Origin of the sequence: Ferranicluibacter rubi, from assembly GCF_011603255.1 — a bacterium.
Classification (GTDB): Bacteria; Pseudomonadota; Alphaproteobacteria; order Rhizobiales; family Rhizobiaceae; genus Ferranicluibacter; species Ferranicluibacter rubi.
Genome location: NZ_JAANCM010000017.1, coordinates 1 through 54079, shown reverse-complemented (window position 1 = coordinate 54079; position 54079 = coordinate 1). Strand labels below are relative to the sequence as shown.

The 54079-nt window shown below is 64.8% G+C and carries 60 protein-coding genes (1 of these 60 cut by a window edge); 24 read left to right on the top strand and 36 right to left on the bottom strand.

Annotated features, from left to right (window positions below; translation table 11 throughout):
• The 3 genes from G8E10_RS23455 to G8E10_RS23445 form a co-directional block, all read right to left on the bottom strand.
• Window positions 1-424, bottom strand: partial view of an HAD family hydrolase gene (locus tag G8E10_RS23455; protein ID WP_110799824.1) — the 5' portion only. The gene continues 203 nt to the left of window position 1, outside the view; the window shows 424 of its 627 coding nt (coding positions 1-424); it begins with the start codon at window positions 422-424; the stop codon falls past the left edge of the window.
• Window positions 425-452: 28 nt separating this feature from the next.
• Entirely contained in the window at window positions 453-1073 is a 621-nt protein-coding gene (locus G8E10_RS23450; protein WP_132446556.1) for a PI-PLC domain-containing protein, read from the bottom strand.
• Window positions 1074-1340: 267 nt separating this feature from the next.
• A complete protein-coding gene (locus G8E10_RS23445; RefSeq protein WP_110799822.1) occupies window positions 1341-1640 on the bottom strand; it encodes a hypothetical protein in 300 nt (99 codons plus the stop codon).
• Between the two features lie 196 nt (window positions 1641-1836).
• On the opposite strand from G8E10_RS23445, the gene G8E10_RS23440 reads away from it, so the two are divergent.
• Window positions 1837-2088 (top strand): type II toxin-antitoxin system Phd/YefM family antitoxin, encoded by a 252-nt coding sequence (locus tag G8E10_RS23440; protein WP_110799821.1) that lies wholly within the window; start codon window positions 1837-1839, stop codon window positions 2086-2088.
• Window position 2089: 1 nt separating this feature from the next.
• Window positions 2090-2362, top strand: coding sequence for a Txe/YoeB family addiction module toxin (locus G8E10_RS23435; protein ID WP_110799820.1), 273 nt, complete (start codon window positions 2090-2092; stop codon window positions 2360-2362).
• Window positions 2363-2538: 176 nt separating this feature from the next.
• Here G8E10_RS23435 and G8E10_RS23430 read toward each other — a convergent pair whose 3' ends face one another.
• From G8E10_RS23430 to G8E10_RS23420, 3 genes are all read right to left on the bottom strand, one after another.
• On the bottom strand, window positions 2539-2757 hold the full coding sequence (locus G8E10_RS23430; protein WP_092932649.1) for a hypothetical protein: 219 nt from the start codon (window positions 2755-2757) through the stop codon (window positions 2539-2541).
• Window positions 2758-3266: 509 nt separating this feature from the next.
• Entirely contained in the window at window positions 3267-3476 is a 210-nt protein-coding gene (locus G8E10_RS23425) for a cold-shock protein (RefSeq protein ID WP_062469383.1), read from the bottom strand.
• Between the two features lie 364 nt (window positions 3477-3840).
• Window positions 3841-5421, bottom strand: a complete 1581-nt coding sequence (locus G8E10_RS23420; protein ID WP_167130898.1) for a helicase HerA-like C-terminal domain-containing protein — start codon at window positions 5419-5421, stop codon at window positions 3841-3843.
• Window positions 5422-5668: 247 nt separating this feature from the next.
• On the opposite strand from G8E10_RS23420, the gene G8E10_RS23415 reads away from it, so the two are divergent.
• Window positions 5669-6055 carry a DUF2780 domain-containing protein gene (locus G8E10_RS23415; RefSeq protein ID WP_110799819.1) on the top strand — a complete coding sequence of 129 codons (387 nt, stop codon included), beginning with the start codon at window positions 5669-5671 and terminating at the stop codon, window positions 6053-6055.
• 96 nt (window positions 6056-6151) lie between these two features.
• Here G8E10_RS23415 and G8E10_RS23410 read toward each other — a convergent pair whose 3' ends face one another.
• The 3 genes from G8E10_RS23410 to G8E10_RS23400 form a co-directional block, all read right to left on the bottom strand.
• On the bottom strand, window positions 6152-6988 hold the full coding sequence (locus tag G8E10_RS23410; RefSeq protein WP_167130879.1) for an aldo/keto reductase: 837 nt from the start codon (window positions 6986-6988) through the stop codon (window positions 6152-6154).
• Between the two features lie 213 nt (window positions 6989-7201).
• Window positions 7202-8239 (bottom strand): aldo/keto reductase, encoded by a 1038-nt coding sequence (locus G8E10_RS23405; RefSeq protein WP_167130878.1) that lies wholly within the window; start codon window positions 8237-8239, stop codon window positions 7202-7204.
• Between the two features lie 44 nt (window positions 8240-8283).
• Window positions 8284-9468 (bottom strand): MFS transporter, encoded by a 1185-nt coding sequence (locus tag G8E10_RS23400; protein ID WP_167130877.1) that lies wholly within the window; start codon window positions 9466-9468, stop codon window positions 8284-8286.
• A gap of 149 nt (window positions 9469-9617) precedes the next feature.
• On the opposite strand from G8E10_RS23400, the gene G8E10_RS23395 reads away from it, so the two are divergent.
• Both G8E10_RS23395 and G8E10_RS23390 read left to right on the top strand, forming a co-directional pair.
• A complete protein-coding gene (locus G8E10_RS23395) occupies window positions 9618-10556 on the top strand; it encodes a LysR family transcriptional regulator (RefSeq protein WP_167130876.1) in 939 nt (312 codons plus the stop codon).
• A gap of 127 nt (window positions 10557-10683) precedes the next feature.
• A complete protein-coding gene (locus G8E10_RS23390) occupies window positions 10684-11517 on the top strand; it encodes a gamma-glutamylcyclotransferase (protein WP_281517782.1) in 834 nt (277 codons plus the stop codon).
• A gap of 315 nt (window positions 11518-11832) precedes the next feature.
• On the opposite strand, the gene G8E10_RS23385 is transcribed toward G8E10_RS23390, so the two are convergent.
• The 4 genes from G8E10_RS23385 to G8E10_RS23370 all read right to left on the bottom strand — a co-directional run bounded on the left by G8E10_RS23385 (window position 11833) and on the right by G8E10_RS23370 (window position 14956).
• The gene (locus G8E10_RS23385) at window positions 11833-12234 is read right to left on the bottom strand and encodes a response regulator (protein ID WP_110799813.1); all 402 of its coding nucleotides are present in this window, start codon (window positions 12232-12234) and stop codon (window positions 11833-11835) included.
• 218 nt (window positions 12235-12452) lie between these two features.
• The gene (tam, locus tag G8E10_RS23380; RefSeq protein WP_167130896.1) at window positions 12453-13238 is read right to left on the bottom strand and encodes a trans-aconitate 2-methyltransferase; all 786 of its coding nucleotides are present in this window, start codon (window positions 13236-13238) and stop codon (window positions 12453-12455) included.
• 2 nt (window positions 13239-13240) lie between these two features.
• On the bottom strand, window positions 13241-13804 hold the full coding sequence (locus G8E10_RS23375; RefSeq protein WP_167130875.1) for a phosphatase: 564 nt from the start codon (window positions 13802-13804) through the stop codon (window positions 13241-13243).
• Between the two features lie 111 nt (window positions 13805-13915).
• Window positions 13916-14956: a zinc-dependent alcohol dehydrogenase family protein gene (locus tag G8E10_RS23370; RefSeq protein ID WP_132663648.1), complete on the bottom strand. Its 1041-nt coding sequence runs from the start codon at window positions 14954-14956 to the stop codon at window positions 13916-13918.
• A gap of 219 nt (window positions 14957-15175) precedes the next feature.
• On the opposite strand from G8E10_RS23370, the gene G8E10_RS23365 reads away from it, so the two are divergent.
• On the top strand, window positions 15176-16060 hold the full coding sequence (locus G8E10_RS23365) for a branched-chain amino acid aminotransferase (protein WP_110799809.1): 885 nt from the start codon (window positions 15176-15178) through the stop codon (window positions 16058-16060).
• 219 nt (window positions 16061-16279) lie between these two features.
• Here the strand turns inward: G8E10_RS23365 and G8E10_RS23360 are convergent, their stop codons facing one another.
• Window positions 16280-17071, bottom strand: a complete 792-nt coding sequence (locus G8E10_RS23360) for a COG3904 family protein (protein ID WP_167130874.1) — start codon at window positions 17069-17071, stop codon at window positions 16280-16282.
• Window positions 17068-18396 carry a hypothetical protein gene (locus G8E10_RS23355; RefSeq protein WP_167130873.1) on the bottom strand — a complete coding sequence of 443 codons (1329 nt, stop codon included), beginning with the start codon at window positions 18394-18396 and terminating at the stop codon, window positions 17068-17070. Before G8E10_RS23355 ends, G8E10_RS23360 begins: the two co-directional genes overlap by 4 nt.
• A gap of 255 nt (window positions 18397-18651) precedes the next feature.
• Here G8E10_RS23355 and G8E10_RS23350 point away from each other — a divergent pair, with 255 nt between their 5' ends.
• The 8 genes from G8E10_RS23350 to G8E10_RS23315 all read left to right on the top strand — a co-directional run bounded on the left by G8E10_RS23350 (window position 18652) and on the right by G8E10_RS23315 (window position 24317).
• Window positions 18652-19251 (top strand): superoxide dismutase, encoded by a 600-nt coding sequence (locus tag G8E10_RS23350; RefSeq protein WP_110726611.1) that lies wholly within the window; start codon window positions 18652-18654, stop codon window positions 19249-19251.
• Between the two features lie 106 nt (window positions 19252-19357).
• A complete protein-coding gene (locus G8E10_RS23345) occupies window positions 19358-19723 on the top strand; it encodes a nuclear transport factor 2 family protein (RefSeq protein WP_343289869.1) in 366 nt (121 codons plus the stop codon).
• A 74-nt stretch (window positions 19724-19797) separates the two neighbouring features.
• Window positions 19798-20643 (top strand): metallophosphoesterase, encoded by an 846-nt coding sequence (locus tag G8E10_RS23340; protein WP_167130871.1) that lies wholly within the window; start codon window positions 19798-19800, stop codon window positions 20641-20643.
• A gap of 106 nt (window positions 20644-20749) precedes the next feature.
• Window positions 20750-21592 (top strand): class D beta-lactamase, encoded by an 843-nt coding sequence (blaOXA, locus tag G8E10_RS23335; protein WP_281517773.1) that lies wholly within the window; start codon window positions 20750-20752, stop codon window positions 21590-21592.
• A gap of 170 nt (window positions 21593-21762) precedes the next feature.
• On the top strand, window positions 21763-22197 hold the full coding sequence (locus tag G8E10_RS23330; RefSeq protein ID WP_110799804.1) for a c-type cytochrome: 435 nt from the start codon (window positions 21763-21765) through the stop codon (window positions 22195-22197).
• A gap of 231 nt (window positions 22198-22428) precedes the next feature.
• On the top strand, window positions 22429-23343 hold the full coding sequence (locus tag G8E10_RS23325; protein ID WP_167130870.1) for a cytochrome c: 915 nt from the start codon (window positions 22429-22431) through the stop codon (window positions 23341-23343).
• A gap of 105 nt (window positions 23344-23448) precedes the next feature.
• Window positions 23449-23937 (top strand): hypothetical protein, encoded by a 489-nt coding sequence (locus G8E10_RS23320; protein ID WP_167130869.1) that lies wholly within the window; start codon window positions 23449-23451, stop codon window positions 23935-23937.
• Window positions 23934-24317 carry a type II toxin-antitoxin system VapC family toxin gene (locus G8E10_RS23315; RefSeq protein WP_167130868.1) on the top strand — a complete coding sequence of 128 codons (384 nt, stop codon included), beginning with the start codon at window positions 23934-23936 and terminating at the stop codon, window positions 24315-24317. Before G8E10_RS23320 ends, G8E10_RS23315 begins: the two co-directional genes overlap by 4 nt.
• Window positions 24318-24327: 10 nt before the next feature.
• Here the strand turns inward: G8E10_RS23315 and G8E10_RS23310 are convergent, their stop codons facing one another.
• The 10 genes from G8E10_RS23310 to G8E10_RS23265 form a co-directional block, all read right to left on the bottom strand.
• Window positions 24328-24885 (bottom strand): GNAT family N-acetyltransferase, encoded by a 558-nt coding sequence (locus tag G8E10_RS23310; RefSeq protein ID WP_167130867.1) that lies wholly within the window; start codon window positions 24883-24885, stop codon window positions 24328-24330.
• 184 nt (window positions 24886-25069) lie between these two features.
• On the bottom strand, window positions 25070-25522 hold the full coding sequence (locus G8E10_RS23305) for a MerR family transcriptional regulator (protein ID WP_110799799.1): 453 nt from the start codon (window positions 25520-25522) through the stop codon (window positions 25070-25072).
• 91 nt (window positions 25523-25613) lie between these two features.
• The gene (locus G8E10_RS23300) at window positions 25614-27275 is read right to left on the bottom strand and encodes an ABC transporter ATP-binding protein (RefSeq protein WP_167130866.1); all 1662 of its coding nucleotides are present in this window, start codon (window positions 27273-27275) and stop codon (window positions 25614-25616) included.
• 236 nt (window positions 27276-27511) lie between these two features.
• Window positions 27512-29836: a glucose/quinate/shikimate family membrane-bound PQQ-dependent dehydrogenase gene (locus G8E10_RS23295; RefSeq protein ID WP_167130865.1), complete on the bottom strand. Its 2325-nt coding sequence runs from the start codon at window positions 29834-29836 to the stop codon at window positions 27512-27514.
• Window positions 29837-30134: 298 nt separating this feature from the next.
• Entirely contained in the window at window positions 30135-30638 is a 504-nt protein-coding gene (locus G8E10_RS23290; RefSeq protein WP_167130864.1) for a hypothetical protein, read from the bottom strand.
• 42 nt (window positions 30639-30680) lie between these two features.
• Complete coding sequence (locus G8E10_RS23285; RefSeq protein ID WP_167130863.1) at window positions 30681-30833, bottom strand: hypothetical protein; 153 nt, start codon at window positions 30831-30833, stop codon at window positions 30681-30683.
• Between the two features lie 67 nt (window positions 30834-30900).
• Window positions 30901-32403, bottom strand: coding sequence for a protein adenylyltransferase SelO (locus tag G8E10_RS23280; protein ID WP_281517781.1), 1503 nt, complete (start codon window positions 32401-32403; stop codon window positions 30901-30903).
• A 158-nt stretch (window positions 32404-32561) separates the two neighbouring features.
• Window positions 32562-33818: a DUF2254 domain-containing protein gene (locus G8E10_RS23275; protein WP_167130861.1), complete on the bottom strand. Its 1257-nt coding sequence runs from the start codon at window positions 33816-33818 to the stop codon at window positions 32562-32564.
• 301 nt (window positions 33819-34119) lie between these two features.
• Entirely contained in the window at window positions 34120-36225 is a 2106-nt protein-coding gene (locus G8E10_RS23270) for a S9 family peptidase (RefSeq protein ID WP_167130860.1), read from the bottom strand.
• 141 nt (window positions 36226-36366) lie between these two features.
• On the bottom strand, window positions 36367-37284 hold the full coding sequence (locus G8E10_RS23265) for a LysR family transcriptional regulator (RefSeq protein WP_167130859.1): 918 nt from the start codon (window positions 37282-37284) through the stop codon (window positions 36367-36369).
• A 130-nt stretch (window positions 37285-37414) separates the two neighbouring features.
• On the opposite strand from G8E10_RS23265, the gene G8E10_RS23260 reads away from it, so the two are divergent.
• Window positions 37415-37696, top strand: a complete 282-nt coding sequence (locus G8E10_RS23260) for a DUF2798 domain-containing protein (RefSeq protein ID WP_110726596.1) — start codon at window positions 37415-37417, stop codon at window positions 37694-37696.
• Window positions 37697-37711: 15 nt separating this feature from the next.
• Here G8E10_RS23260 and G8E10_RS23255 read toward each other — a convergent pair whose 3' ends face one another.
• Window positions 37712-38623 (bottom strand): VOC family protein, encoded by a 912-nt coding sequence (locus G8E10_RS23255; protein WP_425530871.1) that lies wholly within the window; start codon window positions 38621-38623, stop codon window positions 37712-37714.
• 501 nt (window positions 38624-39124) lie between these two features.
• Between G8E10_RS23255 and trhA the strand changes: the two genes are divergently transcribed.
• Entirely contained in the window at window positions 39125-39742 is a 618-nt protein-coding gene (trhA, locus tag G8E10_RS23250) for a PAQR family membrane homeostasis protein TrhA (protein ID WP_167130893.1), read from the top strand.
• A 24-nt stretch (window positions 39743-39766) separates the two neighbouring features.
• Here the strand turns inward: trhA and msrB are convergent, their stop codons facing one another.
• Window positions 39767-40204, bottom strand: a complete 438-nt coding sequence (gene msrB, locus G8E10_RS23245) for a peptide-methionine (R)-S-oxide reductase MsrB (protein WP_167130858.1) — start codon at window positions 40202-40204, stop codon at window positions 39767-39769.
• Between the two features lie 613 nt (window positions 40205-40817).
• Here msrB and G8E10_RS23240 point away from each other — a divergent pair.
• The 3 genes from G8E10_RS23240 (at window position 40818) to G8E10_RS23230 (ending at window position 43029) form a co-directional block, all read left to right on the top strand.
• Window positions 40818-41267 (top strand): Ros/MucR family transcriptional regulator, encoded by a 450-nt coding sequence (locus G8E10_RS23240; RefSeq protein WP_167130892.1) that lies wholly within the window; start codon window positions 40818-40820, stop codon window positions 41265-41267.
• Window positions 41268-41651: 384 nt separating this feature from the next.
• The gene (locus G8E10_RS26150; RefSeq protein WP_245507085.1) at window positions 41652-42119 is read left to right on the top strand and encodes a helix-turn-helix domain-containing protein; all 468 of its coding nucleotides are present in this window, start codon (window positions 41652-41654) and stop codon (window positions 42117-42119) included.
• Window positions 42112-43029 (top strand): DUF6456 domain-containing protein, encoded by a 918-nt coding sequence (locus tag G8E10_RS23230; protein ID WP_167130857.1) that lies wholly within the window; start codon window positions 42112-42114, stop codon window positions 43027-43029. Before G8E10_RS26150 ends, G8E10_RS23230 begins: the two co-directional genes overlap by 8 nt.
• Before the next feature lie 48 nt (window positions 43030-43077).
• Here G8E10_RS23230 and G8E10_RS23225 read toward each other — a convergent pair whose 3' ends face one another.
• Together G8E10_RS23225 and G8E10_RS23220 are read right to left on the bottom strand one after the other, a co-directional pair.
• Window positions 43078-43521, bottom strand: a complete 444-nt coding sequence (locus G8E10_RS23225) for a SufE family protein (protein WP_167130856.1) — start codon at window positions 43519-43521, stop codon at window positions 43078-43080.
• Between the two features lie 95 nt (window positions 43522-43616).
• On the bottom strand, window positions 43617-44108 hold the full coding sequence (locus G8E10_RS23220; protein ID WP_167130855.1) for a DUF5330 domain-containing protein: 492 nt from the start codon (window positions 44106-44108) through the stop codon (window positions 43617-43619).
• Window positions 44109-44698: 590 nt separating this feature from the next.
• Between G8E10_RS23220 and G8E10_RS23215 the strand changes: the two genes are divergently transcribed.
• The 3 genes from G8E10_RS23215 to G8E10_RS23205 all read left to right on the top strand — a co-directional run bounded on the left by G8E10_RS23215 (window position 44699) and on the right by G8E10_RS23205 (window position 47892).
• On the top strand, window positions 44699-46264 hold the full coding sequence (locus tag G8E10_RS23215) for an ATP-binding protein (protein WP_167130854.1): 1566 nt from the start codon (window positions 44699-44701) through the stop codon (window positions 46262-46264).
• Complete coding sequence (locus tag G8E10_RS23210; RefSeq protein WP_167130853.1) at window positions 46236-47339, top strand: peptidoglycan-binding domain-containing protein; 1104 nt, start codon at window positions 46236-46238, stop codon at window positions 47337-47339. Before G8E10_RS23215 ends, G8E10_RS23210 begins: the two co-directional genes overlap by 29 nt.
• Window positions 47340-47544: 205 nt before the next feature.
• A complete protein-coding gene (locus G8E10_RS23205) occupies window positions 47545-47892 on the top strand; it encodes a DUF1491 family protein (protein ID WP_167130852.1) in 348 nt (115 codons plus the stop codon).
• 7 nt (window positions 47893-47899) lie between these two features.
• Here G8E10_RS23205 and G8E10_RS23200 read toward each other — a convergent pair whose 3' ends face one another.
• Complete coding sequence (locus G8E10_RS23200) at window positions 47900-48913, bottom strand: hypothetical protein (protein WP_167130851.1); 1014 nt, start codon at window positions 48911-48913, stop codon at window positions 47900-47902.
• A gap of 434 nt (window positions 48914-49347) precedes the next feature.
• Complete coding sequence (locus G8E10_RS23195; protein ID WP_343289865.1) at window positions 49348-50250, bottom strand: SH3 domain-containing protein; 903 nt, start codon at window positions 50248-50250, stop codon at window positions 49348-49350.
• 432 nt (window positions 50251-50682) lie between these two features.
• Here G8E10_RS23195 and G8E10_RS23190 point away from each other — a divergent pair, with 432 nt between their 5' ends.
• The gene (locus G8E10_RS23190; protein WP_092932722.1) at window positions 50683-50964 is read left to right on the top strand and encodes a hypothetical protein; all 282 of its coding nucleotides are present in this window, start codon (window positions 50683-50685) and stop codon (window positions 50962-50964) included.
• A 425-nt stretch (window positions 50965-51389) separates the two neighbouring features.
• Window positions 51390-51587 carry a hypothetical protein gene (locus G8E10_RS23185; protein WP_132663623.1) on the top strand — a complete coding sequence of 66 codons (198 nt, stop codon included), beginning with the start codon at window positions 51390-51392 and terminating at the stop codon, window positions 51585-51587.
• A gap of 70 nt (window positions 51588-51657) precedes the next feature.
• Here G8E10_RS23185 and G8E10_RS23180 read toward each other — a convergent pair whose 3' ends face one another.
• The 5 genes from G8E10_RS23180 to G8E10_RS23160 all read right to left on the bottom strand — a co-directional run.
• Window positions 51658-52203: a DUF1254 domain-containing protein gene (locus G8E10_RS23180; protein WP_092932726.1), complete on the bottom strand. Its 546-nt coding sequence runs from the start codon at window positions 52201-52203 to the stop codon at window positions 51658-51660.
• A complete protein-coding gene (locus G8E10_RS23175; RefSeq protein ID WP_167130891.1) occupies window positions 52196-52783 on the bottom strand; it encodes a DUF1214 domain-containing protein in 588 nt (195 codons plus the stop codon). Before G8E10_RS23175 ends, G8E10_RS23180 begins: the two co-directional genes overlap by 8 nt.
• 22 nt (window positions 52784-52805) lie before the next feature.
• Entirely contained in the window at window positions 52806-53423 is a 618-nt protein-coding gene (locus G8E10_RS23170; protein WP_281517772.1) for a PIN domain-containing protein, read from the bottom strand.
• A 2-nt stretch (window positions 53424-53425) separates the two neighbouring features.
• Window positions 53426-53782: a hypothetical protein gene (locus tag G8E10_RS23165; RefSeq protein WP_167130848.1), complete on the bottom strand. Its 357-nt coding sequence runs from the start codon at window positions 53780-53782 to the stop codon at window positions 53426-53428.
• 89 nt (window positions 53783-53871) lie between these two features.
• The coding region (locus G8E10_RS23160) for a hypothetical protein (RefSeq protein WP_167130847.1) at window positions 53872-54079 on the bottom strand (208 nt) is incomplete at its 5' end.

The following is a 54079-nucleotide window of genomic DNA, read 5'->3' as shown; positions in this document are numbered from 1 at the left end:
CCTTGGCCACGTCCTGGTTGGAGAGCAGGAAATCGAGATATTTGAGAAGGTTGGACTGCTGCATCATGGCTTCGACCGTGGAGCGCACGGAGTTCGAGCAGACGACGAGGCGCTTGCCCTCCCGCTGCAGGCGGCCGAGCGCATATTCGTGATGGAAGACGGGCCGGCACTTTTCCACGATGACGCGGTAGGTCATCTGCTGCTTCAGCGTGTTGAGAAAGTCGTGCAGCTTGGGCGACAGGCCCCGCGTGCGCGAAAGCATTTCGAGCTTCTTGCGCGTCGGCAGGCCGTCATAGACCGCCAGGTGCTCCGTGCGGCTGATGTTCAGGCCGAAGACGGCCAGCGCGTCGTTCAGCGTCTCGTAATGCCACTCCTTGGCATCGATGAGAACGCCGTCCATGTCGAAAAGAACCGCCTTGATCATGACTTCCCACCGTTAGGCCCCCCGGGCGCTATGTCCAAAATTCCGCAGCCCTGTCGGGCAGATCCGTACAGATCGAAAGGCCGTCTCCCCGCAGCCCGCGCCACATCGCCCAGGCCGCCGCCGGGTCGCGCCCGTGCAGTTCCGGCGAGACCAGCGCGACGTTCTTGCCGGCGGCAAGGTGCCGCTCGATGATGTCGGGCGTGATCCAGTCGTCGAAGAACGCGTCCAGCCAGACACCGTCCGCCCGGTCGTAGAAGGCCGGAACCGGTTCGATCTCGGAATGTCGCGTGTAGCTCGAAAAGCCTGCGCGCAGATAACCGAGAGCGTCGGGAACGGCCATGTCGAAGCAGAAGAGATCGGAAACCCCGGAGCGGTCGAGGGCCGAGCGGATCGTCGACTGAAGGCCATCGGCCTTGATGTTCAGCGCGATCGTGCCGGCATGCGCGTGGGCCTTGTGCAGGTCCAGAAACCCGTCCAGATCCATGGCGCTATCGCCGATCGGCATGTCGTGCGAGATCTTCAAGAGACCATTCTGGTCGCGAACGTCGGTCTCGACGCCAAAGCCATGCTCGAAGGCACGGCGAAAGGCTGCTTCCGTATTCTTCTCGGCCGGAACATGCCACCAGCCGCGATGCGCTAGGATCTTCATAGGTTTCTCGTCGACAGCAAGAAGGGTTTCGTGTCGATGCTGTACACGCGAGAGTTTATGAGGCGGAACTTGTACGAAGCTGGAAGGGGATGTTCTCGACAGTTCACAACGTCCAGGCCGGGCGAGAAAGCCCCGCACCGGCACCGTCCGGACGTCATCAATAATCATCCGGGAGACCGTCCCGAATGCCAGCCCGACTCCCGTGTAAGGCTGCGGCTATCTTATGCCGGATCGCGGATGGTCAGGTGAAGGAGGCGCGCAGGCCGCTCACGCGTCCTCGCCGGCCTCGTTCATCAAGGCGTTGCGCACGAGGCCGCAATGGCCGTTCTGCGTCGAGAGCAGGGTGACGGGATCGACCAGGCCGGCGCTGACGCCGAGAGCGTTGGCAGCGGCCCAGCCCCAGTTTTCCTGCGCCATCTGCAACAGGCGAGGGCCTTCGGCCGAGATGCAGGCGCGTCCAGCTTGGATAAGCTCGGCGGAGGGCATGCCCTGCAGGCGGTCGGTCAGTTCGGCCTGAAGCGGCGTGACGACGAAAATGGCGAAGAGGTAGCTGATGAAGTCGGACAATCTGGTCTCCTGTCGAGAGTCCATAGATGGTTACGCATATTGCGGATACAAGGAGAGGCGGGGAGCTCTCGTGAGCCGTGAGCCGATTTCCTGCGGGGTCCTGTCCTCTGCCAATGGCGCCCGTTCCCATCGTTCGACATTGACAATTTCGGAAAATCCGTACAGATATATGTACGCTCTAGCAAGGGAGGTCTAAATGGCTCATGTACGCTTGACCGAGTTCCGACAGAACATAGCGACACACTTCGACGCCGTGATCGAATCACGTGCACCTCTGCTTGTGACCCGTCAGGGGTCAGAGGCATTGGTTCTCATTGCCGAGGGCGAGTACGAGAGCATGCAGGAAACGCTGCATCTTCTTTCTACGCCAGCGAACGCCGATCGACTGCGAGCAAGTCTGACGCAACTTCGCAAGGGAGAGGTCATCGAGAAAGACCCGACCTTGTAACATGAACCTCCTCTGGGCGGCATATGCGTGGGAAGAGTACGAGGATTGGCAGCGCCTCGATCCGGCAATGGTGGAAAAGATCAATACCCTAATCAGCGATACGAAGAGATCGCCGTTTAAGGGTCTCGGAAAACCTGAGCCGCTAAAGGGTAACCTCTCGGGATTTTGGTCGCGGCGGATCCTGGGCGAGCATCGATTTGTATATCGCGTGTCGGGCAAGGGAGACGCCCGGCAACTGGAGATCATCCAGTGCCGCTTCCATTACGAAAAATAGCGCCGTGCCGGATGACAGCGCCCTGCGTCACGCATGACGCGCCAAGGGGAATCTCAATGCCCACATCCCTACCCACGCGATCGTGAGAAGATCGATACCGCAGGCATGGCCATTCATGGCGGAAGATCGCCCGATGCGCGGACCTGACGAGCGGACTGGCGCGACGCGCTCCCGCCTTAGTCCTTCTTGCGGGACTTGGCGACTTTCTTCACCGGCGCTTCGGGCACGGGCTGGCTGGCTTCCTGGGCGATGCGGGCCTGCTTCAGGCGCTCGGTCTTGGCGCGGCGCTGGGCGGCTTCCACCTCGATGATGGATCTGGAGGCCGAATCGGTCTGCGTGGCTTTGGCGTTTGCAGGGCGGGTTTCGGTCTTGAACAGGCGGTCAGCGGGAACCAAGGCGTTCTCCTTCGGGAGTATCGGTGAGGCGTCGAAGGCCGGTCGGCCACGATCGCGCAGTCTGATGTCTGTCGTTCCCGCCCGCTCTCCGATGCCTGTCCCGTCGTCGCTCAAAGGCCGGTTCCGGATGCAAAGGCCGGCATACGCAATGTTATGAAGAGCTTACTGCATTGCGCCGGAAATCGAAAGCGCCGGGAACAGGAAATACAGGGCGAAACAGGCGGTCGAAGCAGGCCGGCCGGACGGCTGTGGCAATTCGGCGAGAAGGGCAGGCTGAACCGCAAAGCGCGCCGGCGGGACTGTCCGACAACCTTTTCCGAGCAGTCGAATTCGGCTCGATCGTGTCCTGCGGGAGCCCGATGTCGCAACGGACAGCGAAGGCAACCACCACCCGCACCCTTGCGCACAGGCATAAAAAAAGGCCGGGAAATTCCCGACCTTCTCGATATCGTCTCGACGGTTTCTGCCAGTACATCCGTGGTCAGGCGCCGGAAACGAAATTCAGTCTATTAGGCTGCGGACAGGTTGTCGGCAGCGCTCTTGCCGCTACGACGATCCTGAACGATTTCGAAGTTGACCTTCTGGCCTTCGTTCAGCGAACGCATGCCGGCGCGCTCAACGGCCGAGATGTGTACGAAAACGTCGCTTGCGCCGTTGTCCGGAGCGATGAAGCCGAAGCCCTTGGTTGCGTTGAAGAACTTTACGGTACCTGTTGCCACGACGTGATTCCTTTTCAATCGTGATGAAGTTTCGCTCGCAGTGTGCGGGCGGTGATAGATCGACGTTGAAAGAGAAGATTGAACGGCGCGTTGCGCGGGAGCAAAGCTCAAAATGCAAGATCGATACGCACTAGATAGCCGATCCCCCCGACAATTGCAAGTCATCTCCGTCAATTTGCGCGATCTTCTGGCGACAGCCGGCCGGCAAGGCCTTGGAAAGGCTGGAAAATGCCGGATGGTGCCGTTTCCTGCGGTTTCCGGTTGATCAGACCGGAAACGGTACCACTGACGGATCATGCATCTCCGCCTAAAGCATTTCCAGCCGAAGCGGAATCGCTTCGGCGTCAGACACTGCAGAAATACTCTAGCGCTTCAGGCTGCCGAGAATGCCGCGCACCAAAGCCCGGCCGAGCGAGGAGGCGACCGTTCGCGCCACGGTCTTCATGGCGGCTTCCACCACCGTTTCCCGCTGATAGCCGGAACTGCGCGGTTTGGCGGCCGTGCCGGCGCGTGTGGGCTTCCCCACAGGCCCCGTCTGTGTGGGCTCGGCATCGTCGCCGAAACCCGGCAGCGTCCAGCGGCTCGGCTTCGTCGCGGTCCCGGTTTCCGCCTCCCGTGCGGCCTCCGCCTGCTGGCTCGCGCGCGCGGCGCGGGCGGCGAGGATCTCGTAGGCCGATTCGCGGTCGATATCGGTGTCGTAAAGGCCGGCGACCGGGCTCAGCGCCATCACCTGCGCCCGTTCCGCGTCGGTCAGGGGGCCGACACGGGCCGATGGCGGGCGGATCAGCGTACGCTCCACCATGGAGGGCGCGCCCTTGCCCTCGAGCGTCGAGATCAGCGCTTCCCCGGTCGAGAGCGTGGTGATCACCTCGGCGCAGTCGAAATCCGGGTTGGGGCGGAAGGTTTCGGCGGCGGTCTTCACCGCCTTCTGCTCGCGCGGCGTATAGGCGCGCAGCGCGTGCTGCACCCGGTTGCCCAGCTGCGCCAGCACGGTTTCCGGCACGTCGAGCGGGTTCTGCGTGACGAAATAGACGCCGACGCCCTTGGAGCGGATCAGGCGCACCACCTGCTCGATGCGCTCCAGCAGCACCTTCGGCGCGTCCTTGAAGAGAAGGTGCGCCTCATCGAAGAAGAAGACGAGCCGGGGCTTTTCCGGGTCGCCCACCTCCGGCAGCTCCTCGAACAGCTCCGACAGCAGCCAGAGAAGGAAGGTGCCGTAGAGCCGCGGGTTCATCATCAGTTTGTCGGCGGCGAGCACCGAGATCGTGCCGCGCCCGTCCGGCGTCACGCGCATGATGTCCGTCACCTTCAGCGCCGGTTCGCCGAAGAAGTGCTCGGCGCCCTGCTGCTCGAGGATCAGCAGCTCCCGCTGGATCGACCCGACGGAGGCCTTGGAAATCAGGCCGACGGTGGCCGACAGCGCACTCGCATTCTCGCTCATATAGGTGAGAAGCGCGCGCAGATCCTTGAGGTCGAGAAGCGGCAGGCCGCCTTCGTCGGCGATCTTGAAGGCGATGTTGAGCACGCCCTCCTGCGCGTCCGTCGCATTCATCAGCCGCGAGAGGAGGAGGGGCCCCATCTCCGACATGGTGGTGCGCACACGGTGGCCCTTCTCGCCGTAGAGATCCCAGAAGATCACCGGAAACTGGGTGAACTCATAAGGGTCGAGCCCGATCTCGGCGGCGCGCTTGAGCAGGAAATCCTTCGGCTCCCCCCGGGCGGCGATGCCGGAGAGGTCGCCCTTGATATCGGCGCAGAACACAGGCACGCCGGCGCTGGCAAAGCCCTCGGCCAGCACCTGCAGCGTCACCGTCTTGCCGGTGCCCGTCGCACCCGTCACCAGCCCGTGGCGGTTGCCGTATTTGAGCGTCAGATATTCGCCCTTGTCGAGCGTGTCGTCCGGCTTGCGGCTCGTGCCGAGGTAGAGCATTCCGGGCTGCAGCATTGCCATGTCGGGATCCATTCGCTTGTTTGTGCGCGATACTATACGTTGCCCAGAGGCAAACAAGCAGGCAGACAAGCCGGCAGGCAGATGAGCGTGCCGATGCCGGCATTGCGGTCTGCGGGCCCGCGCTTTACCATGCGGCACGCTTTCGTCGAGACCGGTTGAAAAGCGCCGCGAGACGGCTTGATTTCTCCCGCCATCCCTTTACGTTGACGTGAACGTTAGAACGCTTGCCGAGGAGAAAAGCATGAGCGAACTGGTCACCCGCGTATCCGATAATGTCGGCATCGAGCCGGACAAGGCGGAAAAGGCGATCGGCATGATGTTGGGCTTCCTGCAGCGCGAAGCCGATGCCGGCCCCGTCGCGCGCATGATCGAAGCCGTGCCCGGCGCACCGGATCTGGTCGCCCGCTTCAACGGCGAAGGCGCCAAGCCCGGCCTGCTCGGCAAGGTCATCGGTGCCGTCGGCGGCGGCGTCATGGCGCTCGGCCAGCAGCTGATGGGCCAGGGCCTCTCCATGGGCGAAATCACCGGCCTCGCCAAGGAAACGCTGGCCTACGCCCGCGAACACGCCGGCGACGAAACGGTGGATGCGGTGATCAACTCGGTCCCGGGTCTGCGCCAGTTCGTCTAAGCCGTTTCTAGGTTTTGATCAACGATCGAGAAAACGCCGCGGGCCATGAGACCCGCGGCGTTTTTCGTTTGACCGTAACGCGAACGAGCGGGCGGGTTACGCCGCCACATCCCAAGTCGGCGCGAGGTGCCCCGGGTTGACGATCCGGCCGTCGGGGCGGGCGAGTGCGTGGATGGCCGCCATCTCCTCGTCCGACAGCGCGAAATCGAAGATGCCGAAATTCTCCGCCAGCCGCGCTTCCGTCGAGGTCTTCGACAGCGTGATCACGCCGTCCTGCTGAATCAGCCAGCGCAGCACCACCTGTGCGGCGGTCTTGCGGTGACGGCTGCCGATGTCGTTGAGAACGGGCTCCTTCGGCACCCGGCCATCGGCCATGGCGTAGTAGGCGGTGATCGACTGCCCGAGGTCGCGAGCCGTCTGCAGCACTTTCGACTGGTCGATATAGGGATGGTACTCGATCTGGTTGGTTACCAGCGGTGCCTCCGACAGGCGGCTCGCCGCGCGCATGTCTTCCGTATTGAAATTGCTGATGCCGATATGCCGCGTCTTGCCGGACTTCACGGCGGCGTTCAGGCCCTCGATCTGTTCTTCGAGCGGCACCGAGCTTCCGCGCGGCCAGTGCAGCAACAACAGATCGACATGGTCGGTCTTCAGCTTCTGCAGGCTCTCGTCCACCGACTGCGCAAAGCTCGACCGGGCATATTTCTCCGGCCAGACCTTGGTCGTCAGAAAGATGTCGTTGCGGGCAACGCCGGACTGCTGGATCGCCGTCCCCACCTCCGCCTCGTTGCCGTAGATCTGGGCGGTATCCACATGGCGGAAGCCGAGCCGGATGGCTTTCGGCACGATCTCCAGAACCTCCGGTCCCGGCATGCGGAAGGTTCCGAAACCGAGCGCGGGGATCTCGGCGCCATTGGCTTTAACGATGTTCATATGCGTATCTCCTGGGTCGAAATGGCGCGGCCGTCGCGTGGCCGGGCGGGGAAGGGGGCGGCGCTGATCCTCTACAAGAGGATGCTGGAATCCCGCCAAGGGATTCTCCGCACTGGTTTTCCGGTCGGCGGGCAGATGCACCGGCCGGAGAGAGAGGTAATGGGACCGGGCTGCGGAAGGTTCCCGTAAAGCCCGGCCCCTGTGGAAACCGTATCAGGCGGTCAGTGGCGGATCCAGCCGGGCGAAGCCGGCCTGCCTGCGATAGGGGAAATGCGGATAGGGTGCCGTCACCGTGCTCGCCGCATCCAGAACCCGGATCTGCTCGGCGCTGAGCTGCCAGCCGATGGCGCCGAGATTGTCGAGAAGCTGTGCCTCGTTGCGGGCGCCGAGGATGACGGAGGCGACCGTCGGGCGTTGCAGCAGCCAGTTGATCGCCACCTGCGGCACGGTCCTGTCTGTCTCCTTCGCCACTGCATCCAGCGCATCGATGACGCGGTAGAGATGCTCGTCCTCGACCGGCGGGCCGAACTCCGCGGTGGCATGCAGGCGGCTCGTCTCTGGCACCGGCCTGTCACGCCCGATCTTGCCCGTCAGGCGACCCCAGCCGAGCGGGCTCCAGACGAGTGCGCCCAGCCCCTGATCCTTGCCGAGCGGCATGAGATCCCATTCGTAGTCGCGGCCGAGGAGGGAGTAGTAGACCTGGTTTGCGACGTAGCGCGGCCAGCCATGTTTTTCGGCGACAGCGAGGGACTTCATGATCTGCCAGCCGGCAAAGTTGGAGATGCCGACATAACGGATTTTCCCCGCCCGCACGAGCATGTCGAGCGTGGCCAGAACCTCCTCGACCGGCGTCGATGCGTCGAAGGCGTGCAGCTGGAAAATATCGATCACGTCGGTCCCGAGCCGCTGCAGAGCCGATTCCACGCTGCTGATCAGCCGGCTGCGGGACGTCCCGGCCTCGTTTGCGCCGTCTCCCATGGGCAGGCCGGCCTTGGTCGAGATCAGCACCTTGTCGCGGCGCCCCTTGATGGCCGCGCCGAGAACCGTCTCGGAGGCTCCGTTCGAGTAGACATCGGCCGTATCGAACAGCGTGACGCCGGCCTCCAGGCAGATATCGACCATCCGGCGCGCTTCGTTTTCCCCCGCCGTGCCCCAGGCGCCGAACAGCGGGCCGGAGCCGCCGAAGGTGCCGGCGCCGAAGCTCAACACGGGGACTTTCAGGCCGGATCGGCCGAGTGTGCGATGTTCCATGGACGGTGTCCTTTCGAAGGGGGATCTCATGTCGAAGGGGGATGTCATGCGTGAACGGCCTCTGTCTTTTTGCCGCAACCATCGAGGACGCCGCTGACCACGGTCAGTCCCAGCGCGCCGAGCACCATCAGCGCACCGACCCAGGGCGTGGCGCCGAGGCCGAGCGTGGAGGCGACGGTGAGGCCGCCGATCCAGGCGCCGGCGGCGATGCCGAGGTTGAAGGCGGCAATGTTGAGCGCCGAGGCGACATCGACGGCGGCCGGGCGGTGCTGGCGTGCCAGTTCCACCACATAGAGTTGGAGGCCGGGCACGGTGGCGAAAGAGAGGAAGCCGAGCGCGGTCAGCGTGACGAGGGCGGGAACGGTGGCGCTGGCCGTAAAGGTGAGGAGCAGCAGAACCAGCGACTGTGCCGCAAAGAGAAAGGCGAGCGCCTTCACCGGATTGCGGTTGGCCAGCCGCCCGCCGGCCAGGTTGCCGGCCGCGATCGCCAGCCCATAGAGCACCAGCACGAGGCTGACGGCGGAGGCGGACAGGCCGGTGATCTCTTCGAGCAGCGGAGCGAGATAGGTGAAGGTGACGAAGGTCCCGCCGTAGCCGAGCGCCGTCATGCCGAAGACGAGGAGCAGGCGGCCGCTGCCGAGAACCTTCACCTGATCCATGATCCGGGCCGGTGGGCTGGAGGGCAGATTGGCCGGCAGCAGCAGCGCGATGGCGGCAAGAGCGATGGCGCCGAGGCCGGCCACGGCCACGAAGGTGGCGCGCCAGCCGAAGGTCTGCCCAATCAGCGTGCCGAGCGGCACGCCGGTGACGATGGCGACCGTCAGGCCCATGAACATCATGGCGATGGCCGAGGCCCGCCGGTTCTCCGGCACCAGCCCGGCCGCGATCGTCGCGCCGACGGAGAAGAACACGCCATGCGCAAAGGCCGAGAGGACACGGGCGACGAGGAGAAGACCATAGCCGGGCGACACCGCCGCCAGCCCGTTGCCGACGATGAACAGCGCCATCAGCCCGAGCAGCAGGGGTTTACGCCCAATGCGCCCGGTCAGCGCGGTCAGGATGGGCGCGCCGAAGGTGACGCCGAGCGCATAGATCGAGACGATGATACCGGCCATCGGCAAGGTGATGTCGAGATCCCGCGCGACCGTCGGCAACAGGCCGACGATGACGAATTCCGTGGTTCCAATCGCGTAGGCCGCGATCGTCAGGGCAAGAAGGGCGAGGGGCATCGAGGCCTCCATGAGGTGCGAGAAGGGTTGTGCGGCGGTGGCGTTAGAAGCCAACCGCAGGGATGACCGAGATATAGGCGCAGCCCGCTTGTGCGATAATCCGGCATATCGGATAATCACCTGTGATTTGAATTCATGAGAGAAGTCCTATGGACAACCGGGCAGGCGAAATGGAGGTCTTCGTGGCAGCGGTGGATGGCGGCGGCTTTTCGGCGGCCGGCCGCAGGCTCGGCCTGTCGCCGTCCGCCGTCAGCAAGCTCGTCGCCCGGCTGGAGGACCGGCTGGGAACGCGGCTTCTGGTGCGCACCACCCGCACGCTGCAACCGACGCCGGAGGGGGAGCTTTACCTCGCGCGGGCCCGCGCCATCCTGACCGATATCAACGAAACGGAGCGCCTGATCGCCAGCGGCACGCAGGCGGTGCCGCGCGGCGTGTTGCGGGTCAGCGCGCTCATGGCCTTTGCCGAGCGTTTCATCCTGCCGCTGATCGGCGAGTTCCGAAGCCTCTATCCGCATGTCCTCATCGATCTCTCGCTGAGCGACGACGTGGTCGATCTTGTCGGAGACCGGACGGATATCGCCATCCGGTCCTCCGGCGCGCTTCGCGACTCGTCGCTGAAAACGCGAAAACTGCTCGACAGCCACCGCCTGCTCGTAGCCTCGCCGGATTATCTCGCCCGCCACGGCACGCCGCAGGTGCCGGCCGATCTCGCCCGCCACGCCTGCCTCGGCTTCAACATTCCGGGGATGCGCACGGAATGGCCGTTTCTCGACTCGGCCACAGGCGCGACGATCCAGCGGCCGTTCGAGCCGGCGGTCCTCGTCAATGCCGGCTTCATCATGCGGCGGCTCTGCCTCGATGGCGTCGGCATCGGCCGCATCGGCGCCTTCCACATCCAGCCGGATGTCGATGCCGGCCGCCTCGTGCCGCTGCTGCAGGCGCACCGCCCGGCCGATCGCGAAACCATCCACGCCGTCTTTGCCAGCCACGAACACCTCGCCGCCCGCATCCGCGCCTTCATCGATTTTCTGGTCGCCCGCATCGATCCGGTCGGGGGTGCATTGCCGGAGGAAGAGACGATCCCTTGAGACCCGCCACCCGACGCCTTACGTGAAGACCATCCCCCGCCGTCTTGACAGACGAACCGCTTCGGCCTCCGATACAGGGCAGGAGGTGGTTTCGATGTCCGCTAGGAAACGTGCTTCCATGTCCGAAATGCCATCCGCAACATCGCCCGCCCCGGGCCTCGCATCCCCCCGCGCCAATCCGCGCCGGATGTCGCTGACGCCGGAGCTGGTGGCGCTCTGCTATCGCGAGGAGGTCGATCCCGGTCTGAATGCCCGGTGGACGCCGATGGAGGACGAGGACTATCGCGCGCTGGCGCTCGATCTCGATGCACAGTCGGGCGGCGCGCCGCTCTGGGTCTTCGCCTATGGCTCGCTGATCTGGAAGCCGGAATTTTGTTCCGTCGAAAGCCGCAGGGCCACCGCCTATGGCTGGCACCGCGCGTTTTCGCTGAAGATCGACCGCTGGCGCGGCTCGCGCGAAGCGCCGGGGCTGATGATGGCGCTGGAGCGGGGCGGGCGCTGCGACGGCGTCATCTACCGCCTGCCCGACGACGACCGCATCGCCCAGATCGAGCGCCTGCTGCGCCGCGAGCTGTCCTCCCGCGAAACCATCTCCACCGTCCGCTGGATGCCGGTCCGCACGCCGGAAGGCCCGGTCAACGTGCTCGGCTTCTGGCTCGGATCGACCGGCCACGACGCCGTTTCCCGCCTGCCGCTGGAAGAGGTCGCCGGCATCCTCGCCCGCGCCTGCGGCCATGTCGGCTCCTGCGCCGAATATCTCTACAACACCGTCCTCCACCTCGAAGCCGTCGGCATCCGCGACCGTAACCTCTGGCGCCTCCAGGCCCTGGTCGCCGACGAAATCCGCAAGCTCCATGGCGCCCATTCCGCGCCGCAAACTCTGTCCGGGGAAGCGAAGGCCGCGCTGGACGCGACGCCTGTGGTGAAGATCAGTGGCGAAAAGGCCCGCGATCCGGTTTGATCGCGGTCTGTCGATGGGCGCCTGCGCGGGGGAAAGAAGGCCGGGATGCCGCCTCTCTATGACACGTGTCGGCAGTCGCTGCCTGTGACATCGGACTGCAGGATCATGAGGAACCTTGACCGTCACCCGCAGCGGCCACCCCACCCACCGTCATCCTAGGGCTTGTCCCTAGGATCTGCTGCACACGCCATTGGCGTAAACCCGTCTTTTACGTGCCGGATCCTCGGGACAAGGCCCGAGGATGACGGTGGGGAAGGAGCTGGATCTCCAGACAGCTGTTGGCAGTTTGCCGGCCGTCCGGGCAGGGCTTGCCCGTCACAACCCCGGCAGCGACGGCAGGTCCGCAAAACCCTGCAGCGTCGAAAGCAGCCGGGTGTGGTCGTAGGGCTTGGGGAAGAAGACGGCCCGGTCCGGCAGCTGGGCTGCCGCATTGGTCACGGCGCCGGAGGTGATGATGATCTCGATCGGCGGCCAGCGATCGCGGATGGCGGCGGCAAGCTTCAGGCCGTCCATGCTGCCGGGCATGTCGATGTCGGTAAAGACGATGCGGATGTCGAGCCGGGTCTCCAGAAGATGCACGGCCTCGTCGGCACTGCTGGCTTCCACCACCGTAAAGCCGGCGTCCTCGATCAGGTCCACTGCCATCATCCGTAGCAGCGGCTCATCCTCCACCACCAGGACGACGGAGGGGGAATCCGGTTGTCTGGACTGTCCCATGTCTTAGCCCCCCCGGCACACGCCCGCGACCGGTGCCGGGGCGCCGTGCGGAAAAAGGGGAAAGACGAGACATGCCATCATGGATCAGGATGCGTTTTGGAAAAATTGACCTGTTCTGTTGTGAAGCGGGCCGGCAGGGCAAGCAAGCGCTTTCGCATTTCAGCGGTCTTTTTCATGCCCGGGTTCTGTATGAGGGCAGGGCCCGATCGCTCTGCCGCTCATGCCGGCACGGTTTCCTTGCGCACCGCGACCAGAAACAACCTGGGGAAGCGCAACAGCACCTGCCCGTCGGCTAGCGGCGGGTATTCGGCGCGGACGCGCTCTAGATAGCGGCCGAGAAACGCCTGCCGCCGTTCCTCGGACAGCGGCGCGAGATAGGGACGCAAGCCCGTGCCCTTCACCCATTCGACGATGGCCTCGGGCCCGTCGAGCCGGTGATAATAGATCGTGTGCCACACATCCACGCGGGCGCAGAGCGGCGACAGGAGGTCGATCAGGCGGAAAGGCGCGGGAAGGCTGTTCCGGTTCGGCAGGCCCGCTTCATAGGCATCGGCAAAGGCCGGTTCGGCCGCGATCTCGCGCATGGCCCGGTGCGTCGGCTCGTCCAGATTGTCCGGCACCTGCACCGCCAGCACCCCGCCGGGCGCGAGCATGCCGGCCAGCCGGGCGATGCTGGCCGCCGGGTCGGGCATCCATTGCAGCACGGCATTGGCAAAGAGCAGCGCCGGCGGTTCGCCCGGATGCCACTCGGTAAGGTCGCCCTGAACGAAGGGAATGTCCGGCAGGCGCTGTCGGGCCGCAGCCAGCATGTCCGCATCGCTGTCGACGCCCGTGAGGAGCGCACCGGCAAAGCGCGCGGCCACCAGTTCGGTCGAATTGCCGGGCCCGCAGCCGATGTCGAACAGCGGGCCTTGCCGCACCTCGGGCACCTGCGCCAGCAGATCGCGCGCCGGCCGCGTCCGCTCGTCCTCGAACTTCACATATTGCGCCGCCGACCAGGTCATACTCATCCCTTTGCCGGTTTCCAGACCTTTGCCGGAAAGCGCAGCGCCTGTTTGGCCAGCTTGCCCTTCAGCCCGAGCGCTGAATCGCAGAGGCCGACGACATGCCGGTTCGGCTTGGCATCCGGCCGCAAGGCATGCAGCGCGGCGGCAGCGGCCTCGGGGTCCATGTAGCGCGCGAGAATGCCGAGCGTCAGCGCCGTCGAGCGGCCGATGCCGCGCAGGCAGTGGACGAGCAGCCGCGCGTCAGTCGGCAGGCCGTCGACGAAGGCGAAGGTCTCCGCGATGGCCTGGGGTCGTGCCGCGTCACGCTCTTCCGGGTCCATCGTGTCACCGAAGATCAGCTGCAGGTGCTTCTCCTCCGGCAGGTCGATCATCGACAGGAGCTTGGTGTCCGGCGCGCGGATGGAGATGAGATGGGTCGGCGCCCAGCTGGCGCGATTGTGCCGCGCCTCCGTCTGCGAACTCACCATCAGCGCCAGCGGCCAGCCGTTCGCATGGCCGGGATTGGGAAGCAGCACCGGCGAAAAAACGACGTCCTCGTCCGGCTTCTGCGCTGCGCGTGCCATGGTCCACCTCGTGATTCTCTGTCTGCCCCGCCCGCGAAATTAGCAGCCGAAACGGGATCGAGCAAAGTGTTCCCGCCGAAACCATGGACAGGCCAGGTTGACGAGGTCGCCTCAGAACGTCGTGATGACGCTGATGCCGAGGTCGGTGGCGGTGTCCATCGTGGTCAGCGCGGGCACGGCCTCCTCCAGCGACAGATGCCGGCCGATCAGCTTCTGGGGGCTGAGCTTGCCCGATGCCACCAGCGCCAGCATCGCCTCGTAGCGCCAGGCCTGCATGCCGTGGCTGCCATAGATCTCCAGTTCGTGCCCGATGACCTGCGCCATGGGGATCTGCGGTGCGGCATGGTCGCCGAGCATCAGCCCCACCTGCACGTGGCGGCCGCGCCGGCGCAGGTTGCGGATGGAGTTGAAGCAGGTGACGGGCGAGCCGAGCGCGTCGATCGAGAGATGCGCGCCGCCGCCGGTGATCTCGCGCACGGCCTCGGCGACATCGCCCGTCTGCGTGGCGTTGATGGTGTGGACCGCGCCGATCTCGCGGGCAAAGGACAGCTTGGTGTCGGCAATGTCGATCGCGATCACGTTCGCGCCCATGGCAGAGGCGATCATGACGGCGGAGAGCCCGACGCCGCCGGCACCATGCACGGCCACCCACTCGCCGCCGCGCACCCGGCCCTGATCGACGATCGCCCGGAAAGCGGTCGCAAACCGGCAGCCGAGGCTCGCCGCCGTCGCCGCGTCGATCTCGTCGGGCAGGAGCACGAGGTTCTCGTCGGCAAAGTCGATCGCGACATATTCGGCAAACGAGCCCCAATGGGTGAAACCCGGCTGGAACTGGTTGGGGCAGACCTGCTGGTTGCCCGAATGGCACTCCGAGCAGCGCCCGCAGCCGGAGACGAAGGGCACCGTCACCCGGTCGCCAGTCTTATAACGCATCACGCCGCGTCCCGTGGCCACCACCGTTCCCGCCAGCTCGTGGCCGGGCACATGCGGCAAGCGGATGTCGGCATCATGGCCCATCCAGCCGTGCCAGTCGCTCCGGCACAGCCCCGTCGCCTCCACCTTCACCACCACGCCGCCATCGCTCGGTTCCGCGTCGGGCACATCGCGGATGTCCGGCGTCTTCCCGAACGTGTCGAAATACATGGCGCGCATGGTGGTCTCCGCGAGGTTTGAGGGTTGTGTTCCCGTGTGCCTAGCGCAAACAGGGTAACCCGGCAAAGCCCTGAAATCCGGTCGATCAGAAGTTTTGATCGATCCATTCACCCCTGTTCTCCGTTTTCCGGCTATGCGACAAGACAGGTCGAACATGTCAGCGCGGACCAACAGACCGGGCCCGACATCCATCACGAGACGACAAGCAAGGAAAGCATCATGGCCGTCGACACGTCACCGCGCAGCACCACCTGGACCTTCGTCGATGGCGAGTGGGTGACGGGCAATCCGCCGCTGATCGGGCCGACCTCGCACGCCATGTGGCTCGGCACCACCGTGTTCGACGGCGCCCGCTGGTTCGACGGCATCGCGCCGGATCTCGACCTCCACTGCCAGCGCGTCAACCGTTCGGCCCTGGCGCTCGGCCTGGAGCCGGTCGTGACGGCGGATGATATCGAAGGGCTCGCCTGGGAGGGCGTGAAGAAGTTCGACGGACAGACCGCCGTCTACATCAAGCCGATGTACTGGGCCGAACACGGCATGCCGGGCTCCGTCGTCGCCGCCGACCCCACGTCCACGCGCTTTGCGCTCTGCCTGTTCGAGGCGCCGATGAACACGGCCGAGCCGTCCTCGCTCACCGTCTCGCCCTATCGCCGCCCGAGCCCGGAGGTCGCGGTGACCACGGCCAAGACCGGCAGCCTCTACCCCAATTCCGGCCGCATGATTCTGGAGGCCCGCGCCCGCGGCTTCGACAATGCGCTGGCGAAGGACATGAACGGCAACGTCGCGGAAACCGCCTCGTCCAACATCTTCATGGTCAAGGACGGCGTCGTCTTCACCCCGCTCGCCAACGGCACCTTCCTCGCCGGCATCACCCGCTCCCGCGTCCTCCACCTCCTGCGCCGCGCCGGCCTCGACGTGCGCGAAACGACGCTCACGGTCGAGGATTTCCTGTCCGCCGACGAGATTTTCACCTCCGGCAACTACTCCAAGATCGTCCCCGTCATCAGGCTCGACGACCGCCAGCTTCAGGTGGGGCCGGTGGCGAAGAAGGCGCTGGAGGTCTATATGGACTGGGCGCATGGGAATGGGTCGGATTTTTAAGGCGATGTGTCGCCTCTAGCGCGGAGCCGCCCCTCATCCGGCTGCCGCCACCTTCTCCCCGCAGGCGGGGCGAAGGGACACGCCGCGAGCGCTCGCTTGTTTCTTGAAGGTTGATGATAGGGGCAGAAGCCGCGCCCCAGGTCCCTTCTCCCCGCTTGGCGGGGAGAAGGTGGCGGCAGCCGGATGAGGGGCAGCCACACCCACCGACGCACCCAACGGCTAACGCACACCCTCCGCCCCACGCGTCAACCCAACCTCCCGCATCTCCTTGACGCTCAGATACGCCAGCCGGTCCGGTGGCGTTTCCATCGCGCGTTGCCACAGCCCGGGCTTGATGCCCATGGCGTCGAGGTGGCGGGTGATGGTGGCGGTGGTGCGCTGGGCTTCGGACATCGCCATGTCCGGCGAGAGCTTTTCGCGCGTGCCGTTGAAGATCTGGTGCACACCGACGACGGCGCCCTCGGCCACCGTCCGCTCCACCCCGCCCGAGAGAACGATGGGGCAGGAGGAGGCGCAGAGCGCGCCCTTTTCCACGATCGTGTTCAACTGCCGATCGCGGATCAGCTTCGACATGGCCAGCGCATCGCTAACGGAGCCGCCGGGCGAATCCAGCTGCACCACCTTCACATATTCCCCGCGCGCCTCGATTTCCGCGGCAAAGCGTGCGGCGGCCCCGGGGTCGATCGCGCCCTTGGCGAGCATCACGCCGCCGGGCTGCAGTTCGAAGCGGATGGCCTGCTTCAGGGTTTCCGCGTCAGTCGTCACCTCGCCCGGTGCATCCTCCGGCTCGCCGGTGGTGAGCGCCGGGGGCAGGACCGGCTCGCTCATCGGGTTTGCCGGATCGAGGGCGGCGGCCGCGTTCTGTCCCGCGATCTCCCGAAAATCGATGACGACGAAGATGAGGGCCGCCGCGAGCAGGATATAGAAGAAGGCGCGCATCATCTGGCCGTCGTCCACCTTCGCGGAAAAGCGCGTCAGGGCGTTTATGGCGCCGCCTGCCGTCGGCCTCATGCCTGGGGTGCCTTGCCCTGCGGCCCTATGCGTGCGCTCTTCGGCGGCAGGTCGAGGCTGGTGATGTTGGAGGGCTCGTCGGCAATGCCGTCCGCACCCGGCACGGCCTCCCGGCGTGCCATCGCCTCGATATCCACGCCGCTACGGACCAGCGCCTGCTGCACCTCCATCGCCGCCAGCAGCTCGGCTGCGGTGATGCGGGCGGCAAAGGGCATGCTTTCTTCCTGACGGCGGAGCGATGCGTGGGCGATGGCCAGCATGAACACGAGCACGGCCGGCAGAAGGTCGATGGAGATCGCACCGGCCCAGCTCGGAATGAAGTCCGAGGCATAGACGAGCACGGCAGCCGCCGCCGACAGCGGCACGAAGCGGCGTTCTTCCACCGGCGGACGCTTCAGGATTTCGGCTGCGGCATCCGAGAGCACCTTCGACTGGGCGGCGACCGAGGTGCGAATTGTCGCGATCACCTGATCCTGCCGGTTGATGAGGTCGGGCTCCAGCCCGCTTGCCACCGGCGCAATGAATCCGAGCGACAGGTCGTCGGCCGCGCGCTTGACCGAGCCGGCGATGGAGGTCTGTTCGAGCGCGGTGATCGTGCCCGTCAGCGCCACGGCTTCCGTGGAAAACGCATCCGCCCGCGGCTCGATGGCGCCGGGGGAGGACAGGAGCCCCCGCATGGTGGAGATGCGGCCCTGACCCTCGGTGAAGAGCGTTTCCACCCGGTCGCGCGAGGCCGCGATGCCGGCCTGAAGCTCGCGCAACTGCGCCGCCATCTGCGCCAGAAGCTGCACGACGCTGCCCGCACCTGTGGTGCCGGTCAGCGCGCCGCTCCGCTGTTCCTGATCCGAAAGGCGCTGGAACCGCTCGGAGGTGCGCTGGATATCGGGCAGCAGGCTCTGCGCGGCGAGCGCGTTCTGGTGCGCCTTGTCGAGATCGGCCGTGTAGTCCTCGATCGTCTCGGCCAAATGCTGCTCGACGGCGGCGGAGCCGGCAAGGGCCGCCGCATTCAGCCAGCTCGCCATGGCGATGATCATGACGCAGCCGAGCGCCATGATGCCAAGCATGCCGGTACGGCCCGAACGGCTCGTCACATGCGGATAGAACCGCGCCATATAGGTCCAGAAGGCATAGATCGCGACGGACACGGCACAGGAATAGATCATCGCGGCGAAGAACACCGCCGTCGCCGACCCGTCGAGGATCGAGCGCACGCCCAGATAGGTATAGACGCCGGAGGCGAGCGCCAGCACGGCCAGCGCGAAACGCGTCATGGTTTCGACGGCCTCGATGCCGTCCTGCAATCGATGCGAAGCGCCAAGCGCCATGGAGAATTCCCTTGGTTTCGAAAGTCTTAACAGGGGCTTAAGAAACGGGCGAAATGAAGGCCGGCCTTCGTGCGCACGCGACCTCCATCGTGCTGGCGCAAGTGTGATGACGCAGTCGTGAAGCGGGCGCGAGAGAAAACCATTTCACAAGGCGAGGTGAATTTAGCGATGGCGCCGGTTGCCTCGCGTGGTCGGGGTGCCTATGTTCCCCTGACGATTTCGTGAATGAATTCCGATGCCAAGAGGAGAACCGCCATGGCTTTCGAACTTCCCCCGCTGCCGTATGACTACGATGCACTTGCGCCCTTCATGTCGCGCGAAACGCTGGAATATCATCACGACAAGCACCATCAGGCCTATGTGACGGCCGGCAACAAGCTGGCGGAAGAGGCAGGCCTTGCCGATCTCTCGCTCGAAGAGATCGTCAAGAAGTCCTACGGCACCAACCAGCCGCTCTTCAACAATGCCGGCCAGCATTACAACCACCTCCACTTCTGGAAGTGGATGAAGAAGGGTGGCGGCGGCACCTCGCTGCCGGGCAAGCTCGAAGCGGCCATCAAGTCCGACCTCGGCGGCTACGACAAGTTCAAGGCCGACTTCATCGCGGCCGGCGTCGGCCAGTTCGGCTCGGGCTGGGCCTGGCTCGCCGTCAAGGACGGCAAGCTGCAGATCGCCAAGACCCCGAACGGCGAAAACCCGCTGGTCCACGGCGCGACCCCGGTGCTGGGCGTCGACGTATGGGAACACTCCTACTACATCGACTACCGCAACGCCCGCCCCAAGTACCTCGAAGCCTTCATCGACAACCTGATCAACTGGGACTACGTCCTGGAGCTTTACGAAAAGGCAGCCTGATCAGGCTCGGAATTGGGAAAAGCGGGGCCTTCGGGTCCCGCTTTTTTACTGCGCATCTTGCGTGAATCCTGGAGGGGGCGTCGTGGAGGTAAGAGCCTTGACCGAAGTGCCGAGCCTTCAGGAGATCAAAGCGCTTGAAGAGGCTCTTCATAGGCCTGAGATCAGACGTTCCAGAGGGGCCGTGGAGCGTCTGCTTGCGGAGGGCTTTATAGAGTTCGGCGCATCCGGCACGGTTTACGACCGTCCAACCGTGATCGACCTTCTTGCGCAGGAGAGCGGGGGCAATGAAGGTGACCTTCGAACGTCGAATTACACTTTGACGCGCATATCGGGCGATGCCGTCCTTCTCACCTATGAGACGGAGCGCTTGTCCGGTGCTGGTTCGATGCGTCGTGTCCTGAGGAGTTCCGTCTGGAAATATGACGGAGTGAAATGGCAGATGTTGTTTCACCAGGGCACGCTCAAAGGATAGCCTGAACGGAGGCCTCGCCTGCCTCACCGATGCGCTGTCATCCCTATGTCATCCATCGGCGCTAGGTGGCCCCCATGACCGAAAACCCCGTCCTCCGCCTCGGCATCATCGCCGATCCGCAATATGCCGATCTCGAGCCGAACCTCGCGCTCGACCGTCATTTCCGCCAGTCGCTCGGCAAGCTGGAGGAGGCGATCGACGTGTTCAACGGGTGCGACCTCGATGCCGTGGTCACGCTCGGCGATCTGATCGACCGGGACTGGGAAAGCTTCGATCCGGCGCTGGCGGTCTATCGGCGTCTGCGGCACAAGGCCTTGTTCCTGCCCGGCAATCATGATTTCGCGGTGGCGCCGGAGCATCTGAGCGATGTGCACCGCCGCCTCGGCATGCCGGCGCAGTATCATGATCTCCTCGTCGCCGGGCATCGCCTCGTCATTCTCGATGGCAGCGAAGTCAGCCTGTTTGCCGTGCCGAAAGGCCATCCGCGCCGCGAGCAGGCGAAGGCCCGGCTGCAGGCGCTGACGGCGGCGGGCGCCATCAATGCCCAGCGCTGGAACGGCGGATTGAGTGAAGCCCAATTCACCTGGCTTGCCGAGGTGCTGGACCATGCCCGCGACGACGGCGAGCCGGTCGTCATTCTCTGCCACTACCCGGTTGCCCCTGAAAACGCGCATGACCTCTGGGACGCGCAGCGCCTGCTCGACATGCTCAAGACCTACCCGAACGTGCGCGCCTGGCTCTGCGGCCACAACCACGCCGGCAACACCGTCACACGCGATGGCACGCACTACATCACCTTCCGCGGCATGGTCGATACGCTCGACCAGAACGCCTTTGCGATTGTCAGCCTCTACAAAGACCGGCTGGAGATCGAGGGTTTCGGGCGGGAGGAAAGCCGGGTTCTAAGGACGGGAAAGTAAGCGGGGAATCTTGAAAGTCTGCGGAATGCACCGCTGTTCCCGCCGCAATGATGCCCTGTTTCCCCGGATGGTGCGGGCACCGTCCCATCCTGAAAGGAAAACCGGCTTGCGTCCTCTTGCTCTCGCCTTCGGCCTGTTCGCACTCTCCTCCACTGCCTCTTTCGCCGCCACCGCCGCTTTCGCGGCTAGCGATGTCGAGGTCACCTGCACCATCATGCTCGATGCCGCCACCGGCAAGGTGCTGATCGAGGAGGGCGACTGCGCCGCCCGCACGACGCCGGCCTCCACCTTCAAGATCCCGCTGGCGCTGATCGGCTACGACACCGGCTTCCTTAAGGACGAGGCGACGCCCGTTCTTTCCTACCAGAAGGGCGACCCGGACTGGGGCGGCGCCAACTGGCTGCGGGATACGAACCCGGCCGACTGGATGCGCTATTCCGTCGTCTGGTACTCCCAGCGCATCACGCGCGATCTCGGCCGCGAGACGCCGGAGCGCTATCTCAAGAGTTTTCAGTACGGCAATGCCGACCTCTCCGGCGATCCGGGTTTCGACAACGGGTTGGAGCGCGCCTGGATTGCCTCGTCGCTGCAGGTCTCGCCGCGCGAGCAGGTCGCGTTCCTGCGCGGCCTCGTCAACGCCACGCTGCCGGTCGGGCCCGAGGCGATCGAGAAGACGAAGCGCATCGTGGAAAGCCGCGCCGTCGGCGACTGGACGATCCACGGCAAGACCGGGGCTGCCTTTCCGCGCAATGCCGATCGCAGCTTCGACTATGCCCATGGCTGGGGCTGGTATGTCGGCTGGGCCGAGCCGAATGAGGCGAAGGACAAGGCCGTGGTCTTTGCCCGGCTGATCCGCACGCGGGAAAAGACGAAGACCTCGCCAGGCGTGCTGACGCGCGATGCGCTGATGGCGGAGTGGCCCGCGCTGTCGAAAACCCTGCGCCCCTGACAACCTGTCCATCGCCTGTTCCGCCCCCGAAATGTCGCGAAAATTTTACTTTCAACGCGACCGGAAGATGCCAAGATGCCTGCGACGAAATGACCGGATTTTCGGCAGGAATCGGCCATGTCTGTCGGAACGGGCGCCCGCAACGGGCGTCGCCACCAGAGAGGACTCCCATGAAACTGAGAACCCTGTTTCTCGCCGCAGCGCTGGCAGGCCTTGCCGCCGGTGCGGTGACGGCGGCCGAGCCGCAAGAGGTGCGCGAAGGCCTGATGAAGAAGATCGGCGGCTCCATGGGCGCGCTCTCGGCCATCGCCAAGGGCCAGAAGCCTTACGATGCCGAGGTGGTCAAGACATCGCTGACCGCGATCAGCACCAGCATCAAGGCCTTTCCGGATCAGTTCCCGGCGGGGTCGGAGGCCAATTCCGAGGCGAGCCCGAAGATCTGGGAGAACAAGGCCGACTTCGATGCCAAGGCTGCAAGCCTCGGCGCGGATGCCGATATGCTGCTGGCGCAGCTCCCGGCCGATCCGGCAGGCGTGGGTGCCGCGCTCGGCAAGCTCGGCCCCCATTGCGGCGACTGTCATCAGGTCTACCGCGTCAAGAAGTAAGCGGTAGACCGGGACCAGCTTCACCCATGCCCCGGCAGACCATGGCATTCCGCGCCCGCGCGGGACGCCACCGGCCTGGTGGTCAGGGTCGATCCCTACCGCCCGGCGCCCTGGGGTTTGTCAGGGATAGGCGGAACCGGTTACCCCGAAAAGACCGACGAAAACAGACAGAACGAGCGCTTTTCCGGTTGAGAGTGAACCTGACAGCCGCTGACAACAAGGACCTGCCGCATGGCCCGTCGCGCGCGCAAATTCGTCTCGACCGTCCTTTTCCTCGGCATCGTGGTGGCAGGCGGCGCGTGGTTTGCCACCAAGCCCGAGCCCTGGCCGGCCGCACATTGGGAAGGGCTGCGCGCGCCGGATCTCAGCCATGGCGAACAGGTGTTCTGGGCCGGCGGCTGCACCAGCTGTCACGCGGCCCCCGGCGCGCAGGGCGATGCCAAGCTGGTGCTGACCGGCGGACTACCCCTGAAAAGCCCCTTCGGCACCTTCCACGTCCCCAATATCTCCCCCGACGACACCGCCGGCATCGGCCGCTGGACGCTCGCCCAGTTCGGCGATGCCATGACGCGCGGCGTCGGCCCGGACGGCCAGCATCTCTATCCGTCCTTCCCCTATGGTTCCTACGCCCGGCTGACCCCGAAGGACGTCAACGACCTCTTCGGCTACATCAAGACCCTGCCGAAGAGCCCCAATGTCGCCCCGCCGCATGATCTCCCGTTCCCCTATAATATCCGGGCGTCGCTCGGCGGCTGGAAGCTGCTGTTCTACAGCGACAAGCCGCGCGTGCCGGTCGACCAAGCGAATGCCAAGCTGGTGCGCGGGCAGTATCTCGTGGAAGGCCCGGGCCATTGCGGCGAATGCCACACGCCGCGCAACGCGCTCGGCGGCTTCCAGACCGACCTCTGGCTCGCCGGCGCGCCGAACCCGGAAGGCGAGGGCCAGATCCCCAACATCACGCCCGGCTCGAAGACCATCGGCGACTGGACGGAAGCCGACATCGCCAACTACCTCGAAACCGGCTTCACCCCGGATTTCGACAGCGCCGGCGGGTCCATGGTCGAGGTCCAGCAGAACATCGCCAAACTCCCCGCCGCCGACCGCGAAGCGATCGCCGCCTATCTGAAGGCCGTGCCGGCGCGGTAGTGGGGAGCGTTGAACAAAAATTTCTCCAGAAGCAGAAATTTGTTGATTTTTTCGAAATAAACGACAAAATCAACAAAAGTCATATGGAGGTAAATAGCGATGACAATGTTGTTTCGCGATGTCCGACCAGGGTCGCAAAAAGCGCGGATTTGGGAAATTTGCGATGAGCTGACCAAGAAGCATGGCAGTATCCCGAGCAGTCGCGAGGTGGTCGATATCTATGTGGCGGAAGGCGGCAATCCGCACACGGGGGCGACGCAACATTCCCTGTGGAAGAAGGCCTATTTTGCCCAGGCAGACGAGCAGGCTACCGATGATCAGGCGGCAGAACAGGGGCTCCGGTCGCTCGGCTTCCGTCCGATCACGATCAGCCCTGAGGGACACGTGGTCATTCCGAAAGACGTTCTGCGGACGATGATGCTGGACTCCGATGGCCGGGCGACCCTTTCCGTCGTCGATGGCGAGCTTCGGATTATATCCCCCTTGGCGGCACTTCAGGCCATGCAAAACAGGCTCAAAGGCCTGAACACGGGTGGTGGCTTGGTCTCCGACGAGTTGATCGCCGAACGGCGGGCCGAAGCAGCATCTGAATGAGCGGCGCGGTATTCGACGCCTCGGCTTTGCTTGCCATGGCGTTTGCCGAAATTGGCGCAGAGCGCGCGAAGACCTATCTCTCAGGCGGTCGCGTTTCCGCGGTCAACTATTCGGAAGCCGCCGCCAAACTGATCGACAGAGGCTTGAGCGCAGAAGACGCTTTCTTCCTGCTCGACCGCCTCGGCCTTACCGTCGTGGCCTTTGATGCCGAAAGCGCCTCGGCGGCGGCAGGGCTTCGTATTCAAAGCCGTGCCCTTGGCCTTTCCTTCGCCGACAGAGCCTGTCTCGCATTGGCGATCAAGGAAAATGCACGCGCCGTTACGGCCGACAAGGTCTGGTCTCGACTGGACCTGGCCTGCGACATCGTGCTGATCCGCTGACATCAACCCCCTACCGCAAAGCCTGCACATACCGCATGCCCGTCACCGGACCCGCCGTGAAGTCCTGCTGCTCGTAGAACCGGTGCGCCTTGACGTTGCCCGTGGCGGCGCTGACGGAGAGGTAGGTGCAGCCGGCGCGGCGGGCTTCTTCGCGGGCTTTGGCCACGAGATGGCGGCCGATGCCGGTGCCGCGATGGGCGTCGCGCACGAAGAGATGGTGCAGGTCCATGCCGCGCACGCCGAGTTGCGCCCTGTAGAGCGGCACGAGAATGGCGTAGCCGATCAGCGCCCCGCCGGCCTCGGCCACGAGCGCCGTGATCCACGGCACCGGGCCGAACAGGTCGCGCTCCAGCGTGTCCGCGTCGAGCGGCGCGGCATCGCCGTGATGCGCGGCAAGCTCGGTGATCATCTCGCAGAGCGTGGCGATATCGCTCGGCCGCGCGGAACGGATCGTCACCAGCGGTGCCCGGCTGGGCGCAGCGGCGGGCAAGTCCAGCGCGCCGCCGGCGAGCGGGGATGCCGGAGGGTTGGCCAGGGGGATGGCAAGCGGAGAAGACAAGGTGGGCATCGAGGTTTCCTGAAGCTGATCCGCCCCAGGCACCGTCCAAAACAAAAGCCGCCTGGCGGCGGCTTGTTGAACGTGATCAGACAGCCGCATCTATGAATGCAGCGTAAAATACCAGCGGGCACGGGTTGCGGTCGTGATCATGTGCCATGCATGATCCCTTTTAAGAAGCATGTCAACCGGCCGATCATGACCGCCCGGGAACCAGCATATCCTCCAGCGGCCGCGCATGGTCGCCGTCGCAGAGCGTGTGATCGGAAAGCGCGCGTATGACATAGCAATCCTCCACCGTATGGCCGGCGCAATGGGAGACGATCCGCTCCAGCTCGTGCTCCAGCCGCTGCAACTGCGCGATCTTCGCCCGCACGGCGGAAAGATGCTCGACGGCGATGGCATCCGCACGGGCACACGGCTTTTCCGGGTGGTCGCTGAGGTCGATCAGGTCGCGGATCGCCTCGATCGACAGGCCGAGATCGCGACCGTGGCGGATGAAGGCGAGACGGTCGAGCGCCTGGCGCTCATAGCGCCGCTGGTTGCCCTCCGTCCGCTCGGCCGGCGCGATCAGCCCCGCCTGCTCGTAATAGCGGATGGTGGGCACCTTCACGCCGGTGCGCCGCGACAGATCGCCGATCGAATACATGGGGCTGTTCTCCGTGCGGCAGGTGAGGGCCGCTTTAACCAAAGATAGGCGAACGGAGCCCGGCTTTCCAGCCTCGACGCAACCACCACGCTTATGGCCCGCCAGCCTCCGGCCCGATGCGGACCACCGTGTCGCCGGGCTCTATCATGCCCGTGCGGTGGGTGATGGCGATCACCGTCACCCGATCCGCGAGCTGCCGTAGCCCGTTGAGGATTTCCCGTTCGGTGGCGGCATCCAGCGCCGAGCTTGCTTCGTCGAGAAACAGGATGTCCGGATCGCCATAGAGCGCGCGGGCAATGGCGATCCGCTGCCGCTCGCCGCCCGATAGCTTCAGGCCGCGCTCGCCCACACTGGTCTCGAACCCCTCCGGCAGCGCCTCGATGGTCGAGAGGATGGCGGCCTGATGTGCGACACGGCGCAGTTTTTGCGCATCGACCGGCCGCCCCAGCGTGATGTTGACCGACAGCGTGTCGCTGAGAAGAAGGATATCCTGCGGCACGACGCCGATCCGCCCGTACCATGTCGCGCGCGCAATCCCGGCCAGCGGACGGCCGTCAATCGTGATCTCGCCGCTCTGCGGCTCCAGCGATTTCAGCGCCAGCCGAAACACGGTGGATTTTCCGGCACCCGTCTCACCGGTCAGCGTGGTGATGCCGCCGCGCGCCGCCGTGAAGGAGACGTTCTCCACGCCCCGGCCGTTCTCGTAGCGATAGCCGACGGCCTCGAACCGAAGCGTACCCTCCGAAAGCCTCAGGGCTTCGGCGGCGGCCGTCGTCTCTTCCTCCGGTGCCGCCCAGATGGCCTGAAGCGGCGCGAGGTTGCCGCGCGTCTTGGCAAGCTCGTTGATGGTCGCGCCGATCGCCTCGAACGGCTGGTTCAGCGCCAGCAGAAGCGTGTTGAACAGCACGACATCCCCGACGGAGATAAGGCCCGCCTGCATGCGCGGCACCAGCATCAGAAAGGTCACGCCGAGCTGCAGCGCCAGCGCCGCCCCCTGAAGCCCGGCAAAGCCGATCCGGCTCAGCGAATAGTCCCGCCAGTTCCGGAATACCGCCTCCGCCTTCTGCGAAAACAGGCTCCGCATCCACCCATGCGCACCGAAATGCCGCAGCGTCTCCATGCCGGTGAGCGCATTGCCGACGAAGCGGGCATTCTCCTGTCCCGCCGCGATAGCAGCCTCCAGATAGCGCGTGCTGCGCCGGTCGGCGGCCACCGACAGGGCGATGAAGGCGGCGCCGTAGAGGACCGAGACCGCCACGATCTCCAGACTGACGGTCGCCCCGATCAGCGCCAGGCTGAGCGCGATCTGCACGCTGCCGGAGACGAGGTAACCGAGCGTCAGATGCAGCATCGTCACAAGCGCCTGATCCCCGCGCTGCCCGGCCGTTTCAATTTCCACGGGGTTGTGCTCGACGAAGAAAGGCGCGGTCTTGTGCAACAGACGCTCGAACAGGCTGGTGGAGACGATGAGCGCGAGATGCTCACCACAGACATGCGCCAGATAGTTCTGCGCCCGCTGCAGCGCGCTCGAAAGTCCGACCAGCACCGCATAGGCAACGAGCCCCAGCGCTACCGTCTCCGCCAACGCGCCCGGCTGCATCCGGTCGATCATCCGCGAAAACACATAAGGCCCCGCCACCGCCACCACCGCCGTCACCATGGTCAGCACCGACACCAGCAAAAGCATCCCCCGCGACGCCCGCCAGAAATCGACGAGAATGCTGCGGACAAGCGAAGGCGGTGCTGACGACATGGGATCTCCAGGGGGTGGATGGAGGGGGGAGCACAAGGCCCTCCGCCTCCCGCTCTGTCGCTGAAGGCTCAGGGCCGAAATCCGGTGGAAGCGATGATGGCGGTTCGATCCACCCGTATTTTAGAGGTGTGTCAGATGAATGTCACGGGTTTTGGTGCTGGAGGCCGTGGTCCCAACCACAAAAAAGCCCGGCACGCTCTCGCGGCCGGGCTCGATCGTCACGCGTTCCTCTGCCCTTACTTCGGCAGCGTATAGGCGATGATGTAATCCCCCGGCTTGGTGCCGACCGAGCCATGGCCACCGGCGACGATGACGACGTATTGGGTGCCGTCATCCGTGCTGTAGGTCATGGGGGTGGACTGGCCGCCGGCGGGCAGGCGGCCGCGCCAGAGTTCGCGGCCGGTCGTGAGGTCATAGGCGCGCAGGTAGTTATCGACGGCCGCACCGAGGAAGGCGACGCCGCCCTTGGTGATCATCGGGCCGCCGATGCCGGGCACACCGACCTTGAAGGGCAGGGGCAGCGGCGTCATGTCGTAGACGGTGCCGTTGCGGTGCTTGTAGGCGATCTCGCCGGTCTTCAGGTCCACGCCGGCGACATAGCCCCATGGCGGCGCCTGGCAGGGAATGCCGAGCGGCCCGAGGAACGGCCCCATCAGCACGCCATAGGGCGCGCCGTCATTGCGGTTCAGGCCCTGTTCGCTGCCCTTCTGATCCTGCCCCTTCGGCGGGATCTGGCTGCGCGGCACGAGCTGCGAGGTGAAGGCGAGGTAGGTCGGCATGCCGAACATCAGCTGCTTTTCCGGATCGACCGCGACGGAACCCCAGTTGAAGGTGCCGAAATTGCCGGGATAGATCAGCGAGCCCTCGAGCGACGGCGGGGTGTAGCGCCCGTCATACTTCAGACGCTCGAATGCGATGCGGCAGGCCAGCTGGTCGAACATGCTCACGCCCCACATGTTCTTGTCCGTCAGCGGCGGCGGAGAGAAGGTGAGATCGGAGATCGGCTGGGTGGGCGAGGTGAAGTCCTCGGGAATAGCCCCGGTCGGCGCGGGGATTTCCTTCACGGGGATGATTGGCTCGCCGGTGCGCCGGTCGAGCACGTAGAGATCGCCCTGCTTGGTCGGGCCGACGAGCGCCGGGCGGCCGTCGATGTCGAGCAGCACGGGCTGAGCGGGAACGTCCATGTCCCAGAGATCGTGATGCACGGTCTGGCGAACCCAGCGCAGCTGTCCCGAGTTGATGTCGAGCGCGACGATGGAGGAGGAGAACCGCTCCACATTCTCGCTGCGGCCCATGCCGAGCTGGTCGGGCACTTGGTTGCCGAGCGGGATATAGACGAGGCCAAGCGCTTCGTCATAGGAGAACACCGACCAGCTGTTGGGAGAATTGGTCGTGTAGGTCTGGCCTTCCGGCAGAGGCGTGGTGACGTCGGGGTTGCCTGAGTCCCAGTTCCAGACGAGGGCGCCGGTGTTGACGTCGAAGGCGCGGATGACGCCCGACTGCGACTGCGTCGAGTAGTTGTCGTTGACGGCACCACCGATGATGATCTTGTTGCCGGTGATGACGGGCGGCGAGGTGGAGTAGTAGTAGCCGGCCGGCTGGTAGCGCATGCCCTGCTCCAGACGCAGCGTGCCCTGCTCGGCAAAGCCGGTACAGACCTGGCCGGTCTGCGCATCCAGCGCGATCAGGCGGGCATCCGACGTCGGCAGGTAGACGCGGGTGGCGCAGGCGCTTCCGGGTGCAGCGGCCGCATCCGCATAATAGGTGACGCCGCGGCAGGTCTGGTGCTGCCGGTCCGGGTTCATGCCGGAATTGCTGTCGAACTTCCACTTTTCCTTGCCGGTGGCGGCATCGATGGCGATCGCCCAGTTGTGCGGCGTGCAGACGTAGAGCGTGTCGCCGATCTTCAGTGGTGTGACCTGATAGGTCGTCTCGCCCACATCTTCCGGCAGCTTCACATCGCCGGTCTGGTAGCGCCAGACTTCCTTGAGATCCGAGACGTTGGCCGTGGTGATCTGCGTCAGCGGCGAATAACGCTGGCCATATTGTGTGCGGCCATACTGGTGCCACTCCCCATCCGGCACGTTGCCGCCGAGCGCGGGCGTCGCATTGGCAACCGTGGTCGGCAGCGCGCCGGCCATGTCGAGCGGATCCTGCGTCATGGAATAAAGCGCGACCGCGACCGAGAGCACGACGGCAATGCCGAGCGGCCAGCCGCTGGCACGGTAGACATGGCCCGTCGGGCTGGTGAAGCCGAGCGGCTTGCGCACCGAAGGCAGCAGAAGCCAGAGCCCGAGCAGGATGACGACGCCACCACGCGGCCCGAGCTGCCACCAGTCGAAGCCGACTTCCCACAGCGCCCAGGCAAGTGTGGCGACGATGAACACCGCATAGACGGTGAGCGCCGACGACCGGTGGCGCGAGAGAAGGATGGCCGTTGCAAGAAAGGCAAGACCCGCCAGCACATAGTACCAGCTGCCGCCGAGAACGGCGAGCCAGGCCCCGAAGCCGGTCAGCCCCAGTCCGATCAGCGCAAAAAGGACAGACGTAAAGATGATCATGGAAGAGACTCCTGGCGCAGCGATGCGCGCCCCGTCAATATCGACATCGGAGCGCCGCGCGCCATGCATGACGCGTTGAGGTCGTTCCAACACTTTGCAGTTGCGGCATAATCTCCGTCGTAAACCGATCCCGGTTTCGGGAATGATGCAGCCGAAGCCGAATGCAGATCCGGGCTCCGTTATGGCGAAATTAGGGCAGGCATCGCGCGGGTCAATGCCGCAATGCACAATCGGTGGCGGGAGGGGTTGTGTGTACGATCATTCGCAGGGTAGATGCGCGGGGAATGAGAAACATCGTTTAAGGCTTTTGTGGCTTGATGCCCGCTTTTACGGCCTTCATCAGCACATGCCGTTTTTTTGCCGCTTCGAGTTCTAAGCGGCCGGTTGCTGCGGCTTCCTCCTCCGCCAAGTGTGCGTGATAGGCTGCAACCTTTGCTTCATGAAGCCGCACGAGCAGCGTTCCCGGCGGATCGGTCTGAAAATGCCGATGATCGCTGATTTCGAGCAAAGTAACATGCGCTTCGAACTGCAAAAGGAACAGAAGCTCGTTCGAACCCTGCGAACCGAGATGCAGATGCATGATGCCCTCGCGCCGAAGAAGGGCATCGTCCGTCGTATCGATGTCACGGCGGTATGCCCATTTCGGAAGAGGCGTGCCGTTCTGGATCGCGAGGAAAATATCGAGAAAGGGCTCCTCGAGATGCGGTTTGCCCTTGAAATAAAGGTCTCGTCGGAAGTGCGGCGATAGAACGATTTTTAGAGGTTTGGCGGCAATTCGGGGGTCTGTTTTCGCTTTCAGCATTCCAACGTCATTTTAAGAACCCGGATAGGCCGTCGCGTCAGATCATGTCTTGAAAAAGAACGCGCGTGCTTCGTCGCGCGTCATCACCGGGAGTGTGTCGCCTTGTTCCCTCTTCGCATCGGCGGCGATGCGGGTGAGGCGATCGATGTGTGTTTCCTGAGCCTCGGCGGGCTTCGGCAGCGTTTTAACGGCCATTTCAGCACCTCATATCAGCAGTAACGCATAGCAGATCACGGCTCTCACGGCAAGACTCTCGCAACCCTCACGTCCCGCAGAACGTCCGCAGCACTTCCTCGCCCGGCGCCGGAGGCTCGGCGAAGGGGGCCATGTCGGGCTGGTCGTCATAGGGGCGGGCGAGCACGCGGATGAGGGCGTCGAATGGCGAAAAATCCGCGTTCGTCTGGGCTGCAACGATGGCCTGCTCGATCCGGTGGTTGCGGGGGATGAAGGCGGGGTTGACGGCGCGCATGGCGGCGGCGGTGTCTTCGGCGCTCCGCCCCTCGGCCTCCACGCGGCGGCGCCAGCGGTCGAGCCAGAGGCTGGTGCTGGCGGGGTTGCGGAACAAAGCGGTGAATGCGGTTTCCGTCGAAGGGTCGGCCGCAAGATCCGACAGCCGGCGGAAGGCGAGCGTGAAATCCGCCTCTTCCTGATGCATATGCGTCAGCAGGTCCTGCACGAGATCGAGATCGCCGTCCTCAATTGTAGAAAGCCCGAGCTTGGCGCGCATGGCGGCAAGCCAATGGTGCTGGAAGCGCTCACCATAGGCTTTCAGCACGCCGTTGGCGGCGGTGACGGCGGCCTCCTCGTCGGTGTCGAGAAGCGGCAGCAGCGTTTCGGCCAGTCGCGCGAGGTTCCACTGGCCGATGCCCGGCTGGGCGGCATAGGCATAGCGGCCGTTGCGGTCGATGGAGGAGAACACCTTGGCCGGATCATAGGCATCGAGAAAAGCGCAGGGTCCGAAGTCGATGGTCTCGCCGGAGATCGCGACATTGTCGGTGTTCATCACGCCATGGATGAAGCCGATGGAGAGCCAGCGGGCGATCAGCGATGCCTGCCGGTCGGCAAAGGCGGAGAGGAAGGCGAGATAGGGCTGCGGGTCGTTCGCAAGCTCGGGGTAATGCCGCGCGATGGCGTGGTCGGCCAGCCGTTTGACCCCGGCCCGATCGTCGCGCGCGGCGTGGAACTGGAACGTACCCACCCTGATGTGGCTGGCCGCCACCCTTGTCAGCACCGCGCCGGGCTGGACAGTCTCGCGGTAGACCGGCTCGCCGGTGACGACGGCGGCCAGCGCCCGCGTGGTCGGCAGGCCGAGCGCCTGCATCGCCTCGCTGACGATATATTCGCGGAGCACGGGCCCAAGCGCCGCGCGCCCGTCGCCCCGGCGCGAATAGGGCGTAGGGCCGGCACCCTTCAGCTGAATGTCTCGGCGGCGTCCATGTCGGTCCACCACCTCTCCCAGAAGAATAGCCCGGCCATCGCCGAGCTGCGGGTTGAACCCGCCGAACTGGTGGCCGGAATAGGCCATGGCCAGCGGCTCTGCACCGGGAAGGATGGTGTTGCCGGAAAAGATGGCGGCACCGTCGGCCTCCAGCTGCGCGATATCGAGCCCCAGTTCTTCCGCCAATTCCCGGTTGAAGCGGATCAGCACCGGCGCTTCGACCGGCGTCGGATCGACGCGCGAGAAGAAGCTGGCCGGCAGCCGTGCATAGCTGTTGTCGAAGGGGATCGGCGGCGTCTCAGCCCGCGTCCTGTTCGTCGCCTCCATCATCGTCTCCGCTCCGTGCCTTGTCCGTTATTCGTCGGTCCGGTCGGAAGACCGGTGTCGTCAATGTTAGATAGGGTGGGCGGTCTCGGCATGAAAGGGCGATCAGGCGTCCCGCGCCGGCGGCGGTTCGCGACAGTCTTTGTCTGGAGAGACCAGCCTCAGGCCTCCACGAAAGCCTCCCGCTTCAGCCGCTCCCGATCCGCCTCGAAGGTGAGGCTATCCAGCCCGCGTGTGAGGCTGGCCACCGCGGTCTCGCGGGCGATGGTGTGCATGCGTCCGTCCGGCAGGCCCGCCAGCGCCCGCAGGCTTTTTTGCAGGCGGATGCCGATGTCGAGGTTGCCGGCGCCGTCACGGGCGATCGGCAGGAAGGCGTCCTCGAACATATCCCGAAGCGTCACAGGCGGCACATGCACGCGCGGGAACGCGGGCGCGCCGCGCAGATGGTCCGCTCTCGGCGCCACGGCGAGCACCTCGACCATCGCCGTCATGACGTCGATCGTCGTGCCGGGATCGTTGATGGCGGAGGACAGGGAGCGCGAGGCGATTTCGGCGAGCACGATCAGGCCGAAGCGGGGGTCCTGCTCGAAGGTGCGGCGCGGGCCGATGGTCAGGGCGTCGAGAATAGCCTGTTGCACCTTGGGGTCGAGCCCGCCGGCAGCCCGGGTCCGAACGAAGAGCATCGGCGTGCCCGGCGAGCAGAAGGCCCCGGCCCGCGCGACCAGATGCAGTTCGAGATCGCCCGCCTCACCGAGCGCCTGCAACTGCGGCATGTCGATATGCTTGATATAGCCGACCTTGGCAGGCGAGACCGGCACGGCACCGGATGGTATGGGCCCGAGCGGCGCGCCGCCGAGAAGCGGATCTTCGAGATGATCGCGCATGCCCGTCATCGCCACGGTCTTCACCCGGTCGATGGTCTCGCTGATCCGGCCGAGGGTCGAGAGATGGTCGATCCAGCGCAACAGCGTCAGCACGATCACGGCGATGACGCCGAGCGTGACGATGAACAGGACAAGCCGCCCGCCGCCGCCATAGAGCCCGGCATGCAGCGCAATCAGCCCGACGAGCGAAAACAGGAAGGTGCCGAGAAAGGTCGAGAGCGCCCGCTGGGCGGTGGTGTCCTCAAGCAGCAGGCTCGTCGCCCGCGGCGTCGCGCCGCTGGCCGCAGCCGCGCTGGCGGCAACCAGTGTCGATAGCGAGAAGGTGGTGACGGCGAGCATGCTGGAGGCGATGATGCTGAGGATCGGATCCACCGCATCCGCCCCGAAGGCCTGCGTCATCTCCTCCGGAATGAAGGGCCCGAGAAGGATGGCGACCAGCGCCGTCGCAACCCCCGCAAGACAATAGAGCGTCGCCCGAACCCACAACCGCCGCGACAGCCGCACCACCTGCCAGAGACGTTTCGACCTGAGCATGAGACCTCCCGAACCGGACCGCCGGATGGCGACCGCAGCAGGGTTATAGGGCGTGGTGATGTATTTTCGAGATGGCGCATGTGCGTGTGGAGGGTGAGGTGAGGGGGTAGAAAGGAAGAAAGACCCTCTCTGGCCTGCCGGCCATCTCCCCCACAAGGGGGGAGAAGACGTGTGGCACGACCTTCGCTACAATCTTGAACGTATTTTCTTGAAGCGAGCGGCTCGCCCCAAGTCTTCTCCCCCCTTGTGGGGGAGATGCCCGGCAGGGCAGAGAGGGTCTTTCTTCTTCTCCCTTACCCCCTCACATCTTCCGCGCCACCTTGATCGCAAACGCATATTCGAACGCGATCTCCTCCAGCCGCTGAAAGCGGCCGGAGGCGCCGCCGTGGTCGGCGCCCATGTTGGTTTTGAGAAGGATCGGCTGGTCGCCCGTGGTCTTGTCGCGCAGCTTCGCCACCCACTTGGTCGGCTCCCAATAGGTCACGCGCGGGTCGGTGAGGCCGGAGAGGGCGAGGAGGGCGGGGTAGGGTTTTTCCGCCACATTGTCGTAGGGCGAGTAGCTGGCGATGTGATGATAGGCCGCTTCGTCGTCGATCGGGTTGCCCCATTCCGGCCATTCCGGCGGGGTCAGCGGCAGGGTGTCGTCGAGCATGGTGTTCAGCACGTCCACGAAGGGAACGGCCGCGATGATGCCGCCGAATTTTTCCGGTGCCATGTTGGCGACGGCGCCCATCAGCATGCCGCCGGCCGATCCGCCTTCGGCGACGATGTTCGCGTAGGAGGTGAAGCGTTCCTGATTCAGATAATCGGCCGCCGCGATGAAGTCCTTGAACGTGTTGGTCTTCTTCTCCATCTTGCCGTCTTCGTACCAGGCAAAGCCCTTGTCCTTGCCGCCGCGGATATGGGCGATGGCATAGACGAAGCCGCGATCCACCAGCGACAGGCAATTGGTGTTGAACGAGGCGGGAATGGACATGCCGTAGGCGCCGTAACCATAGAGCAGGCAGGGTGCGGAGCCATCGAGGGCCACATCGCGGCGATAGAGCAGCGTCACCGGCACGGAGGCGCCGTCATGCGAGGGCGCAAACACGCGGCGCGTGACGTAGTCGTCCGGATTGTGGCCGGAGGGCACTTCCTGCGTCTTCAGCAGCGTCCGCTCGCGGGTCGTCATGTCGTAGTCGAAGAGCTGGCTCGGTGTCGTCATCGAGGAGTAGGAGAAGCGGATGACGTCGGTGTCGTATTCGGCAGCACCCGACAGGCCGAGCGAGAAGGCTTCCTCGGCGAAGGCGATCGCGTGCTCCTCGCCGGTGCGGCGGTCGCGGATCTTGATCTGCGGCAGGCCGTTCTCGCGCTCCAGCCAGACGAGGTGGCGGGCAAACGCCATGTGGTTGAGAATCAGCCGGCCCGGCGTGTGGGGCACGAGTTCGCGCCAGTTCTCCCGCTCCGGCCGGTCGAACGGCGTTTCCATGATCTTGAAATCCTTGGCGCCATCGGCATTCGTCAGGATGTAGAAGACGTCGCCGCCCTCGGTCATGGAGTATTCGAGCCCGGTCTCTCGCGCGGCGACCAGCTTCGGTGTGGCATGGAGGTCGGAGGTGGGGATCAGCAGGTATTCGCTGGTCTCGTGGTCGTGAATGTCGATGTAGATCACGTCGTCGAGCATGGAGGCGCCGACGCCCATGAAGAAGCCCGGATCTTCCTCCTCGTAGACCAGCCGGTCGTCAGCCTGCGGCGTGCCGATGACATGGTGGAAGATCTTCGACGGACGGTGGTTCTCGTCGAGCACGGTGTAGAAGAAGCTGCGGCCGTCCGGCGCCCAGGCGCCATCGCCGCCGGTGTTGGCGATCACGTCTTCCAGGTCCTCGCCGGTCGCCAGATCGCGGATGCGAAGCGTGAAATATTCCGATCCCTTGTCGTCATAGCCCCAGATGCCGAGCGAATGATCGGTGCAATGGTCGATGCCGGAGAGGCGGAAATAGTCCTTGCCCGCAGCCTCCTTGTCGCCGTCGAGCAGCACCACGCGCTCGCCGCCGTCGCGCGGCTGGCGGAAGTAGCGCGGCTGCTCGCCGCCGGTGACGAAGGCGGTGCCATAGGCGAACGGCCCGTCCTTCATCGGTACGGAGCTGTCGTCCTCCTTGATGCGGCCCTTCATCTCGGCGAAAAGCTGCTTCTGCAGCGCCTCGGTTTCCGCCATCGCCGCCTTCATATAGGCGTTCTCGGCCTCCAGATGCGCGCGGATCTCGGGATCGAGAATGGAGGTGTCCTTGAACATCTGCTGCCAGTTGTCGGCCCGGAACCAGGCATAGTCGTCGGTGCGGGTGATGCCGTGGCGGGTGTCGCTCAGCGGCTTCTTGTGTGCTGCAGGCGGAACGGGCAGGCTGGAAAAGACGGGGGCTTGGTCGGACAATGCGATCTCCGGGGGTTCGCTGAAGCTTTTCCGGATCACCGGGAACGCTCCATCTCTTCGTTATAGCCGCAGGACGATGCTCTGGGATATCGAGCACATAGATGCCGCAGCCGGCGCATTCAAGCGGCAAAGCGCGTGGCCTCAGCGCGAGGATAAGGCCGCGACCGCGTAATCGATGAAGGCGCGGATCTTCGGCGTGGCGCTGTGGCGGTCGAGCGTGCAGGCGTAGAAGGTGAAGGGCGTATGCGCCGCGATTGTGTCGCTGCCGCCGACCGTGTCGCTGAACAGAGGTACGATCGAACCCCTCGCGATCAACTCGTCGGCGATGAACGCGCCGAGCCGGGCGATGCCGGCACCGGCGAGGACCATGGAGGTCAGGGTATCGATATCGTTGCTGATGATCTTCGGCTTGATATCGGGCTCGTACAATGTGCCGTCCTTGAGGAAGGTCCAGCGGAACAGGCGGCCATGCGTCGCCAGCCGGTAGAGCAGGCAATCATGATGCACGAGATCTTCCGGCGTCTTGGGATGGCCGCGGCGGGCGAGATAATCGGGCGAGGCGCAGATCATCATCGGCACGGTGACGAGCCGGCGGGCGATCAGCGAGGGCTCCAGCTGCTCGGCGAACCGCACGCTGATGTCGATGCCCTCGGCGATATGGTCGACGGCCCTGTCGGTGACGACGAGCTCGACGGAAAGCTGCGGGTAGAGGCTGGCGAAGCCCGGAATGAGCGGCGCGATGACATGGCGGCCGAACGCGACCGAGGCGGAAACGGTGAGCCTTCCCCGTGGCGCGTCGTTGAGCGCGGAAACGGCGGTGGCCGCTGCCTCCAGCGCGTGGACGACATGGCGGACGCGCTCGAAATAGACCTGCCCGCTATCCGTCAGCCCCAGCCGGCGCGTCGTGCGCTGCATCAGGCGCACGCCGAGGTCGCGCTCCAGCCGGGCGATGTTCTGGCTGGCGGCCGCAGGGCTGATGCCGAGCTGCCGGGCGGCGGCCGCAATGCTGCCCATCTCGACGCTGCGCACGAAACTCTCGATCCCGCGAAGGCTGTCCATAGCTGCGCGCACTCCCGATCCCGATCATTCGAAAGTTTTGCTTCAGATTGATGGAGCCTGCAAGCCTCTAATCGAAGGCGGCATTTGCGGCTAGGACAAGGGTATCGACATTCAACATTTCGGAGCGACCATGCCCACGAACGCAACCCCCACATCCCCCGCTGCCCGGTCTGCGAAGACCGGCCTCCCCTCTGCGGCGACACCTTACGTCTTCGCCTTCTTCATGGCCGGCATCATGGCCTTCGTGATGTGCTGGATCATCGTTTCGGTGAACAGCGGCGTCGACAGCGGCCTGCCGATGCGCGTGGCCGCCGCCTACCTCATTGCCATGCCCGCCGCCTTCGTCAGCGTGCTGATCGTCCGCCCTATCGCGCTGAAGCTCACATCCCTCGTGGTGCGCCGCCCAGGCTGAGGGGTCTCGGCCGTCTCAGGCCGACAGCGTCAGCCCGATGCCGAACGGATCGGTGAGGGAGACGGTGTCGCCGGTGCGGGCGGTGGGGATTTCCAGCCGGTCCAGCGCGGCGAGCGCCGTCTGAAGTGCTGCCGTATCGTTGAAGCGGAGGGCGTAGGTGCCGAGCCCGGTCATCTCGGCGACGCGCCGGGGCGCGTTGCGCGTGTTCCAGATATTGGCGGCGAGGTGGTGGTGGTAGCCGCCGGTGGAGAAGAAGCTGGCGCCCGGATAGGTGCCCATCAGATCGAGGCCGAGCACGTCGCGGAAGAAGGTGTCCGCCTGCGGCAGGTCCGACACCTGCAGGTGGAGATGGCCGAGCGACGTGCCCGCCGCCATGCCGCCCCAATGGGTGTGTCCCCGGGCAAGCGCAAGGCCCTCGTCGTAGAGCGTCTGGAGATCGAGCGGCAGGGTGGCCATCTTCAACGTGCCGTCGGGCTGGGTTGCCCAACTGGCGCGGGGCCGGTCGCGATAGACCTCGATGCCGTTGCCCTCGGGGTCCGCCAGATAGATCGCCTCGCTGACCAGATGGTCCGATGCGCCCTGCAGCGGCACCTGAAGGCCCGCGGCATGGGCCAGCCAGCGGGCAAGCGCTGCCCGGTCGGGCACGAGGAAGGCCGTGTGGAACAGGCCCGGCGCGTTGCGCGGCGCCGTGGTCGCATGGCCAGAGGTGGTGAGCGTCAGCAGCGGTCGTCCGCCGGCGCCGAGCGTCTCGCCGCTTGGCAACCGCTCCATCAGGCTCAGCCCCATCACGGACTGGTACCAGGACGACACGAGCGGCAGGTCGCGCACCACCAGCCGCGCGTGATCGATAAAGGCCGGCATGGCGAGTGGATGTTCGGAGGTGGGATGTTCGGAGGCGAGCGGATGATCCGGCGAAGGGGTGCGCATCAGGTCGGAAAGGGTCATCTCGGTCGCTCCTGCGAGGGTGTTCGGGAAGATGCCGGGCAGGACGAGCGCCATACCCGTCATGTGCAGCAGGCGGCGTCGGCGCAGATCGTCCATGGCAGGGTCCCCGAAGAGGGCCGACTATGCACCCCTTGGGCGCGAGGCGAAATCCCCGGGATCGGCGATGGATCGTCTCGGATGCGTTGACAATCCCGGCGCGAATTTTTCGTGCTTGCACGGAAAATTCGTCGGCCCGGCGCGAACGTGTTCGCGCCTGCGCCAAAATTTTTTCGCACCCGCAGCAATTTTCCGCCCGCCGGGCCTATTCCGTCATCCTCCCGCCTGCATCATCGCCGATGATCGATTCGTCACCGAAAGTGACGGACGCGCGCCCATCGGGGCTCGCCAAACGGGCGGCGGATGCGTAGCCTGACCTGAAACGGATCTGGAGACGAAGCGCGCGTGGAGATCAAGGGCATCAAGTGGAACTACGACCGGACCGAAATGATCGCGGACGGCATCGTCCATGGCATCGGTCTCGCCTTCGCGCTCATTGGCGTCACCATCCTGCTGGTGCATGCCAGTGCGGCCAGCACCGCGGGGCAGATCGCTGCCGCCGCGATCTACGGCGCCGGCCTCGTCGCCACGCTGTCGATCTCCTTCGTCTACAATATGTGGCCGGTGTCGCGCACCAAATGGCTGCTGCGCCGGTTCGATCATTCCTCGATCTTCATCCTGATCGCGGCGACCTATACACCCTTCCTGCAAAGCGGCTGGAACGATCCGTTCCTGGCCGCCATGCTCGTCGGCATCTGGCTGATCGCCGCTCTCGGCATCGCGCTGAAATGCGTCTTTCCCGGGCGTTACGACAAGCTCGCGATCGTGCTCTATCTCGCCATGGGCTGGAGCGGCGTGCTGGCCGTCGGGCCGCTGCTGACGACGCTGAACGGCGCCACCATGCTGCTGATTCTCGCCGGCGGCATCATCTACTCCGCCGGCGTCATCTTCCATGTGTGGGAACGGCTGCGCTTTCAAAACGCCATCTGGCACGGCTTCGTTGTGACCGCCGCCGCCGTCCACTTCTCGGCCGTGTTCTCGGTCATCGGCAGCACCCCCGCTTAAATCGGGTCGCTCAGGCCGGGTCGCCTAAGCCGGCTCGAAACTCAGCGCCACGCCGTTCATGCAGTAGCGAAGCCCGGTCGGGGCCGGTCCGTCCGGAAAGACGTGGCCCAGATGGGCGTCGCAATCGGCGCATTTCACTTCCGTCCGCGTCATGCCGTAGGAACGGTCGGTGACCTGCGTCACCGCTTCAGGCTGGAGCGGCTGGAAGAAGCTCGGCCAGCCCGTTCCCGAATCGAACTTTGTCCGGGCGTCGTAGAGCGCGTTGCCGCAGCAGATGCAGCGATAGGTGCCGGCTTTGCCAAGCGCGAAATCAGGGCTCGAAAACGCTCGTTCCGTACCGTGCTGGCGGGTGACCCGATACTGGTCCGGCGTCAGCTGCTCGCGCCATTCCGCATCGCTCTTCACGACCTTCAGAGGGGTGTTTGCGCCGTCTCCGGCAGCATGCGTGCGATGTTCGGTCATGTCGTTCTCCTCATCTTGAGACTGCGCTTCATATAGGAACGCGCGGCGTGCAAGCAAAGCCAACGCAAGCCCTCGTGCTGCGCGGCTTTATAGTAATGTCTGCTCATGGAAACGCATGCGAGCGAGGTGAGAATCGCAGGTTGCAGAGAATCGCAGCCCTCGCCGGTGGTGCACGCACGGATGTTGCCCCGAAAGGGGGGTCTCGATAGATGAACGCGCGCATTTCTATCGGGATTGCTTGTGACAACTGTTCCGGGACGCGTCGTTTCACCCGCCAAGTCTTGCATCTATTGAAAAACGGGTTTGACATTTTTGGGGTGAATGTTATTCGAGTAACGGCAAAGTGTCTGAGACTGAAAATACTGCAGGTTGTCGTCGCCGAAATATCTCTACAGAATTCGGTTGTCTTTTCGGGGTAGGGGAAAGATATGCGGCGTCCAATGCAAGTGCATTCATCAAGTAATTCGGTCGTTCCATTGTGATGCAATCGTGCTGGTTTTTACCGCAATCGATCGCATTTCCATGGGACAAATGACGCTTTCATGGAAAAGCCTGCGAATCTGCGGGTGAAAACGAGACAATCGCCCGAAAGGAGAACAAAATGAGTGAACAGATGGCAGGACATGGCACGGCCGGACTCGGTGTTGCAGGACATGGCAACGAGTTGCTCGTGGAACTGACCGCAGAAATCGTCGCCGCCTATGTCAGCAATCATGTCGTGCCCGTCTCGGAGTTGTCGACTCTTATCGGCGATGTGCACACGGCGCTGAACAACACCGGCGCACCGGCTCCCGTCGTCGCTGCCGTGGAAAAACCGAAGCCTGCTGTATCCGTGCGCAAGTCGGTTCAGGACGGCCAGATCACCTGCCTGGAATGCGGTGGCAACTTCAAGTCGCTGAAGCGCCACCTGATGACGCACCACGCTTTGTCGCCGGAAGACTACCGCGAAAAGTGGGAACTGCCGTCAGATTATCCGATGGTCGCCCCGGCCTATGCCGAAGCGCGCTCGCGCCTCGCCCGCGAAATGGGCCTCGGCCAGCGCCGCAAGCGCGCCGCCAAGTAAGCTCGGCAAGATTTTTATCAGCCTTGTAAAGCAAGATGTTTCCATCGCGCCGGACCGGATCCTTATCCGGTCCGGCTTTTTCATGTCCGGAGAGCGGAAGCCTCTGGTTAGGAACTGGATCAAGGAAAAAATGCCTATATGATTCAGAAGGCTATCGGAAACATGAAAGAATTCAACAGAAAGTTGTGAGTCGGCTGTAGCACTCGTTTCGTCTTCGGCGTAGGTTATGTGAAACTATTCCTATAACGGAGATCCGCGATGACCATGCCTCCTGCACATGCCGATAGCGCTCTGACGACAATGGGCCCATTGGGCCTCCTTGGTCGTTTTCCGGACGATCTCCGTCCCGCAGTCTCACCGTCTCCATTGGTCACGAGACCTTTCTTGATCCGGGCCGCGTCTTACGGGACGGCTGCGCCCGGTCATGAGTTTGCCCGTGCGCCCGAATGCAAATCCGTATGGCCGCCGTCCGCCGCTCCCGCGACATCCCGGGTTTCCGAACTGCCCGATACGGCAGCGCCCGACCCGCTGGCGCAGGCCCGCTGCCGCATGGTGGCCGATGTGGTCGAGGAACTCACCATGATGGTCGGGGATCGCCAGCAGTTGCGGCGCGACCGCCGGCGGATGATGACGCATGTCCGCCAGATCGCCATGTATGTCAGCCATGTCGTGCTGCAGGTCTCGCTGACCGATATCGGCGTCGCCTTCGGTCGGGATCGCTCCACGGTCAGCTATTCCTGCCATGTAGTGGAGGATCGCCGCGACGATGCCGATTTCGACGCCTTCGTGTCCGCCATCGAGCGCGTCATCACGGCCGTCTTTCCGCCGGCCGGAGACGCCGCCCATGCGTGACACGAGGCCTCCGGACGCCGCCGCCCGCGCCGATCTCGTCCGGCTGGTCCGCCACCTCGTGGGCGGCCGGCGGGCGAGATCCGGCGAAGCCCGGCCGGACATAGCAGAAGACGCCGCCGTCGTGGCCACCTTCACGGTGACGGAGGAGGGCGCCGACGTGATCGTCACGCGTGCGGACGGTGCGAAGCGCACCCTGCCGCCAGCGGCGATGCGCGAGGCCGTCTCCCTCGGTCTCGTCGCCAGGATCGATGCTGTCGGGCCCGAGGCGTCCGGTCGCTGGCATGTGCTTTCGCCGGCCGTGCCCTTCCTCAAGCGCGCGCTGTCCGACCCGGAGGCGGCGTTCGCGGGCCAGCATCGGCACATCGCGCCGAGCACGGTGGAAACGGCAGTCGGCCGGCAGACGGTACAGGTCAATCTCTCGGAATCGCCGCTTGCCCATATCGCCCGGCTGAAGGAGAAATCCGGCAAGCCGTTTCTGCCGGTCGAAGCGCTGGAGGCCGGGCAGCGGCTGCACCGGGATTTTACCCGCGCGCAATTGCAGCCGCGCATGACCATGTCCTACGAACCCCGGCTGTCAACGCGCACGAAGGGAAGCCGCGGCGGCAGCAGTGAGATCGCCGACAGCGCCATGACGGCCAGAACCCGCGTGGCGCGGGCGATGGAAGCGGTCGGCCCGGAACTCTGCGGCGTCGCCATCGACGTTTGCGGTTTCGAAAAGGGGCTGGAGACGGTGGAGCGGGAACGCCAATGGCCGGCCCGCTCGGCAAAACTCCTGCTCCGCGCCGCCCTCATGGCGCTCGCCCGCCACTACGCCCCACCCCCACCGGCATCACCGGCGCGCCGCACCCATGCCTGGGGCGCGGAAGGCTATCGCCCGGATGTGGATGGGGGTCGCGGACGCGGCGGGTGATGGTCGCGAGACGAAGGCGTGGGGTCATCTCTTCAGACGCGAAGAAGCTCAACCTTTCAGCCGCACCGCCGCCTGGTCTTGGATGCGCTTGACCATGGAACGCAGGCCGTTGGCGCGCTGGGCCGTCAGGAACTCGATGAGGCCCATCTGGCCGAACAGGTCCAGCGCATCGGTCGCCGCGATCTCGGAGGCTTTTTTGCCCGAAAAAATCGAGAGCACGATGGCGACGAGGCCGCGCACGATATGGGCGTCGGATTCGCCCTCGAAGGTCAGGACGGGATCAGCGCCCTCTGCGGCGTGGCTCACCAGCCAGACCTGACTGGCACAGCCCTGCACCTTGTTGTCAGCCGTGCGCTTCTCTTCCGGCAGGTCCGGCAGGGTGCGCCCGAGCTCGATCACATAGCTCATCCGGTCCTGCCAATCGTCGAGATAGGCGCAGTTCTCGAGGATTTCGGAAAGGGGCGTCGGGGTGAAGGCGGCGGCATCGGTCATGCCGTCTCTATAAGGGATCGGGTCCGCGTTGAGAAGGTGGATCGGCGTGGCGGGCGAGGCTTTCACAGGGGTTTTGGTGGCAAGCGCCGGGCCGGTCAGGAGGCGCGATGCGGCTTCGGCGGGATGCGCTTTTCCGGCACCGGGATACGCGTGAAGCCGAGATCCTCATGGGTCTCCGAAAGCGCAGGTTCGGCGGCAGCGGCGGCAGAGGGCGCGGCTGGGGGCAGGGCCTGCTCCGGCACGGTACCCGTGGTCACGGCGTCACCCGGTGTTACGGTGTCGCCTGCCGAGGCAGTCTTCTCGTCGCCGAACTGGGTTTCGAGCAGCTGATAGGCGATGCGGGCGCCGTCCTTGGCGCGGTGGCCGAGCGCATTGAAAGTCTCGGCGCCCTTGGTGCAGACGTCGGGCTTCTCAAGGCAGATGGCGCTGATATAGCCGATCGCCTCGCTGGCGGCGGAAACCGTCTGGCCGATATCCATTTTGGCACCGGCCGCAGCCTGCGGCTGCGCTGCTTCCTCCGTGCCGAAGATCGGCAGGAGGACGAGCACCAGCGAAAACCAGAATGCTGCCTTGATCAGAAACCACATGGTCGACCCCGTTCTTCACGTTCACGCAACTGTCCCGACCGCCTGCTGTTCCATGTCCTCACCGATATCGCCGGTCTGTGCCGGTTACCGATGATGGGAGGCAGCTCGGTCGAACGTCAAACTAGGGCACCTCTTCCAACACGGCCTTGAAAACGAGACCTGTATTTGAGGCGTCTTTTCGTAAAATTCGATCGATCTGCATTTGACCCGCATTTGAAGGGCATTTGAGCCAATCGCGTTAAGGGTCAAGGCGGCGGCCGCGCCCGGGCCCCCTGCAAATGCGGCTTCCGGCAGTGGAGCGAGATGCCACAGTGGTTAAATTAACTCGAAAAATACCATGATTTCAACGGTTACGCCACGTTAACCACAACAAACAAAGGGCGTCCGAATCTGGCTCAGGAGGGCCGGTGAAGCCGTTTTGCAACACATCGGGGGTGTTCACTTAGAGTTTCATTAAGCCGCCGGTGAGACATTCGGCCTTGTCCGATGACGATCGTTCCACCCTTTTCGACGGGCCGGAAACGACCGCGCGGCACTTCATGAACAACCGGGGCAGGACGTTCCGGGCAACGAAAAATGCAGGGTCGGGCGTGACAATTGTGCGGAACATCGCTGGAAGGTTTGCGTCCCGCGTGGACGATGCCGCCAGGCTCTGGTTGCCCCGCCCGGCACCGACCGAGCGCGAGCTTTCCGCCATCCGCACCGTTGCAGCCTCCGCCCTCATCGCCTTCCCGATCGCCCCGCTGGCCCTTGCCGCCGTGTTGCCGCTGTCGCTGGCCCTGCCGGTCGGTGCCGGCCTCGTCGGCGCGCTGACGCTGGTCGGCGGTCTCGCCGCCGTCGGCCTTGCCGGCCGCAATGCGAGCCCGGTCACGCCCCTCGCGGCACCCGTCGCTCCGGCAGCGCTCGCCTATGATCTCTTCGCCGGCCTCGTGACGCTGCACGACCTGCGCGGCTCGGTAACATCCGTGCACGGCCGCGATGCGTCCAGCTTCCTCGCCTGGATGCGCGACCCGACCGGCCGCGGCTTCATCGAGCAGATCCACGTCTCCGACCGCATCGCCTTCCTGCGCGCCATCGACACGATCCGGCTCGGCGCCGACAGCGAGACCGTCGAGCTGCGGCTTGAACGCGGCTCCATGACGGAAGGCGGCGCCCAGCTTTTGCATATGCGGTGCGAACTCGCCGCCATCGTCGAAGACGGCATGCTGTCGGGCATTCTCGTCCAGTCGCGCGATATCTCGGCCGAAGTCGCGCTCAAGGCCGATGCCGCGAGCAAGGCCGAAGCTGCGGAAAGCGCCAACGACGCGAAGACCCGATTCCTTGCGGCCGTCAGCCACGAGCTGCGCACGCCGCTCAACGCCATCCTCGGCTTTTCCGACATTCTCTCCGGGGAATATTTCGGCCGGCTGGAGAACGATCGCCAGCGCGAATATGTCGCTTTGATCAACCAGTCCGGCGCCCATCTCCTCTCCGTCGTCAACACGATGCTGGACATGAGCAAGATCGAGGCCGGGCGCTACGAGCTGATCGCCGAGCCCTTCGTCGTTGCCGATGCCGTGTCCGCCTGCGAGGCGATGCTGGGCTTGCAGGCCGACGCCAAGGGCGTCAAGCTGGCGAGCCGCGTCATGCGGGGCGTGGGCGAAGTCCATGCCGACCGTCGCGCCGTGCAGCAGATCCTCATCAACCTCGTCGGCAACGCCATCAAGTTCACCGACGCCGGCGGCATCGTCACCATCGACGCGGAGATCGTCGGTGCAGACCTGCGGCTGACCGTCAGCGATACGGGCATCGGCATTCCCGCGGACAAGCTCGCCTGTCTCGGTCAGGCCTTCATGCAGGTCGAAAACGAATATACCCGCAAATACGAAGGTACGGGCCTTGGCCTCGCGCTCGTCAAGGGGCTGGTGGCGCTGCATGGCGGCCGCTTCGACATCTCCAGCCGGCCGCGCGAAGGCACGGCGATCCGGATCAGCCTGCCGCTCGACGGCTCCGGCATCAGCAGCGCCGATCACCTTGCCGACGCCGACAGCATCGCAGAATTTCCGCCGCGCCTGAAGACCCAGGCCGGCTCCACGTCCCTGAACCCCGGTGTGCACACATCAGGGGTTGAGAAAGGAGGTGCGGCAGATGGCGAAGCCTACGCGAAAACAGCCTGACCGACGCAAAGCCCCCGCCACCACAGTCAAGGGGAAGACGGGCGCCGCCAAGGGCGCGACCGCGCTGAAGCGCAAGGGAGCGTCCCGACCGAACATTGTGCTGCGTGCCGCCTCCGGCATGTTGCGTCTGGCGCTGCGCAATCCCGCCATCTTCGGCGGGACCGCGGCGTTTGCCGTCGTGTTCGGTTTCGTCGCGGCCAATGCGCTCTGGTATCAGCCCGGCCACCACCCGTCGCCGCTGATGCGCACCCGGCTGCCCTTCACCCATCCCGACCCGGCGCGCGTGTCGCTGAGCGAGCCGCAGGACGTGCCTGACCCTAGCAAGGTCACGACCTTCGTCATCCGCAGGGAAGACGAAGCCGGGGAGGCGGAGCCCGGACAGGTTCCGGCCGAAGCCCTGCCGACCGGCGAGCGCACCGCCAGCGTTCCCGGGTCCGACACGCTCGCGACGCTGCCGGGCGAGCCGACACCCCGGCAGGACACGACGGCCGACCTCGACCCGACGAGCCTCGTGCGCACCGTCCAGGCCGAACTCGCGCGGCACGGCTTTTATGACGGAGAGGCCGACGGGCGTCTGGGGCCCAAGACCACAGCGGCCATCCGCCGCTTCGAGCAGGCCAGCGGCCTTCCGCAAACCGGCTTGGTCAGCCAGGGCCTTCTCGCCGCTCTGCAGGGCGGCACGTCGGCATCCCCCGGCATCGCCACCATCATGCCGGCACCACGCCCGACGGCGATCCCGCCGGCCCCGAAGACCCCAACCGAGATCGACCCGATCGCCGCTGCGATCCGCGCGGCCGAGGGGGGTGCGGAGGTGAAGCCGAAGTCCGTCCACGCCAAGGCGACCGAAACGGCCTCTGCCGAATCGAGCGCGTCGGGGGCGAGCGGCGCCGGCATGGTCATGTCCATCCAGCGGGGGCTGTCGAACCTCGCTTACGCCGACGTGTCGGTCGATGGCGTCGTGGGCGACCAGACCCGCATGGCCATCCGCCATTTCGAAAAGCACTACCGCCTGCCGGAAACCGGCGAGCCGAGTGCCGCGGTGCTGAAGAAAATGAAGGAAATCGGCGCGATTTGAGGGGGTGTCGGATTGATTTTTTCCCCGTCATTCCGGGACAGGCCCGGAATGACGGAGGTGGTTGGAAAACACAATCGCGCCAGCGGATTCTCCGTGTTTTCGGAATCAACGTGCGAAACGCTTCGCGAACCGGTGGAGAATTCCGCACCTAACCACCTGAGCCGGCATCGATAGACGCCGTCCTCCGCCCGCGCTATGCAGGGCCATGCGCCTCCGTTCCGATATCTTCGTTTCCGCCATCACCCGCCGCGTCTTTTCGCGCGGGGACACTGCGGCCGTGCTGCGCAAGGGATCCGAGGCGGCCGGTGCCATCTTCATCCGCCAGCGGACGCGGGACGGGCAGGAGAGGCTGTTCGGGCCGGCGCCGCAGAGCCTGGTGACGGCAGAGGAAGAGGGCGGGCGGCTGTTCGAGTGCCGCCTCTCGTCGTCCGATGCTGACGCCATCGACGCGGCTCTCGCCCGAGAAATCCGGTTCGATCCGGATTGCTGGGTCGTCGAGCTGGAAACGCAGGACGTTTCCGATCTCTTCGAAACCATCAAGCCGGACGGTTGAACGCCGATCAGCGCGCGCTGCGCGTCAGGTTGCGGCGGTAGAAGGTGGAGGCGACCTGCTGCGTCTGGTTGGCGGGGGCGGGGTAGGCGGCCGGCTGGCGCGGGTCTTCCGCGCGCTCCGGGCCGAGCATCGGCGTATGGCGTTGAGTCCCATTACGGCGCGCATCGTCAGCGGCAATCCAGCCTTCCACGCGGGTCTTCGCATCCACCGGATCGATACCGTCGAGCAGAGCATCGCAGCGCGTTCCCGCACCGCTTCTTTCCCCGAGATAGGGGTAGAGCGTGGTGAGCATGCGCACCATTTCCACGCGCGGCGTGCCGAGTGCCGACAGGGTGACGGCGAGCTGCCAGCCGGAAACGTCGAGGACGAGGCGTTCCCCGAACACGGCCGAGCAGTCGAGCGCATGCGAGAGGGTCGCGGCGAACAGATTGACCTCGCCCGAGCGGGAAAAGCGCACAAGCAGCGCTTCATGCGTGGCGTCGAGCGCCAGCAGGGGACGGCGGGGTGGTGTTGCAGCTGCTGCGAGCGGCTGGCCGGCGGTGCGGGCAAGCGCTTTCAGCTCCGCGCGCAGACGCTCCTCGCGCTCCAGCGAGGCACCCGCTGTGGCAGGGGCGGGCTTGGCAGGCTCCGCCATGGAGGACGCCGGGCGGGAGGTGCTGTCGCGCCGCTCGACAAGGGCATCCACCACCCGGACGCTCAGATTGTCGCGGCGGGCAATGGCATTGGCGTGGGAGGGGCTCTGGTGGCGAATGATGTCGAGGAGGACGCGCTCCTCGATCGAAACGGCGCGCGTGAGAAACAGGGCGGCGATGGCGATGGGCGCACTGCCGATCTGCAGGGCGACGGACGGGGGCACATGGGGGCTTCTGGCAAGGGCTGCCGCCGCCTGCCGGCGCGCCTCGTCGCTGGAGGCCGTAAACAGCGGCTCGAACAGCTCGCAGAACTGCTTGAGATCCGAGGGCCGCGGCTGGCGAAGCCCTTCGAAACTCGACACCGTTGCCATCAGCACCGCGTCTTTCACGCGGCCGTTCTGAGGTCTTTCCAAATCACGAAACCGGTCCGCCACACGTCCACCTCATACGCAAAACACCGACGCATCCCTCGGCAAGGCATCCCTTGCCCTTTTCCGGGCGCAGGCCTCGTGCCGCCGGCTCCAGCTCACGCGTCTTCCGAACGTCTCCGCGCAACGCGTTGAAGTCTCTGGAATCCATGATGCAGGTGTCCCGGCGATGGCAACGAGCGCGCCATGAGACGGAGATTATGCCGACGTGGTTAACATCGGCTTAAGGGCGTGCGGCAACGGGGCAGGCAATGGCGTGCTGTGTGCGAGGGGCCCGCAAGGCGGGGTTGCACGCTGGGGAGGGCGTTTGGGTCGTGAGAGAGGCACCCCTCGAACGCAACAGGCGGCGCCGTGGTCGGCGCCGCCTGTTGTCTTACGTGGGGACGACGTGCTGCTTAGAGCGTGCAGCCCGGTTCGCCGATCTCGCAGGCGCGGCGGCGGTCGCGGTCGCGGTTCCCGCGGTTGTCGTTGGTGCCGTCCAGATCGGGGCGTTCCAGGATGGGCCGATCGGGGTTGCGACGGTCGTTGTCACGACGGTCGCCATTATCGCGACGGTCGCCGTTGGGACGGTCGTTGTCCCGCCGATCATTGTCGCGACGATCCCGGTCGAACTGCGGGCGATCGCGGTTGCCGTCATTGTCGCGGTCGAAGCGGGGACGGTCACGATTGCCATCGCGATCCCGATCCCGGTCCCGGTTGCGATCGCGTTCGAAGTCGGGGCGGTCGCGGTCGGGGCGGTCACGGTCGAAACGCGGGCCGTCATTGTCGAAGCGGTTACGATCACGATCACGCTCGAAGCGCTCCCGGTCGCGGTCCCGCTCGACGCGGGGGCGATCCCTGTCCCGGTCACGGTCGAAGCGTGGACGATCGCGGTCGCGCTCGAAGCGATCCGGGCCGCCGCGCCAGTATTCGCGGTCGCGATAAAAGTCGCGGTTCCGGTAGTTGCGATCCCAATAGTTGCCGAGTTCGAAGGTGACGGTGGGGATGCCGAGCGGGCGATAGTAGCGCGGCGCGACATAGACGCGGCTGCGCTGGTACTCCGCCTGGACGTAGGAGCCGGAGACCCAGCCGCGACCGCGCGAGAAGGAGACGTCGCACCAGTTGGCATCCGCAAGGCAGCCGTGGATTTCGACGGGCGCGCCGACGGGAATGACGACGACGGCGGGGTAGCGGGTGCTGGGGCCGGAGCGCATGTTGACATTGGCGGTGGCAAAGCCCTCCGCAGCGCTGGCCACGGCCGGGGCCAGCAGCGTGGCGGCCAGCGCTATGCCGGACAGGATGGATTTGACGGAATACACTCTAGGGTCCTCCAGTAGCTTATCGAGCTTTCGGCCTGCGGGCGGGGGCTGGCAGGCCGTGCCGAACGTTATGAGCAAGGTAAAACACGTCCACATGATGGCATCTTCCGGCTGCTGTTTCTTCCTGTTCGCTCCTCGACACGAGAAAGATTGTCGATCGACGGCGCCGGGAAAATCTTCAAGCGCATAGGAAGCAGGCAAGGCACGGATGAACGCCGTCACACGAGAAGTGGCGAAGCAGAAAACAGCGTCTGCCTGTTTTTGTTCCTAGGCGGGCTGGCCTGAACGGATCCTGAACGGGCGGGAAGCACGTCTTCGGCGCCACAAGATCCAGGCGCAGCATCGCCCGGAAATACGGGGTTTCTCCGTGGAGCGGGGAACAAAATGGACGATCGCCCGTTATGGCGTCAGTTCGAACAGGAGCCCCGGACAATGATCGATAAGAAATTCGCCACCGTTTCCAGCACGGAAGCCGAAGTCGAAGCCAGCGTTGCCAAGAGCGACCTCGACAGCCAGATCTCCGATCTGCGTGCCGAAATTGCCCGCCTGACCGACTCGGTCTCCGCAATCGGCAGCGGCGCGAAGGCCGTCGTCCAGTCCGAAGCCGAAGTGCTGACCGAGCGCCTGCGTGACCGCGTTCGCGAAGAGCCCGTCACGACGCTTCTGACGATCGCCGGCGTATCCTTCGTGCTGGGCCTTCTCGCCCGCCGCTAAGGCCGATCGCCCGTCGTCAGGACGCAAAGTTCTTCAGCCGCAATGTCCCCGAGGGATGTTGCGGCTTTCGGCGACTGGAGCGCATGGCGTTCCAATCTGTGCCGCACATTTTCGCATGCGAATCACGAGTTTCAACGGGCGGACGACAGGTTTTCGGGATGTTTTCCATCGCTAGGTTTGGGGTATCCAAAGTTAAGAGCTTGTTTACTAAGCTATGGCCCAATCATCCTGCGGGCCGGCACGATTTGGACGTATCACCGACATCGCAGTATGAGCCTAAATACATCCGGAATCATCCGGAAGAAGGAGCAACGAGAACGGCGCTCATGGCTGGCCTTGACGGGTCGGTGAAGCGTCAGCCCGACGAGGGCAGGATGAAATCTGTTTCAAGTTCATCCGTCTCATCCCGTTTATTGGAGACGAGAATGGCAGATGTAATCAGACTTCAGGACCGCCAGCACCGCGGCGGCCGCAAGATGAACCCCGATGGAGCACGTCACGACGCGACGATCCTGCTTTTCACCGGTATTCGCTACGAGCGGATGGAAGGCGTGACCCTTCCCAAGGTTTCCCCCGGTGTTTCCACGATCAAGCCGCTGAACGGCTCGAACCACAAACACTGATTTTTTCCCCGGACGATCCTAGGCTGTTTGCAGGTCTTCAGGCGTATATGTGCGTTGACTGCCTTGAGCCCTACCGAGACATAGGCTCGCAACCCGCCTCACCGAGAAACTTGCTGGCCGCCGCCTCATAGCTGCCGAGCGGCGCGAGCGCTCTCAGAACGGCATAGCCTTCGTCTTCCGGCATCTCGACTGTGATAGTTTGTCCGATGGTTTCCGCCGGCTGCTTGCGGAGCTCCACCAGTTGCAGCGGCGTTGCCGCGACGACATCGACCCGGTCGTTGACCGCCGTCGCATCGCTCATGCTGAAGATTTCGTTCGATCCGGAATCATAGATCGCGAGCGACCAGAACGGCACATCGCCCGACGCCGTGAACCGGACCGGCCCGCCGAGCACCGAAAAGCCGCAGACCGCGACCCGGAGATAGGGATCGTCGTTGGAAAGACCCGTCGGTCCCGGCGCCGAGGTCAGCGGGAAGAAGCTGTCCATCTCGTAGAGCCCGAGCACGCGGCTATAGGCATCCTCCGCCGTGAAACGCGGCAGAGCGAGGATGATGACGATGTGCAGCAGGGCGGCACCGATCAGCCCGACGAGGATGGCATAGAGCAGGCTACGCATGGCCGCATCCCCGCGCCGTGATCTTCGGCATGACCAGCTCGATCGCGCCGGAGGAATTGGCGGTCGGCGCATCGAGAAGCGTCAGGACCAGGCGGAAGCGGCGGGGTTCGGTGACCGCCAGCCAGTTGTCCGCCTGGGCGTCCGGTGCCACGTGGATGACGAAGGACGTATCCGCCTCGCGCAGCACGCTCCAGGCGTTGAGCGCGACCGGCAGCGTCTCCGACGCCGTCAGCGGCCGGTCGGCGCTGTCTGTCGCAAAGAGGGTCCAGAAGCGGGCCGGCGGCGTGTTGCCGACGATATCGTAGCGGCAGGCACCGGAGAGCAGCCGGCCCGTATCATCCGTCTCCGCAGTGAAGCGCATGCCCTCCGCCTTGCCGTAAAGCAGCCGCCCGGCCCGCGCCCGGTGCGCCTTGGCGTAAGGGTCTGTGTCGGCGGTCTGGGCATTGGGATAGGCGATCCACGGCCCGAGGCGAATGGAGCCGAAGCCGGTGGAGGCCTTGAGCGCGGAAATGCTCACGGCAATGCCGCCGCCGAAGGCGACGCAGAGCGTGAGTGCGACGAGGAAGGGCACGCGAAACATCAGGGCTGGCTGCTTTCCACCGTCATCGGACGCCTTCATTTCCGGGATTCCGAATGGCGTTCCATAGGGTCTCCGGCGTAAAATCATAGCCAAGGCGCATCCATTGCATCACATCGAACGGATGCGCGACAATGAGATCCGCGCCGCCGATCTGGTACCGGAGAGCCTGCAGGGTTCGCTGGCCCGACGCCGTCGTGTTCACCACTTGCGTGTCGATCACGGAAGCATCCTTGGTTGCGAAATCCCGCAAACTGTCTGTCACAAGAATGTCGGCCTCGGTGCCGATGGCCGTCGCCAACACGCCTGCATCCTCGACATCCGGCATGGCAAAGCGCTCTTCTCCACCCAAAATAAGATAGGGATCGAGCGCTTCCGGACCATACTTCATGATGTCGATGATGGAGCCGGAATATGCCGTAATTCTGTCTTCCGTAAAATCCAGCCGACGGAGCACCGTTTCCAAGGTGTCGATCATATCGAACGAGATGACCAGCTGCGCTCTGGCATTCATACCCCATGTCTGGCTACTGACCATCGACAACAGGGTCTGCGTTGCCGTGCCTTTGCGACCACGGTCGTGCGCCATGATGTTGCCCACGAAAATGTTGACATCCAGCAACACGCGGACGGGACGGTCCATGACTATGTCCGTTGCGCCGCAGCACGGCTGAAAGCCGTTGCCTCTTCCATCATGTCGATCTCGCTGGACGCGTCGTCCGATCCTCCGAAACGGTGCTCGGATGCCAGGTCCATGGTCGCCTTCTCAAGTCGAACCCGCGCTGCCGCGGCCATCATTTCGCGGCCAAGCCGGACGATCGTGTCCTGATCGTCCTGAGCGTTCAACTCGAGCAGGAAGTCTCGAACACCCTTGGGAAGGCCGACAAAGACCGTGATCGCGCTGGAAACCGCGTTCGAGACGGACCTGTTCTCCATCGACGCGACCATCTTCAATTTCGTGGCCGTTCTGCCATCGACATTCGCCGAAATCGTGGAGGACATCGCACGCTCCTATAGAAATACGCCATTTCTATATACCCTATTGGCCAGCGACCGGCAACGTCTGGATAGCAGAACATGTCACCATCGCGTCAGTTGCTGGCGGCGTCGAGCGCCGGGTCCGGGGCGGCGCTGGCGACTTTGCCGGGGGTGCTTGCGAGGGACGGGGTGGTTTCGAAGCGGGTGCCGAGAGACTTCAGCAGGCGGGTGACGTCGCCGGAGAGCATGCGGGGGCGCACGAGAGGGGGGAGGGCGTTTTCGTCGGTTTTCGCGACGACGGGGGGCTTGTCCTTCTTGGAC

Bases quoted from the DNA above. Each gene is read 5' to 3' on its own strand.
- G8E10_RS23450 (WP_132446556.1), bottom strand. From the start codon at position 1,073: ATGAAGATCCTAGCGCATCGCGGCTGGTGGCATGTTCCGGCCGAGAAG.
- G8E10_RS23440 (WP_110799821.1), top strand. From the start codon at position 1,837: ATGGCTCATGTACGCTTGACCGAGTTCCGACAGAACATAGCGACACAC.
- G8E10_RS23435 (WP_110799820.1), top strand. From the start codon at position 2,090: ATGAACCTCCTCTGGGCGGCATATGCGTGGGAAGAGTACGAGGATTGG.
- G8E10_RS23420 (WP_167130898.1), bottom strand. From the start codon at position 5,421: ATGCTGCAGCCCGGAATGCTCTACCTCGGCACGAGCCGCAAGCCGGAC.
- G8E10_RS23415 (WP_110799819.1), top strand. From the start codon at position 5,669: ATGAGCGAACTGGTCACCCGCGTATCCGATAATGTCGGCATCGAGCCG.
- G8E10_RS23410 (WP_167130879.1), bottom strand. From the start codon at position 6,988: ATGAACATCGTTAAAGCCAATGGCGCCGAGATCCCCGCGCTCGGTTTC.
- G8E10_RS23405 (WP_167130878.1), bottom strand. From the start codon at position 8,239: ATGGAACATCGCACACTCGGCCGATCCGGCCTGAAAGTCCCCGTGTTG.
- G8E10_RS23400 (WP_167130877.1), bottom strand. From the start codon at position 9,468: ATGCCCCTCGCCCTTCTTGCCCTGACGATCGCGGCCTACGCGATTGGA.
- G8E10_RS23395 (WP_167130876.1), top strand. From the start codon at position 9,618: ATGGACAACCGGGCAGGCGAAATGGAGGTCTTCGTGGCAGCGGTGGAT.
- G8E10_RS23390 (WP_281517782.1), top strand. From the start codon at position 10,684: ATGCCATCCGCAACATCGCCCGCCCCGGGCCTCGCATCCCCCCGCGCC.
- G8E10_RS23385 (WP_110799813.1), bottom strand. From the start codon at position 12,234: ATGGGACAGTCCAGACAACCGGATTCCCCCTCCGTCGTCCTGGTGGTG.
- tam (WP_167130896.1), bottom strand. From the start codon at position 13,238: ATGACCTGGTCGGCGGCGCAATATGTGAAGTTCGAGGACGAGCGGACG.
- G8E10_RS23375 (WP_167130875.1), bottom strand. From the start codon at position 13,804: ATGGCACGCGCAGCGCAGAAGCCGGACGAGGACGTCGTTTTTTCGCCG.
- G8E10_RS23370 (WP_132663648.1), bottom strand. From the start codon at position 14,956: ATGCGCGCCATGTATTTCGACACGTTCGGGAAGACGCCGGACATCCGC.
- G8E10_RS23365 (WP_110799809.1), top strand. From the start codon at position 15,176: ATGGCCGTCGACACGTCACCGCGCAGCACCACCTGGACCTTCGTCGAT.
- G8E10_RS23360 (WP_167130874.1), bottom strand. From the start codon at position 17,071: ATGAGGCCGACGGCAGGCGGCGCCATAAACGCCCTGACGCGCTTTTCC.
- G8E10_RS23355 (WP_167130873.1), bottom strand. From the start codon at position 18,396: ATGGCGCTTGGCGCTTCGCATCGATTGCAGGACGGCATCGAGGCCGTC.
- G8E10_RS23350 (WP_110726611.1), top strand. From the start codon at position 18,652: ATGGCTTTCGAACTTCCCCCGCTGCCGTATGACTACGATGCACTTGCG.
- G8E10_RS23340 (WP_167130871.1), top strand. From the start codon at position 19,798: ATGACCGAAAACCCCGTCCTCCGCCTCGGCATCATCGCCGATCCGCAA.
- G8E10_RS23330 (WP_110799804.1), top strand. From the start codon at position 21,763: ATGAAACTGAGAACCCTGTTTCTCGCCGCAGCGCTGGCAGGCCTTGCC.
- G8E10_RS23325 (WP_167130870.1), top strand. From the start codon at position 22,429: ATGGCCCGTCGCGCGCGCAAATTCGTCTCGACCGTCCTTTTCCTCGGC.
- G8E10_RS23320 (WP_167130869.1), top strand. From the start codon at position 23,449: ATGTTGTTTCGCGATGTCCGACCAGGGTCGCAAAAAGCGCGGATTTGG.
- G8E10_RS23315 (WP_167130868.1), top strand. From the start codon at position 23,934: ATGAGCGGCGCGGTATTCGACGCCTCGGCTTTGCTTGCCATGGCGTTT.
- G8E10_RS23310 (WP_167130867.1), bottom strand. From the start codon at position 24,885: ATGCCCACCTTGTCTTCTCCGCTTGCCATCCCCCTGGCCAACCCTCCG.
- G8E10_RS23305 (WP_110799799.1), bottom strand. From the start codon at position 25,522: ATGTATTCGATCGGCGATCTGTCGCGGCGCACCGGCGTGAAGGTGCCC.
- G8E10_RS23300 (WP_167130866.1), bottom strand. From the start codon at position 27,275: ATGTCGTCAGCACCGCCTTCGCTTGTCCGCAGCATTCTCGTCGATTTC.
- G8E10_RS23295 (WP_167130865.1), bottom strand. From the start codon at position 29,836: ATGATCATCTTTACGTCTGTCCTTTTTGCGCTGATCGGACTGGGGCTG.
- G8E10_RS23290 (WP_167130864.1), bottom strand. From the start codon at position 30,638: ATGCTGAAAGCGAAAACAGACCCCCGAATTGCCGCCAAACCTCTAAAA.
- G8E10_RS23285 (WP_167130863.1), bottom strand. From the start codon at position 30,833: ATGGCCGTTAAAACGCTGCCGAAGCCCGCCGAGGCTCAGGAAACACAC.
- G8E10_RS23280 (WP_281517781.1), bottom strand. From the start codon at position 32,403: ATGGAGGCGACGAACAGGACGCGGGCTGAGACGCCGCCGATCCCCTTC.
- G8E10_RS23275 (WP_167130861.1), bottom strand. From the start codon at position 33,818: ATGCTCAGGTCGAAACGTCTCTGGCAGGTGGTGCGGCTGTCGCGGCGG.
- G8E10_RS23265 (WP_167130859.1), bottom strand. From the start codon at position 37,284: ATGGACAGCCTTCGCGGGATCGAGAGTTTCGTGCGCAGCGTCGAGATG.
- G8E10_RS23260 (WP_110726596.1), top strand. From the start codon at position 37,415: ATGCCCACGAACGCAACCCCCACATCCCCCGCTGCCCGGTCTGCGAAG.
- G8E10_RS23255 (WP_425530871.1), bottom strand. From the start codon at position 38,623: ATGCGCACCCCTTCGCCGGATCATCCGCTCGCCTCCGAACATCCCACC.
- trhA (WP_167130893.1), top strand. From the start codon at position 39,125: ATGATCGCGGACGGCATCGTCCATGGCATCGGTCTCGCCTTCGCGCTC.
- msrB (WP_167130858.1), bottom strand. From the start codon at position 40,204: ATGACCGAACATCGCACGCATGCTGCCGGAGACGGCGCAAACACCCCT.
- G8E10_RS23240 (WP_167130892.1), top strand. From the start codon at position 40,818: ATGGCAGGACATGGCACGGCCGGACTCGGTGTTGCAGGACATGGCAAC.
- G8E10_RS23230 (WP_167130857.1), top strand. From the start codon at position 42,112: ATGCGTGACACGAGGCCTCCGGACGCCGCCGCCCGCGCCGATCTCGTC.
- G8E10_RS23225 (WP_167130856.1), bottom strand. From the start codon at position 43,521: ATGACCGATGCCGCCGCCTTCACCCCGACGCCCCTTTCCGAAATCCTC.
- G8E10_RS23220 (WP_167130855.1), bottom strand. From the start codon at position 44,108: ATGTGGTTTCTGATCAAGGCAGCATTCTGGTTTTCGCTGGTGCTCGTC.
- G8E10_RS23210 (WP_167130853.1), top strand. From the start codon at position 46,236: ATGGCGAAGCCTACGCGAAAACAGCCTGACCGACGCAAAGCCCCCGCC.
- G8E10_RS23205 (WP_167130852.1), top strand. From the start codon at position 47,545: ATGCGCCTCCGTTCCGATATCTTCGTTTCCGCCATCACCCGCCGCGTC.
- G8E10_RS23190 (WP_092932722.1), top strand. From the start codon at position 50,683: ATGATCGATAAGAAATTCGCCACCGTTTCCAGCACGGAAGCCGAAGTC.
- G8E10_RS23185 (WP_132663623.1), top strand. From the start codon at position 51,390: ATGGCAGATGTAATCAGACTTCAGGACCGCCAGCACCGCGGCGGCCGC.
- G8E10_RS23180 (WP_092932726.1), bottom strand. From the start codon at position 52,203: ATGCGTAGCCTGCTCTATGCCATCCTCGTCGGGCTGATCGGTGCCGCC.
- G8E10_RS23175 (WP_167130891.1), bottom strand. From the start codon at position 52,783: ATGTTTCGCGTGCCCTTCCTCGTCGCACTCACGCTCTGCGTCGCCTTC.
- G8E10_RS23170 (WP_281517772.1), bottom strand. From the start codon at position 53,423: ATGGACCGTCCCGTCCGCGTGTTGCTGGATGTCAACATTTTCGTGGGC.
- G8E10_RS23165 (WP_167130848.1), bottom strand. From the start codon at position 53,782: ATGTCCTCCACGATTTCGGCGAATGTCGATGGCAGAACGGCCACGAAA.